Raw genomic sequence first — 56820 nt, forward strand, 5'->3', positions numbered from 1 at the left:
GCCCCCGTGGTGCTGGCCGGGATGTAGAGGCCGTTGGGCGCCCACACGGTCAGGCCGTTCTTCGCGGCGTCGGCGCCGGGGATGGCGAACAGGCCGATCTTGTTCTCGCTGCCGGGGTTGTCGGCGATCAGCTGGCTGACCATGGCCGACAGGATCGGGTACTGCGCGCCCTGCCCCTTGGCCAGCTTGGTGAGCCCGTCGGTCAGCTTGGCCGAGGCGAAGTCCTTGTTGACGTAGCCCGCGTCGTGCACCTGCTGCAGGTGGTCGAAGCCGGCCTTGGCGGCGGGCGTGGTCGCGTACTTGGCCTGATTCTTGGTGTATTGATCGGCCCAGCCGGGACTGGCCGCCTCGACGTTGTGGTAGTCGCCGAGGATGAACAGCTGCGAGGTCCAGGTCTCGCCGTAGGTCTGGATGACCGGGTCGACGCCGGCCGCCTTGAGCTTGGCGTTGTTGGCCATGAACTCGTCCCAGGTGGCCGGGACCTTCAGGCCGTTCTTGTCGTACACGTCCTTGTTGTAGAGCATCGCGCCGGCCATGTAGTTACCGAAGGGCACGCCGTAGATCTTGCCGTCCGAGCCGACCGACTTCTTGAAGTTGTCGTCGAGCTGACCGGCGAAGTCGTCCACCGGGGTGAGGTTCTTCTGCGGCGCCAGCGCCTGCATGAGCGAGCCCGAGTTGTACATGAACATGTCGGTCATGTCGCCGGTGGAGAGCCGGGTCTTGACGATGTTGTCGCCCTCGGTGCCCTGCGGCCGGGTCTCGACGGTGATCGTGATGTCGGGGTTCTTGGCGGTGAAGTCCTTGGCCAGCCCCTCGGCCATCTTGACCGTCTCGGGCTGGTTGTCGGCCAGGAACGACAGGGTGACCTTGCCGCCGCCCTCGTCGTCGCTGCTGCCCAGGTCGCCGGCGCTGCACGCGCCCAGGGCCAGGGTGGCGGCGGACAGCACGGCGAGCGCTATGTGACGTCGTGTCATGGGGAACTTCCTTATCTGTCGGACGAGAGAAGCGAGGTCAGGCGGGCGGCCAGCTGATCGCCACCGGGGATGAAGCCGTGCGCGGTCGCGGCGTCGGCGAACTGGGTCGCGGGCGCGTCCAGATAGCGCCCGAGCCGGTCGGCCAGGTCGGCCTCGCCGCCCGCGACGCCCGCCTCGCGGGCCGCGGCCACCAGCTTCGCCCAGCTCGGCGCGTGGTCCATGAGCTGCCGGATGGTCGGCTCGGCGGGCCTGGCGGCTTCCCCGGCGTACGGGTCCTCGAGCACCCACTCGTGCCGGCCGTGGCCGACGCCGACCGGCTGATCGCGCCCCGGCACGTGCACCGTGGCGGTCGCGCCGACCGGCACCACCACCTCGAGCCGCAGCTCACCGCCGTCCCGCCGCCAGGCGACCGAGGCTTCCCCGTACGGGGTGAGGTGCCGGGCCGAGGCGTGGGTGAGCTGCCGGTCGGGCAACGGCCGCACGTCGATCCGGCGGTAGCCGGGCTCACCGGGCGCGAGGCCGGCCACGCGGCGGTGCAGCCAGTCGGCCACCGCCCCGAGCGCGTAGTGGTTGAACGAGGTCATCTCGCCCGGGTTGATCGAGCCGTCCGGGAGCATGCTGTCCCAGCGCTCCCAGATCGTGGTGGCGCCCATCGTCACCGGGTAGAGCCAGCTCGGCACCCCGGTCTGCAGCAGCAGCCGGTACGCCAGGTCGGGCCGGCCGGCGTCGGCCAGCGCGTCGGTCATCAGCGGCGTGCCGACGAAACCGGTGCTGATCCGGAACCCCGACGAGCGGACGAGGTCGGCGAGCCGCTCCCCCGCGGCGCGGCGCTGCTCCTCGGTGGGCAGCAGCGCCCACCGCAGCGCCAGCGCGTACGCGGTCGGGGCGTCGCTGAGCACCCGGCCGCCGCCGGTCACGTACTCGCGGGCGAACGCGGCCCGCACCCGCTCGGCCAGCTCGCCGTACTCGCGGGCCACGTCGCCGTCGCCGACCGCGAGGGCGGCCCGGGCCACGATGCCGGCCGAGCGGGCCAGGTGGGCGGTGGCGACGACGTCCGGGTCGGCCTGGGCCCGGAACGGGTCCTGGGGCGGGGCGGCCGGGTCGAGCCAGTCGCCGAACTGGAAGCCGCCGGACCAGAGCAGGTCCGGGCCGGCCAGCCCGGCGATCCGGTCGACCCACGCGCGCATGCTGGGCAGCTGCCGCTCGAGCAGCCCGGCGTCGCCGGTGCGCTGGTAGACCACCCAGGGCACGATCGCGGCGGCGTCGCCCCAGGCCGCGGCGGCCGGGCCGGGCTGCCGGATCACATCGGGGACGACGTGCGGGACCGAGCCGTCCTTCTGCTGCTCGGCGGCCAGGTCGGCGAGCCAGTTGCCGAGAAAGCCGGCCGTGTCGAACAGGAACGACGCGGTGGGCGAGAAGACCTGGATGTCGCCGGTCCAGCCGAGCCGCTCGTCGCGTTGCGGGCAGTCGGTCGGCACGTCGACGAAGTTGCCCCGCATGCCCCAGACCACGTTCTCGTGGAAGCGGTTGAGCAACGCGTGCGACGAGTCGAACCAGCCGGTGCGGCGCAGGTCGCTGCCGACCACGACGGCCTCGACGTCGGCTGCGCGCAGGTCGTCGACGCCGGTCACCTCGGCGTACCGGAAGCCGTGGAACGTCAGGCCGGGCTCGAGAACGACCTGCTCCGGGCCGGCCAGGACCCACTCGTCGGTGGCGCGGGCGCTGCGCAGCGGGCGAACGCCGAGCTCGCCGTCCTCGAGCACCTCGGCGTGGCGGATCACCACAGCCTGACCGGACCGCGCGCCCCGGACGGTCAGGCGGACCCAGCCGACCAGGTTCTGCCCGAAGTCGACCAAGGTCCGGCCGGACGGCGACGTGGTGACGGCGACGGCGGGCAGCACCTGCGTGGCCCGGACGGGCGGGCCGTCCGGGGCGACCAGCAGCGCCAGGTCGGCGTCGAGCACGTCGACCGGGGTCTGTGGTCCGGGCTCCCGGCGCAGGTCGGTGCGCTGACCGTTGTAGAGGTCGTCGTCGAGGATGCTGCCCTCGCGGGCGGTCCACGTGCCGTCGGTGGCGAGCAGGAGCACCCGGCCGTCGGCGGTCTCGACCTCGAGCTGGGCGAGCAGCGCCAGCCGGTCGCCGTAGAGGCTGTGCTGGTGGCGGAAGCCGAGGTAGCCCCGGAACCAGCCGTTGCCCAGCTGCACCTCGAGGCGGTTGACGCCCTCGGCGACCAGGCCGGTGACATCGTGCGACCGGTAGCGCAGCCGGTGCTGGTAGGCGGTCCAGCCCGGGGCCAGCTGCTCGTCGCCGACCCGCTCGCCGTTGAGCCGGGCCTCGTAGAGACCGTGCGCGGTGGCGTACAGGCGGGCCCGGGTGACGTTCGCGGGCAGCTCGATCGTGCCGGTGAGGATCGGCGACGGCTGACCCCAGGCGCCGATCTCGGCCGGGCTGACGAAGCGGGCGGTCCAGTCGGCCGGGTCGAGCAGGCCGGCCTCGGCGGTGGCGGGCTCGCTCCAGTCGCTCCAGCCGCCGTCGTCGCCGGCCCGCACCCGTACGGTGACCGCCTCCCGCGACTCCAGCGGCGCGCCGGGCCACGGCACGAGCACCTGGTCACCGGAGACGACCTCGAACACCTCGGTCGTGGCGAGGCCGGCGGGGGCTTGCCCGCGGCCGCGGGTGATCTCGATCGCGTACCGGGTCTGGACGTAGCCCGCGGGGGCGGCCGGCACCTGCCAGGAGAGGCGTGGGTTGGCGGTGCCGAGGCCGAGCACCGGCGCAGGGTGGTGGTCGAAGCGGAGCGAAGTGGGTGGCGCGATGTCCGGCATGTCTCTCCTGTGCGGGCGTCACGGATCGCCAACCACCGCTGAAACGATTCAAGAGCAGGCGCGGCGGGAGGACGATCGCTGTGTTTCGCTTTCGTGGCGAGAAGGTTTCGCCGTGCCCCCGATCCTCTGTTTCGGTGTGGCCCACGACATAGCCCGTGGTGAACCGGAGCTAGCACGAAATTCACCTGGGGCCTACGGTGGGGCATGGCCGAAGACCCCCCGGTCGAGAACACCCGGACGTTGCTGCACTTCATCGACGGTTCGGTGGCCTACGCCGGTCACTACCTGCACGAGGACACCCATCCCGTGCACACGCACAGCTTCGTCGAGATCGCCGTCGTGATGGGCGGGTCGGGGGTCCACCACAGCCTGGCCGGCCGCCAGGAGCTCCAGGTGGGCGACGCGGTGCTGCTGCGGCCCGGCGTGTGGCACGGCTACGAGAACTGCCGGCGGCTCGACCTGTACAACTGCTGCTTCTCCCCCGAGCTGTTGCAACGCGAGCTGGCCTGGACGAGGCAGGACCCGCACCTGGGCCACCTGTTGTGGACCGGCCCGTATTCCGGTCAGCGCCGCGGCATCCTCTACACCCACCTGCACGACGACGCCCTGGTCGGCTGTCTCGAGCACCTGGACGGCCTGCAGAAGCTGCGCACGCTGCCGCCCGGCGACTACCGCGGCGACCTGGTCGGCCGGTTGATGCTGTTCCTGAGCGGCCTGGCCCGCGTGGCCGCCGAGACCGACCAGATCGCCGGCGGTGCGGCCGGCGCCCACCCGGCCGTGCTCGACGCGATGCGCATGCTCGAGGACCGCCCGGCCCACCAGTGGTCGCTCACTGAACTGGCCGCCGAGCTGCACCTGGCCCCCGGCTACCTGGTCCGCCTGTTCAAATCGGCCACAGGCCTGCCGCCGATGGCCTACCTGTCCCGCTTCCGCGTCGAACTGGCCGCGTCCCGCCTGCTGCACACCGACCAGCCCATCAACCGCATCGGCGAGTCGGTGGGCTGGCCCGACCAGAACTACTTCGCCCGCCGCTTCAAGTCCCACTACGGCCTGAGCGCGTCGGTCTACCGCACCCGTTTCACGGTCGCCCTCAAACACTGAACGCGGGTTCCCGCCGGGGTCATCCGAGTCTCCTTCGATCTCCCCGGCCTCAGGACGGCGCGTCCCCGCTCTCGGGGATGAGGCCCGGGTCGACTTTGTCGGCGGCGGATCAGGGCACCTGAGCTGGCAACCCGCCGCGCGTCAGGCGTACCACTTGTCGTACGGGTGTCGGCCGGGACGGAAGCCCAGCGCCTCGACCATGGCGACTGCTTCCGCGAAGCCGAGACCGACGCCGCCGGGATGGTGCGCGTCGCTGCCGAACGTGACCACCTCGCCGCCGGCCTCTCGCCACCACCGCACGACCTCCGGGAAGGGCCGCCGATTCGTGTTGACCTCCAGCGCCAGGCCGGCGGCCGCAACCGCCGTCAGCGCCTGCCGGAAATCCTCCTCGAAGTCCGCGGCGTCGAACGGCCCCGCGGCCGCGGGCCAGTACCGGGTGACGAAGTCGATGTGGGCAAGCGCTTCGAAGTCCGTGGATCCGGCCACCAGCCGAGCGATCTCGGCCAGGTACTCGCGAACCACCTCCGCGGCCGGGCGTCGCGCGAAGTGCTCGCCCGGCTCATTGAGTCCGGCGCCCAGAGGCAGGGTGTGCAACGAGCCGAGTACGCGGTCGAACTGCCCCGCCGCGAGCACCGCGGCAACCTGATCCCGATGCCAGTGCGGCTCGCCGACCTCCACCCCGGTGAGGATCACCAGGTCGGGAAATTGCTCCCGGCACCGCTGCGCACATGCCAGATAGCCATCGACGTCCAGCGGGGGCGGGGCCAGCGTCCCGTCCTCGGTGATCAGGTCGGTGACCTTCGCGGGGGCGTCCGGCGCCGGTTCCACATCGGTCCAGACGGTGAAGTCGAGGTGCTCGGTGAACGCAACAGCCGGCAAGCCGATGGCCAGCGCCCGCGCGCAGGTGGCCTCCATGTCACCGGGTTCGCAGTCCCAGGACCATTCGGTGTGCACATGTCCGTCGGTGGGCAGCATGGCCTCAAGAATGTCAGCCACACCCCGGCCCTCGACAACCGACAACCCGGCTGCATGTCCATCCGGTTGAGGAGGATGTCGTCGTACTCGATCTGCGAACTCGAGACGCTCGACACCCCTTGTATACCGAGTATAGTGCTCAGCATGATATCGAGTGATTCGACGCTATGAGCGTCCGGCACGCGCTGTTGGCGCTACTTAGCGAGGGCCCCAAGTACGGGCTGCAGCTGCGCGAGGAGTTCGAGGCGCGCACCGGGGAGGTGTGGCCGCTCAACGTCGGGCAGGTCTACAGCACGCTGCAGCGGCTGGAGCGCGACGGGCTCGTCGAGTCGGACGACGACGCCGACCCCGGGCCACAGAAGGGCTTCCGGATCACCGCCGGCGGCGCCGACGAGTTGGCCGGCTGGTTGCGGACGCCGCCCGACCTTGCCTCGCCGCCGCGGGACGAGCTGGTCATCAAGGTGCTCGTCGCGGTCCGGCTGCCCGGCGTCGACGTGCACGAGGTCATCCAGGCGCACCGCCGCTACATCGTGGAGCTCATGCAGCAGTGGACCCGGCTCAAGGACGAGGAGGGCGACCTCGACCTCGGCCTGGCGCTGGTGGTCGATGCGGAGCTGTACCGCCTCGACTCCGTCGTGCAGTGGCTGGACACCGCCGACGGCCGGCTCAAGCGGGCCGCCCTCGAGCCGCCGGCCCCGGCGAGGGCCGCCGCACCGCTGATCCGGCGCCGAGCGGGGGTGCGCCGATGAGCGGGGTGCTGCAGCTGCGCGGGGTGTCCAAGACCTACCTGGACGGCGCCGATGAGGTGCACGCGTTGCGCGAGGTCGACCTGGCCGTCGAGGCCGGCAAGATGGTCGCCGTCATGGGCCCCAGCGGCTCGGGTAAGAGCACGCTGCTCACCATCGCCGGCGCCCTCGAGACGCCGACCTCCGGCGACGTGCTCGTTGCGGGCCATCCACTGTCGACGATGTCCCGCGACGACAGGGCCCGGCTGCGCCGGCGGGCCATCGGCTACGTGTTCCAGGACTTCAACCTGCTGCCTGGACTGACCGCTGCCGAGAACGTGGCCCTGCCCCTGGAGCTCGACGGCGTGAGCGCCGGCAAGGCCCGCGCCACCGGGCTGCGCGCCCTTGATGAGCTCGGCCTCGCCGAGCGCGCGGCCCGGTTCCCGGACCAGCTCTCCGGCGGCGAGCGGCAACGGGTGGCGATCGCCCGGGCCGTCGTCGGCGACCGTCGGCTGCTGCTGGCCGACGAGCCGACCGGCGCGCTGGACTCCGAGAACGGCGAGGCCGTCATGCGCATGATCCTGGCCGCATGCAAGCACGGCGTCGCTGCCGTCATCGTCACCCACGACGCACAGCTGGCCTCCTGGGCCGACCGGGTGCTGTTCATCCGCGACGGGCGCGTCGTCGACCGCACCGCACCGCGCCGCGGGCCGGACTCGCTGCTGGCCGAAGAGACGGCCTGATGACCATCGCGATGCCGGACCGGCCACTCGCCCTGGGCACCGGCAACGGCGGGATGGCGGCCCGCCGCGCCGTGGCGCGCTGGGCCTGGCGGCTGTTCCGCCGCGAGTGGCGCCAGCAGGCGATCGTGATCACCCTGCTGCTGCTCGCCGTCGCCGCGTCCACCATCGGGCTCGCCGTGGCCGGTAACGCCCCGAACGACGCCTGGATGTTCGGCGCCGCGGACCACATCGTCACCGTCGACGGCACCGGCGCGCAGCGCGACGCCGACCTCGCCCAGCTGCGCAGCAACTACGGGACGGTCGAGGTCATCGAGCACGCCAACAAGGTCCCGGTGCCCGGCAGCGCCGACGGCGTCGACCTGCGCGCCCAGGACCCCAACGGGCCGTACGGCCGCTCGATGCTGCGCCTGGACCGGGGCCGGTGGCCGCAAGGCCCCGGCGAGATCGCGGTCACCGACCGCGTGCTGAAGCTGGCCGGCCTGCACCTGGGCGGCGCTTGGAACGCCGCCGGCCGGCCGTGGACCGTTGTCGGGGTGGCGGAGAACCCCCTCAACCTCAACGAGCCGTTCGCCCTCGTCGCGCCCGGCCGGCTCGGCGCAGCGGTCAACCGCGTCGACGCCCTGCTGCAGGTGCCGCACGCGGAGTACATCGCCAAGCCCCGCCCGGACGGCGTGTCGACCCAGCGCCGCAACGACGAGACGGACTCGGCCACCACTCTTGTGCTCGTGCTCGCCACTGTCGGGCTGGTCTTCGTCGGTCTGCTGTCCGTGGCCGGGTTCCACGTCATGGCCCAGCGACGGCTACGCGCGCTAGGCATGCTCGGCGCCATCGGCGCCAGTCACCGGCACATCCGGCTGGTGATGCTGGCCAACGGACTGGCCGTCGGCGGCGGTGGGGCGCTGGCCGGCGCGTGCGTCGGCGTCGCCGGCTGGGTAGCGCTGAGCCCCGTCTTCGAGCCGCTGCTCGGCCACCGCATCGACCGGTTCGACCTGCCCTGGGGTCCACTGCTGCTCGCCGTGGCGCTGGCCACCGTGACCGCGGTGCTCGCGGCCTGGTGGCCGGCCCGGGCCGCCGCCCGCATCCCGGTCGTCGCCGCCCTCTCCGCCCGGCCTGCCCCGCCGCGCCCCGCCCACCGGTTCGCAGCCGTCGGCGTGCTGCTGCTCGCCGTCGGGCTGACCGGGCTGTACCTGTCGCAGCAGTCAAAGGCGCTTTACATCCTGAGCGGCGTGCTCATCACGGCGCTCGCGCTGCTGCTGCTCGCCCCGGTCGGCGTGGCCACCATCGGCGCCGCTGCCCGCCACGCACCCCTCGCGGCCCGGATCGCCATGCGCGACCTGGCCCGCTACCAGGCCCGCTCCGGGGCCGCACTGGCCGCGATCGCCCTGGCCATCGGCATCGCCGCCATGGTCGCTCTGAGCGCAGCCGTCACCGTGGCCAAGACCGCGGCCCCCACAGGCGGCGCCATCCCGGCCGACCAGATGATCATCTGGCTCTCCGCGGAGCGGATGAGCGGGCCCGTGCCGAGCGTCACGACCTCCGAGCTGGACGGCATGCGCCGGCACGCGGACACGATCGCCGCCGAGCTGCACGCTACGGTGCTGCCGCTGACCGGCGGTGCCGACCCCAACGGGCCGGTCGACCGCGAGAGCGGTGGCCGCGCGCCGACGGTGCTGGGCATCCGGCGCGACGCTGGTCCGGGCGAGCCGGGCGGCGTGACGTACCGCGACGTCGACATGGTCCCGATCTACGTCGCGACCCCCGGACTGCTCGCCCACTACGGCATCGAGCCGGCTGGCGTCGGCGCCGACACCGACGTCCTCACGCCGCTGGCGAGCCTGGACGGCTACGACATGGTTCCCGGTGGCAGAGGCCGCGGCCCGCAGCCGGTCCTGCAACACGTGACGCTGCCCGACTACCAGTCGCTGCCGAACGTCCTGTTCACTCAGCGCGGCATGGACAAGTTCGGCCTGACCGAGGTGCCGGTGGGCTTCCTCATCGACGCGCCGGCCAAGCTCACCGCGGCCCAGGTCGACGCCGCCCAGCAGCTCGCGTCCACCGCCGGCCTCTACGTCGAGTCCCGCCCGACCGGCGCCGACGAGACCCGCCTGGCGGCCTGGTTCACCGCCGCCGGCATCGCCGTCGCACTCGGCGTGCTCGCCATGACCGTCGGGCTCATCCGCAGCGAGACGGCCCGTGATTTGCGTACCCTCGCGGCCGCCGGGGCACGCCGGCGCACCCGCCGCGCCCTGACCGCCGCGACCGCGGGCTCGCTCGCGCTGACCGGCGGAATCATCGGGACCGCCTGCACCTACCTGGCGTTGCTGGCCTGGTACCACAAGGAGCTGCAGTGGCTGGCCCACCCGCCGCTGGTCAACTTGGCCGCCATCCTGGTCGGCCTGCCGGTCATCGCCTACATCGGAGGATGGGTGCTCACCGGACGGGAGACGAGCACGGTCGCCCGCCGGCCCCTGGACTGACCGACGGTCAGCCAGATGAGGCCGGCCACACCGGCGATCACGCAGTACACGATAAACGGCGTCAGGCCCCGTCTCTCGGAGGTTTGCGTCAGGAAGCGCACCGCCGGCCAGGCCGCAATCCCAGGCGGCGCCGCCGGCCAGCGCCTGACCGTGTATGCCAACGGGTCAGAGCTACTCCGCATGCCTTCGCTCCGGACGGCCTGCGGACCGGGGTACCAGTGCGTTCGAGCCATCCCGCAGCTACAGGTTCACTGCATCGCCGCGAACGGTCGGCAGCGGCCGCACTTAAGCCGTCCCGGAAGGATGGCTCGGGTCCTTTCCTACGGGCGGTCCGGCATCGGCCGTGCTCGGGCCGTCCAGCAACTCAACGCCCGGCCCCATCGCCTCGGAGGGTTCGGCGAGGGTGTCTCTCACGCCGTGGCGGAACTCCCAGCCCGGCCGGTCGGCGGTGGTCGGGGCGGGGACGCCGAACAGGAGGTCGAGCTGGGCGTCGAGGGCGTCCAGCGCTTGCTCGGTGTCGTACTGGCCGCCGAGCAGATAGACGCCCAGGCCCTCCATCAGCGCGAGCAGGCCGGCTGCCTGCTGTGGCTCGCCGCTCGGCAGCTTGGAGGCGATGAAGTGGACGAAGTCGGCCGTGCCGGGGCGCAGGCCGGCCGAGGCGGCGGGGCGCACGGCGGTGTAGGCGAGGAAGGCCAGCGCTACCCGTCCGTCCTCGCGTGCGGGCTCGTCCAGGGGCAGTAGCGCGGCGATCATCGCGCGTAGCAGGTCGCGGGGTGGCGGTTCGGCGCCGAGTGGCTCCACTGCGGCGCTGATGCGGGCCTGGCTGCGCTCGCTCACCGCGCTCAGCGCGAACGCCATCATCTCGTCCTTGGTGCGGAAGTAGTGCTGCACCATCCCGGTCGAGACGCCCGCCGCGGCGGCCACGTGGCGCAGGCTGACCGCCTCGAGTCCCTGCTCGGCGGCCACCCGCATCAGCGCGTCGGCGATCAGGCGCCGGCGGCCCTCATGGTCGACCTTCTTGGGCATCTCGTCACTCCGCGTACGCCTCGAGGTGGTCCCGGGCGGCCCGCACCAGGCCGTCCGAGTCGTCGGCGTACAGGCGTACCTCATCGACGGCTTCGCCCGTTGCCCGGGGCACGTCCAGTACCAGCGGACGGCGCAGGCGCACGTCGATGCTGGTCTGGCTGCCCACGACGATGTGCAGCGCGCCGTCCTCGACCTGCACCGAGCGACTGGACGGCATCGACCGGTAGCGCTTGGTGATCGAGGCGATGTCCGCCCACGGCACGGTGACGTCGAGGCCGGGCCCCATCCGGATGCGCAGGCCCTCGGCGACGACCAGATGCGGGTGCCGGATCAGGCCGCCCAGGAAGCCGAGCATCCACAACAGCCCCCACACGCTGAGCGCCAGCATGATGAGGCGGGCGGGCCCCCACGGGATCACGTGCTTGACGATCAGGTCGAGGATCGGGATCTCCACGACCGACAGCACCAGGAAGATGCCCAGGATCGGCTTGACCACCTCCAGATAGCCGAAGGCTCGGCCGCCATGCACGTCGACGGGGCGGCGGCTCACCCAGAGGGCCAGGTTGCGCCAGGTGGCTGCCTCGGCAGCGGCGGCGCGGCGGAGAAGGCTCATCGTCAACCCTTCACGACGGTGACGGTGCCGGCCGAGGCGTCGACGGTGACGACCTGACCGGTACGAAGGTGGCGGGTTGCGCCCGGCACGCAGATGACCGCCGGGAGGCCGTACTCGCGCGCGACCGTGGGCCCGTGGGCCATCACGGCGCCGGTCTCGGTCACGAGCGCCGCCGCGGTGAGGAACAGCGGCGTCCAGCCCGGGTCGGTGGTCGACGTGACCAGCACCTCGCCCGGCTCGAGGTGGGCGGTGGCCGGGTCATGCACGACCCGGACGGGCCCGGTGGCGCGTCCGGCCGAGGCGCCCACCCCGCGCAGCGCCGCCGGGTCGTGCACGGCCGGCAGGATCGCCTCGATGTCGGTGCCGTCCGAGAGCAGGGCCACCGGCACGGAACGGCGGCACGACTCGCGTTCGTAGACCGCACGACGGCGGGCGATCACCTCGCGGTGGTCGTCGGCCGGTGCGGCCTGTGCCGCCTGCTCGGCCTCGTCGAGGGTCAGGAACATGATGTCGCCGGGCCGCTCGAGAACGCCGGCGTCGGTCAGGTCGGCGCCGACGGTCAGCAGGTGCCGGCGCAACTCGGCCAGGCGATACAGGCCCGCGAACTTGCCCGACTCGCGCAGCCCGGCCAGCCGCCGGGCCCGCCGCAGCAGGAACACGGCCAGCCGCCCACGGACGGGACGCCGCCTCCGGACCCGCTCGTCGAGCTCGCGCAGGGCGGCCTCGGCCCGCTCGGCCGCGCGGGCGAAACGCCGGTCGGGCGCCTGTTCGGGGTCGGTCACCCGCATCAGATTGGCCAGCGCCGCGCGCACCGGGGCCGGGTCCTCGGACCAGCGCGGAACGCCGAGATCGACCTCGGCGGCCGCCCGATGCCCGTACCTGGCCAGGAAATCCTCGAGGTCGATGTCGGCCGGGTCGTCGGCCCCCCGCGCGAGCTGCCAGAGCGCGAGGTCCATCTCGATCGTGACGTTGTGCGGCATGCCGCCGAGGACGGCCTGGACCTCCGCCGGCTGGGCGATGCCCGCGAGCAGCCGCGGGGGAAGCGCACTGGCCAGCATGCCGGCCACGATCGGCCAGATGATCGCGTCGGGGCCGTCCGACTGGTCGTGCTCGCGCACGAGCCTCAGCCGCTCGCCGGTGCTCAGGACACGGCCGTCGTCGCCGGACTCGCGGCGGATGCGCTCGACGGCGTCGTGAAGCCGTTCCCGGGCGCGGTCGGGGTTGGCCAGCGCCCCGAGGACACCGCGGACCGCCCGTCCGATCGGCGGCAGGCTCCCCTCTCGCTTCTTCCGGGTCGTCCTTTGCGGAGCGAAGCGGGGATCGTCGAGCACGTGGCGCATCGCGGCCTGGGCCCGCGGCCCGAAGTCGACCGCCATCAGCGGCACCAGCCGCCGCCGCGCGACCGGGTCACGGACCAGGTCGGTCAGGTCGCCGTAGAGCCGGCCACCGATGTCGATGATCTCCACCCGCAGCCCCAGCGGCGCGAGCATCGCCTTGACCAGTTCCTTGAGGGTGTCCAGGCCCATCGGCGTGACCGGCTGCAGCATGCCCTGCACGTGCCCGAACTCGAAGTAGACGCGCAGAGGACCACCGGTCGGCGGAGGCGCCGGGAACAGGGTGGTGATCGGCCGCGACTGCAGGATCCACAGCTCGCCGTGCTCGTCGATCGCCCACTCGACGTCCTGCGGCGCCCCGAAAAGCTTCTGCAGCCGCTCCCCCACCGCCCACAGCGGGTCGTCGCGCCCGACCCGGCGGCGTTCCACGTCGGCCCGGCCGTCGACGACCACCGGCCCACCGCCCGCGGCCGACTCCTGCAGCATCTCGGTGCGGCATCCGCTCACCGGATCGGCCGTGAACAGCACGCCCGCCCGCACGGCGGCGACCATGCGCTGCACAACCACGCCCATCCGGATGTCCTTCACGCCCATATCGGCCACGCCCATCGGGACGCTGTCGGCCGGCCCGCCGTCGCGTCGATAGGCCGACGCGCGGGCGTTGGACGCCGAGGCACGACACGTGTCGATCGCGGCGAGCAGCGCCTCGGGACCGTGCACATCGAGGACGGTGTCGAACATGCCGGCGAAGCTGGCGCCGGGCGCGTCCTCGACGGTCGCGCTGGAGCGCACCGCCACCGCCACCGCGCCCCCACCCAGACGTTCGTACGCCTGAAGGACCTCGTCCCGTGGCACCTCGAGAACGTCGGCCGGGACGCAGAAACCGGCCGGCACCCGCTCGCGGGCCCTGAGCAACTGCCCCAGGCCGGCGGCCTTGCCCCCGACCCGCTCGACCATGCCGGCCGTGATGTCCCGCAGATCCACGATCGCCACTGGTCCTCCTCGGCCCGTACCGGTTGGTCGGTCACAGTCTTGGCAATACGACTGCACCGCGAAGGTTAGCCGGTTTCCAATACGACTGCAACGCAAAATTTCTGGCGGCTCATTCGGGGAGGGCCCGGAACCGCGGACAGCCCCCGATCGTCTGAAGGGCATGACTCGACTCCGCGGCACCCTGATCGCCGCCGCCGTTCCCCTGTTCCTGCTGGCCGCTTGCGCGCAACCCGGCGCCACCGGCGCGGGCGCGGGCGCACCGGGTTCCGGCGCGCCGGAGAGCGCCTCCGCCTCCCCCGGCGCGGGGGACGGACTCGTGGCTCGCGTCGAGTCGTTCGGCGGCTTCGTCCCGCCGGACCGTACGGTCGGGGCCCTGCCGTCGATCAGCGTCTACGCCGACGGACGGGTGATCACCGAGGGGCCGACCCCGGCCATCTATCCCGGGCCCGCGCTGCCCAACCTGCAGGTCGTCACGCTCAGCCCCGACCGGCTCCGGCAGGTCGTCAAGGAGGCCGGCGACGCCGGCGTCCGGGCCGGCACCGACTTCGGCCGGCCCAACGTCGCCGACGCGCCGACCACCCGGGTCACGGTCACCACCGCCGAGGGCACCCAGTCGGTCGCCGTCGAGGCGCTCAACGAGGCCCAGGCCGACGACCCGATGCTCACCACCGCCCAGGAGGCTGCCCGGGCCAAGCTGGCCGGTTTCGTCGACAAGCTGGGCGACCTCGCCACCGGCGAGGACGCGGGCACCTCGGCGGCCTATCAGCCCGAGGCCGTGGCCGCGCTGGCCCGCCCGTGGACCAAGGAGACCGCCGGCGAGGGGACGCAACCCGAGATCACCTGGCCCGGGCCGGCTCTGCCCGGCGACTACCTCAACCCCGCCTTCAAGATCGGCTGCGTGGTCGTGGACGGCGTCCAGGCCGACAAGGTGCTGGCCGCGGCCAAGAAGGCCAACCAGTTGACCCCCTGGACCGCCGACGGTCAGAAATACCTGATCACCTTCCGGCCGCTGCTGCCCGACGAGACGGGCTGCGCGCAGTTCAAGGGGAAGCGATGACTCCTCTCGGGGAGCCGTTCGATTCCGGCCGCGACGAGATCGCGGGGGACGACGGAATCGATCGCGGGCCGGAACGGACCGAGTCCGTTCCGGCCCGCCAGGGCTGCCGCCCGGCGTTGACCGCTCCGCGCGGACTGCGCCGCGGCTGACGCCTCAGACCTGCGGTTCGAGCTCACGCACCACCCGGTCGACGCGGCGGTCCGGGACGAACCACAACAGCGCGCAGGCGGCGAAGAAGATCACCGCGACCGCCGCCCGGTCGACCAGCAGGGCGGTCACGATGCCGGCCAGATAGAGGACCGGCGAGATCTTTCCCTTGAGGTCGTTGCCCACGGCGTGCCGCAGCGGCGACTCCGGCCCCTGCTGCCGGATGATCAGGCGCTGGAGTACGAGGTAGGCGAGGGCCGCGGCGGTCAGGTTCAAGCCGTAGACGACGACCGGCGTGCGGGCGAACCCGGACTCGTCCATCCAGGCGGTGGTGAACGGGAACAGCGACAGTGTGAAAAGCAGCGCCAGATTGGCCCACAGCACGCCGCCGCCGACCCGCTGCACCAGATGGAACATGTGATGGTGGTTGACCCAGTAGATGCCGACCCAGACGAAGCTCAGCAGGTAGGTCAGCAGTCCCCCACCGGTCTCGTGCAGCAGGCCGGCGAGGTCGTGCGACTCCGGGATCCTCAACTCCAGCACCATGATCGTGATGATGATGGCGAGCACGCCGTCACTGAACGCCTCGAGCCGACTGGTACGCATCGCGTGACCGCCCTTCCCTTCCGATGACCGCCTGCGTCCAGCAAGACCGGACAGCCCCCGGAAATGTGACCGGCTCCCGGGCACGAAGCGGATCCTGTCGTACCCCCGGCCTACCTTGTGCCCATGGACATGAAGATTGAGCTCATCCCGGTGCCGGTGACCGATGTCGACCGGGCCAAGGCCTTCTACGAGCGCGTGGGCTTCAACGCCGATCACGACCATCGCGTGCAGGAGGGCCTGCGGTTCGTGCAGCTGACCCCGCCGGGCTCGGCGTGTTCGATCGTGATCGGCGAGGGCATCACCGAGAAGCCGCCGGGCACGCAGGAGATCCAGTGTGTGGTCGCGGACGCCGAGAGAGCCCGCGCTCAGCTGATCGAGGCCGGCGTCGAGACCGGCGAGGTCGACAAGCAGCCCTGGGGCGATTTCGTCTACTTCCGCGACCCCGACGGCAACAGCTGGGCGCTGCAGGCGATGGAGATGCGCCCCAACGGCTGACCACCGTGGAGTCACTGATCAGATGCCGACAGGCCGGAGCTGGACCGATCCGGTACCCGATTCACGAGGGGCGAGATGCTCGGTAGGCGCGTGGTGACGTGCCGGTCACGCGCTTGAAAGCCGTACTCAAGGCGCTCTCCGAGCCGTAGCCGACTTCACGCGCGATCGCGGCCACCGTGTGGTCGCCCTCGCGCAGGCGGGCCGAGGCCAGTTCGATGCGCCAGTGAGTCAGGTAATCCAGCGGGCCCTGGCCGACCACCTGTTTGAAGCGGGCGGCCAGCGTCGAGCGGGACACTGCGGCCACCGCGGCCAGGTCGGCCACCGTCCAGGCGTACGCGGGCTTGCCGTGCATGGCCCGCAGGGCGGACCCGACCACGGGGTCGGCCAGGCCGGCCAGCCAACCGTCGGTGGGTGGCGCCGCGGCCAGGTGCAGGCGCAGCAGGTGGATCAGCATCACGAGCGCCAGGTGCTCGGTCAGCAGCGTCGACGCCGGCGGGTGGTCGCGGAGTTCCGCGTCGATCTGCTCGAGGGCCCAGCGCACAGCGGCCGCCGCCGTGCTGGCCCCGGGCACGTGGACGACCGCCGGCAGTTCGTCGAGGAGCAGTTCCTGGGCTCGTTCGCCGAAGCCGAAACGGCCGCCGATCAGGAACACGTCGTCGCCTCGGCCGGCTCGCGCGACACCGTCGTCGCCGGCCGCGGCGAAGAGGGGATGCGCGGGCTCGGGCGGCACGTCGGGCGCGCCGGCCAGCGTGAACGCCACCGGTCGGGTGAGCAGGAAACAGTCGCCCGCGTGCAGTTCGATGACGCTGCCCTCGGCCAGCAGGTAGCAGCTGCCTCGGCGGACGGCGTTGAACTTGACCGCGGGAGGCGGCTCGAACGCGACCGCCCAGGTGCCGCCGGCGACCAGACCGGCGGAGAGGCTGCTGGTCACGCCGACGAGCGCGAGGACGTCATCGAGGGGATCGGACTGGACTCTCACGCAACTATCTTGGACCTTGAGCCATTCAGCATCCAAGCATCCGGGCGCACAGTGAAGCCATGACAAGGATCTCCACCCCGTTCACCGTCCGGACCACTGCCGCCGAAGTGCTCGCCGGGGTCGACCTGACCGGCAAGCGCGTCCTGATCACCGGCGGCGGCTCCGGGCTGGGTCGCGCGGCCGCCGACGCCCTGCGCGGGGCCGGCGCCGAGGTGATCGCCCCGGCCCGTGCGGAGCTCGACCTGTCCGACCTCGCCTCGGTGCGCGCCTTCACCGAGGCCTGGAGCGGCACGGTCGACGCCGTCATCGCCAACGCCGGCATCATGGCGGTGCCCGAGCGCCGCCTCACCGCTCAGGGCTGGGAGTCGCAGCTCGCAACCAACTTCCTGGGCCACTTCGCCCTGGTCACCGGTCTCCGCGAGCATCTCGCCATGGACGCCCGGATCGTGCTGGTCAGCTCGGGGGCCCAGCTGCGCGCGGGCGTCGACCTCGACGACCCGCATTTCGAGAGCCGCCCGTACGACCCGTGGGTCGCCTACAGCCAGTCCAAGGCGGCCGAGGCGCTGCTGGCCGTGGCGATCAGCCGGCGCTGGCCGGGCATCTCGGCGAACGCCCTCAGCCCGGGCAGCATCCACACCAACCTGCAGCGCCACCTGAATCCGGCGACCATGCGGGCGATGGGCGCCATGGACGAGGACGGCAACCTGCTGCACCCGGAGACGTTCAAGACCCCGGAGCAGGGGGCGGCCACCGAGGTGCTGCTGGCCGCTTCCCCGCTGCTGGCCGGGGTGACCGGCCGCTACTTCGACGAGGACAACCAGGAGGCCGTGGTCGTGGCCGGCGGTCCGGAGCCGGCCAATGGCGTCGCCGCCTGGTCGGTCGACCCGGCCGCCGCCGACCGCCTGTGGGACCTGGCCGAGCAGACCGTCGACGAGCACCGAACCGCGGACAAATAGGTAGCGAGCGCAGGACCGGAAGCAAATGAATCGAGCACCGAGCACCGAGCAGCCGGCGAGGGGCGCAGGGGGCGGTGAAAGCGAGGCGGTGAAGGTTGCCCGGGCGGTGAGGGGCGACGGGGCGGTGAGGGCTTCGGGGCGAGTGGCCGTCAGGGCACCGCCAGCGGCGGGCTGATCGGGCCCTCGTTGCCGGAACGGTCCAGGCCGCTGAGGCAGTACGTGGCCGGACCGGCGGGGGCCGACGGGTCGACGACCGGGGAACCGGCCCGCCCGGTGGCGACCAGGTCGGCGGCGTCACCGGCGACCCGGTAGAGGGCCCAGCTCGTCGCGCCGGCGGCCGCGGCCTGGAAGGTCAGCGTCGCGCCGGCACGGGTGGCCGCGTTCAGGCGCGGCGCTGCCGGCGGCTTGGACGGCAGCCGGGGCATGCGGGGCAGCAGGGCCGGCTTGGCGTAGTGCTTGTTCCGGTATCGCGTGATCGCGCCCAGCCGGTCGGCCCGGATCTGCTTGGCGCTGAAGTGCACCTGCCCCTGCGAGCCGTACTTGTCGTTCAGGGCCATCTGCCGGTCGAGCTGGCCGGGATCGCTCCACGCGCCGTCCTCGCCCACCCGGTAGTCGGCCATCCCGATGTAGAGCTGCACCTGAGTGCCCTTGATGAGCGCGGTCCACCACGGCAGCAGCTTGGCGTAGTCGGCCTTGTCGAAGCCGACGGTCCAGTAGAGCTGCGGCACGATGTAGTCGAGCCACCCCTCGCGGACCCACTTGCGGGTGTCGGCGTAGATGGCGTCGTACGCCTCGAGGCCCTTGCTGTCGGAACCGCCCGGGTCGGTGGTCTTGTTGCGCCAGATGCCGAACGGGCTGATGCCGAACTTCACCCACGGCTTGAGCTGCTGGATGCGTTCGTGCATCTCGCGGACGAGCGTGTCCACGTTGTCGCGTCGCCATTGGTCGCGGCTCTTCCCGGCCCCGTAGCGGGCGTAGCTCGCCGCGTCCGGGAAGTCCTCGCCCTCCTGCGGGTACGGGTAGAAGAAGTCGTCGAAGTGCACGCCGTCGACGTCGTACTTCCGCACCGCCTCGAGCATCGCGTCCTCGACGAACGCGCGGGCCGCCGGGATGCCCGGGTCGAAGTAGAGCCGGCCGTTGCGGCCCTTCGGATACGAGATGGCCCAGTCGCGGTGCTTCAGCAGCGGGTGGTTCGGTGCGATCTTGGCGAAGTCGGCGCCCGGGCCGACCGGGCCGGGCTGCGTGCCGCGGTAGGGGTTGAACCAGGCGTGGAACTCGAGGTTGCGGGCGTGCGCCTCCCGCACCATGTAGTCGAGCGGGTCCCAGCCGGGCGACTTGCCGTCGCGCTTGCCGGTGAGCCATTCCGACCAGGGCGCGTACGCCGAAGGCCAGAACGCGTCGCCGCTCGGCCGCACATGCACGAAAATCGCGTTGTGGCGCTGGGCCACCGCCAGGTCGAGCCAGCGCTGGTATTCGGCCTTGACCTGAGCCTGCGGCAGGCCCCGCCGGCTGGGGAAGTCGATGTTGGTCACCGTCGTCAGCCACATGCCCCGCAGCTCACGGGCCGCACGCACCGGCACGGCGCCGCATCGGCCCTCGGTCCCGGGGATGGAAGCCCCGGGGGCGGAACCGGGCCGGGACGACGCCGACGGCCAGGGCGCGCCGCCGACCGGGGTGGGCTCGTAGGTGGCCGCCCGGAGCAGCCCGAAGCCGAGCACCGACGTCGTCAGCAGAACCGCGACGACGACGAGGATCAGCCGTACGGAGGGGCGGGGGACGCGGAGCATGGGGACCAGTGTGCCTTGCCCGGGCGACCGGTCACCCGGGCGGCGTCGGCTCAGAGCACGGACCGGTAGACCGTCAGGGTTTCCTCGGCGATCCTCGACCAGCTGAACTTGTCAACCGCGCGCCGCCGGCCGGCCAGCCCCATCTCGCGGGCCCGGGCCGGGTCGGAGAGCAGCTCGGTCAGGCCGGCCGCGAGATCGGCGACGAACTTGTCGGGGTCCACCGGCGTACCCGTGCCGTCCTGGACCTGCTCGATCGGGACCAGCAGGCCGGTCTCGCCGTCGGCCACCACCTCGGGGATGCCCCCGGTCGCCGTGGCCACCACGGCCGTCTCGCAGGCCATCGCCTCGAGATTGACGATGCCCATCGGCTCGTAGACGGACGGGCATACGAAGACGGTGGCGTGCGTGAGCACCTGGATGACCTCGTGCTTGGGCAGCATCTCCTGCACCCAGATGACACCGTGCTCGTCGCGCGCGGCGCGCAGCTCGTCGGCCAGCGCCTCGACCTCGGCCGCGATCTCCTTGGTGTCGGGCGCGCCGGCCAGCAGCACGATCTGCGCCTCGGGCGGCAGGAGACGGCAGGCCCGGAGCAGGTAGGGCAGGCCCTTCTGGCGGGTGATGCGGCCGACGAAGACCACGCTCGGCCGGTTGAGGTCGATGCCGAGGCGCTCGACGACGTCGGTCCGGCTGTCGGGGGCGTAGAGCGCGGTGTCGATGCCGTTGTAGACCACCTGGATCTTGGCCGGGTCGACCGACGGGTACGCCGTCAGCACATCCCGCTTCATGCCGCCGGACACCGCGATGACCGCGTCGGCGTTCTCGATCGCGACGCGCTCGCAGAACGACGACAACGCGTAACCGCCGCCGAGCTGCTCGGCCTTCCACGGGCGCAGCGGCTCGAGGCTGTGGGTGGTGACGACGTGCGGGACCCCGTGCAGGAGCTTGGCGGTGTGGCCGGCGAAGTTCGCGTACCAGGTGTGGCTGTGCACGATGTCGGTGCCCTCGGTGCCGGCGGCGATCTCGAGGTCGACGCCCATCGTGCGCAGGGCCGCGTTCGCGCCCTTGAGCTCGGCCGGCTCGGGATAGGCCGTCACGCCGGGCTCGTCGCGGGGCGCGCCGAAGCAGTGCACCCGCACGTCGGCGAGATCGCGGAGGTCGCGGGTGAGGTATTCGAGGTGCACACCGGCGCCGCCGTACACCTCCGGCGGGTACTCCCGGCTGATGAGGTCCACGCGCAATCTGTCGGCCACGCCCGCAGCCTAGTACTTGATCGGATGTCTCGCGCCCGGGGACCAAGATCAGTTACCCTGTCCGTCGCCGAGCTGACCCCGGCGAGTTCCCTTCTTCGGCTGGCGCTCCGGCTGGCGGAAAGTTAGCGTCCTTCCATGGCTGTCAAGGTGCTTGCGATCGTTCTGGCCGGTGGCGAAGGAAAGCGCCTGATGCCCCTCACGGCCGACCGGGCTAAGCCCGGCGTCCCGTTCGGCGGGATCTACCGGATGATCGACTTCGTGCTGTCGAATCTGGCCAACGGCGGTTATCTGAAGATCGTCGTGCTGACGCAGTACAAGTCTCACTCGCTCGACCGGCACATCTCCAAGACGTGGCGCATGTCGACGCTGCTCGGCAACTACGTCACGCCGGTGCCGGCCCAGCAGCGGCTCGGTCCCCGATGGTTCGCCGGCTCGGCCGACGCCATCTACCAGAGCCTCAACCTGATCAACGACGAGTCGCCCGACTACGTCATCGTGTTCGGCGCCGACCACATCTACCGCATGGACCCGAAGCAGATGGTCAACGACCACATCGCCTCGGGCGCCGCCGTCACGGTGGCCGGCATCCGGCAGCCCAAGTCGCTGTCCGACCAGTTCGGCGTCATCGACGTGGCCGAGGACGGCAAGCGGATCAAGGCCTTCCGCGAGAAGCCCAAGGAGGTCGACGGGCTGCCCGACTCGCCCGACGAGATCTACGCGTCGATGGGCAACTACGTCTTCACCACGCGGGCGCTGTGCGAGGCGGTCACCAAGGACGCCAAGGACCCCGACAGCAAGCACGACATGGGCGGCAACATCATCCCGATGCTCGTCGAGCGGGGCGAGGCCAACGTCTACGACTTCCGCGACAACGCGGTTCCCGGCAGCAGCGATCGCGACCGCGGCTACTGGCGCGACGTGGGAACGCTCGACTCGTTCTACGACGCCCACATGGATCTGATCGCCACCGAGCCGATCTTCAACCTCTACAACCACGACTGGCCGATCTTCACGAACTACGGGTCGTGGCCGCCGGCCAAGTTCGTGCACGGGTACGACGACCGGCAGGGCCGTTCCATCGAGTCGATGATCTCGCCCGGCGTGGTCGTCTCCGGCGCGCTGGTCGAACGGTCGGTGATCTCGCCGAACGTCCGGGTCAACTCGTGGGCCCACGTCGAGGGGTCGGTGCTCATGGAGGGCGTCAAGGTGGGCCGGCGCTCGATCATCCGCAACGCGATCGTCGACAAGAACGTCGTCGTGCCCGAGGGCGCCCAGATCGGTGTCGATCTCGATCGCGACCGCAAGCTCTACACGGTCTCCGACAACGGGGTCGTCGTCATCGGCAAGGGCCAGAAGATCGAGCTCTGAGCCCCTCCCCCGGGGTCAGCGCCGCTCCCGCAGCGTCTGCGACGGGGGCACTCCGTACCGGGCCCGGTAGGCGCCGGCGAACCGTCCGAGGTGGGTGAAACCCCAGCGGTAGGCCACCTCGGACACGTTCACCTGCCACGGGTCCGAACGCGACAACTCGGCGTGCACCCCGTCGAGGCGCAGCCGGCGCAGGTAGGTCAGCGGTGACATGCCCACGTGCTGGCGGAACGACTCCTGCAGCACCCGCACCCCCACCCCGGCGATCGAGGCCAGCTCGGTGGCGCTGAACGGCCGCCACGGCTCGGCGTGCATCGCGTCGAGGGTGCGCTTGACCGTGCGCGGCCGATTGGGCCCGCGCATCCCGGCCGGCTCCTCGCCGTACGGGTGCTCGACCGTCAGGGCGAGGCCGCTGACCACCATGTCCCGCCAGCGGGCGGCCATCCGCGGCTGCGCGGTCAGGCCCCGGCCCCGCATCAGCTCGCCGAAGAACAACCGGACGAGCGACACCCACGTACGCCCCGGCGCGTCGGCCACGCTGAAGCTGTCACCCAGCAGCAGCGGGCTGACGATCTGCTGGTCGAGCGCCGCGTCCAGCTCGCGTTCCAGCGTGGCCCGCTCGACCTTGACGCTGAGCAGCCGGCAGTCGCCCGGCCAGGCCAGATCGATGTCGCCGACCGGGCGGTAGACGGCGGCCCGGGTGCGGTCGGCCACCACGGTCGTGCCGCGGTGGCGCGACTGCAGGACGCCGCTGAGCGGGGCCAGGACGTGGTAGGACGTCTCGAGGTCGGCGATCGCGACGCGGATGTCCGTGCCGTAACTGATCTCGCCCACGGTGATCGGTCCGAGGCTCACCACGTCACCCTGGAAGGCGAACGTGGCCCGGTCGCCGACCGGGTCGACCCGCAACGGGCCGTAGAACATGCGGCGGCAGAAGGCCCGCGCCTCGTCCACATCGGTCGTCGTGAGGGAGAAGTGCACGGCCGCGTCGGTGCCGGGTGATTCGGGACGAGCCTGGTGGACGCCGACCATGGCGTCCACCCTAGACCCGACGGTTCCTAGGCGGCGGCGACGGCCACCGGCCAGAGGAACTCGGCGACCCCGCCGCCGGGCACCTCGATCTCGCCCAGCGGCGTGACCGGGTTGTCCCAGACGGTGTAGCGCCCCTCGGGCAGGCTGTCGAGCACCACGCTGTAGCAGACACCGCCCCACACGTAGCGGGCACGGACCGCCGCGTGCGTCCGGCGGGCCGGGTCGTCGACCGGGCTGACCTCGATCTCCCGGCCGTGCATCCGGCCCGGGGTGTTGATGATCAGCGCGCCGACGCCGGCGCCGATGTTGAGCATGACCGTGCCCTGCCCCGAGGGGGTCATGCTGTGCCAGCCGTGGTCCTGCGTCATGTCGGGTTGCCGAATCCGTCGAAGGGGGTGCCGAGGTAGGGGAACTTCTTGAGCAGGCCGGCGCTCGCGTCCTTGATGCTGAGGCCCTGCTCGACCAGCGCGGCCGCGGCGTCCGGCTCGAAGTCCTTCTCGACCAGCGGGAGGGTCGCGCCGGCGATGGCCCGCAGCGAGATCGACACGACGTCGTCGGCGATGCGCCGCCCGTTCGGGAAGCCGGCCAGGTCGCCGCCGACCACGCCGAACTTGTTCGGCTCCTTCGCCGGCGGGATGGCGGTGTTCAGGCGCAGCATGTCGGCCTGCACCTCGCCGGTGTTGTTCTGGAAGTTCTCGATGATCCCGTCCGGGATGCCGGTCAGCAGGATCGCGACCAGGTCGGCGCGGGGGTCGCCCTGCTTGTCGCGCGCGGCGAGCTTGTCGAACAGACCCGGGTAGAGCACCGGCAGCAGCGTCTGCAGCTCCGGCTTCTCGACGAACTGGGCGAAGCGCTTGTCCTCGGCCGGGGGCAGGCTGTTCCACCTGTCCTTCTCGGCCATCGGCACGATGACCTCGTTGAACAGCGGGTTGCCGAGGCGGGAGACCTGCACCTGCGGCCCGACCACGACGTCGTCGTTCGCCTTGTCGCCGTTGCGCACCTGCACCTGGCGGCGGCTCGCGGAGGTCCACACGCCGATGACCGCGCCCGGGTCGCGCCCGCGGACCTTCTTCTTGCCCTCCCGGCGTACGGCCTGAAGCGGCACCTGGATGGCGATGCTGTGCACGTTGAGCTTGTCGGTCGCGTTGACCGCCTTGCCGGCGTAGTTGAACAGGGTCTGCCCGACAAGGTGCTTGTCCTGGAACGGGCGCAACGTGCCCAGGTCGAAGATCGCGCCCAGGTCGACGAAGAACGCGTCGGCGCGCTGGCCGGCGAACACCTTCTCCCCGGTCTTGAGCTGCGCCACTGCGTCGGCGGCGAGGCCCTCGTAGTCGGCGATGGAGAGCTTGCCGACGTTGCACGGCGGGCAGGGCAGGCGCTTGGCCAGGACGGTGCTCTTCCCGTACGCGTCGACCTTGGTCACCGAGAAGAACTGCCGGCGGTTCCAGTTCTCGCTGTCGAGCGACTCGATCGGGCCGGTGTTGTAGAGGAACGTCTTGTCGTTGCGCAGCTCGGTGCGGAACCGGAACTGGTACGTCACATCGGGGCGGGCGTCGCCGTTCGAGTCGATGTGGATCTCGTAGAGCACGTCGTCGCCGAACTCGAAGAAGTTCGGGCCACTGGCCGGAAGCTGCAGCGGCACGTAGTTGGCGATGATCGTCACGGTGTCCGGGTCGTCCGGGCTGACGAACGCGTACAGATCGGAGCTGTCGGCCACCGGATCCTTGCTGATCTCGGGAGCCTCACGGTGTGATGACACGGAAATCCTCCCCTCAGCCCTGAGCCGACTTGAGCAGCTTGGCGGCGAGCTTCTTGTCGGTGAGCGTGGTCCTGGAACCGCCGGCGAACACGTCGAACGTGCCCTTCTCGGCGTCCCGCAGCGACAGCACCAGCGGCCCGGCGCCCGACGTCTCACCGGACTCGCCGGCCAGGCTCAGCCCGGCCACGCCGGCCACCGAGACCCCGACACCGGCGGTGGCGGCGATCGCCAGGACGCGGCGGCGGTTCACGCCTCGGTGACCGTAACGAACTCGACTCATGCTCGGCCTTTCGTGTTTCCTGCGAGGGAACGGGACCTGCTTGCGATGTCGACGCTCATCAGTACGAGACGCGAACCCTTGCGGTTCAACGGTTTTCGCGACGTTTGCGAAGAAGGACCCCGGCGCCGGCCCAGGCGACGGCGGCGAACCCTGCGAGGAGCGCGCCGGCGACGATCCAGTGACCCAGAGTCACCTTGCTGGTGTCGCTGACCGGCTGGAGGGCCTGCGGGGAACGGCTCGGTGCGGGCTCCGCCGTCGCCTTCACGACCGCCGGGGCGGTGGTCGCCGTCCTGACGGCGGGCTTCACTGCCGGGGACTTCGGGACTGCCGCCCGCGTCGTCGCCGCGGGCGCCTTCTTCGTCTCCGCCTTGGTCTCGGCCTTGGCCTTGGCCGGGGGGAACACCAGATCGGAACACGAGTAATACGTGTCCGGGGTCCGCGAGGTCTCCCAGACGATGTAGAGGATGTGCCGCCCGGTCCGGCCCGCCGGCAACGTGGCCTTCAGCTCGTACGCTCCGTCCTCCAGCGACGGGTCGGTGACCGAGGCGAGCGGCTTGCCGCCGAGGTCGGCCCAGGTGAGGCGCGCGCCCGGGTCGTACCCGGCCCTGGTCAGGAAGATCCGGAACTCCCCGGCGTGCGGGATGGTCGCCCGGTAGCGGATCTTCAGCGTCTGCCCGGCGGTCACCCTGGTGGCCGGGAAGTCGTCGCGCGGCAGGTCGAGGCCCTTGAAGGCGGCCAGTCCCCCGCTGCAGAGCTTGCCGTCGGGCACCACCTGGCTGTCCTTGCCGCCGACGTTCGCGATCCGCAGGTTGTCGAAAGTGCCGAAGCCACGACCGTTCGCGGAACGGGCGGCCCGGCAGGCCGCGTTGCCGGTGTCCACACCGCCGGAGGCGCAGGCCGCCGTCCGGCTGATCGGCGTGGTCGGCGACCCGTGCGCCCTGGCCGGAGCGGGAGCGAGCGCGGTCACGGCGGCGACCGCCAGTGCCACGGCGGCCAGACGATGAATCCTCACGATCGCGTAGTACGGATGAAACCCGTGAGTCGTTCAGCACGTCCGTCACCGGCGGTGACGGCCCGTGTGATTGCATGGCGGGGCTCGAGAAGTCAACGAATGGAGTTCCCATGGACAAGCCCGACGTCGGTCCGATCGAGGGCGCGCCCCCGGCCGACCTCGTGATCGAGGACATCACCGTCGGCGAGGGGCCCGAGGCGAAGCCCGGTCAGTACGTCAGCGTCCACTACGTGGGCGTGGCGCACTCGACGGGCCGCGAGTTCGACGCCTCCTACAACCGTGGCGAGCCCTTCGCCTTCCCGCTCGGCGGCGGCCAGGTCATCGCCGGCTGGGACCAGGGTGTGGTCGGCATGAAGGTGGGCGGCCGTCGCCGGCTGACCATCCCGGCTCACCTCGGCTACGGCGCGCAGGGCGCCGGCGGCGTCATCAAGCCGAACGAGACCCTGATCTTCGTGGTCGACCTCCTCGGCGTGCAGTGACCCGCTGCCCCTAGGAAGCCGCACGGGCGACGCGGCGCTGCTCCCGGGCAGCGCCGCGGCGTCAGGGGGCGAGGTGGGCGTACATGATGTGCAGGCCGACCCGGCCGTGGGACGGATGGGCGAAGGCGCCGGGGACGGTGCCGACGATCTCGAAGCCCTCGCGCAGGTAGAGCTCCACGGCCGACTTGTTGGACTCGGCCACGGCGTTGAACTGCATGCCGGCGTAGCCGCGCCGGCGGGCCCACTCCAGGGCGAAACGCACCAGCGCCGTGCCCACCCCGCGGCCCCGGCTGATCGGCGCCACCATGAAGCTGGCCGTGGCCACGTGCGACCCGGGGCCGGGGCGGTTGGTGCCGACCTTCGCGGTGCCGAGGATCTCGTCGCCGTCCAGCGCGACCACGGTCTCGCCGGGCGGGGCCTCGAGCCACGTCGCCCGGGCCTCCCGCTCGGTCATGGCCGGGTCGTAGGTGAAGGTGTCGGCCGCGCGGACCACCGGCCGCACGATCTCCCACACCTGAGGCCAGTCGGACTCGGTGAACTGCCGGATCTGCACGATGCGCACGTTACTCAGTCTTCTCCTCCCCGGGTGGGCGAATCGACGGCGGGGGCGCTCTCAGCGCCCTGACAGCCGGGACGGTCCAGGATCCGGGCATGACAGCAGCCACCCTCGTCATCGCGGTGTCGCGGCCCTGGTTCTGGCCCGTCTCGTGGGTGCCGGCCTATCTGGGCACGGTGCTGGCCGACCGGCAGTGGTTCCCGGCCGACCCGCCGCGGGCCCTGCTCGCCCTGCTGGTGCTCGGCCCGCTGGTCTGGGGAGCGGTGCTGGCCCAGAACGACCTGCACGATTTGACCAGCGACCGCGCCAACCCGCGCAAGGCCACCGCGCCGCTGGTCACCGGCGCGGTCGATCACCGGACGGTGCGACGCTGGTATCGCCGGATGGCTCTGGCCTGCGTCGTCGTCGCGCTGCCGGTCGGGCCGCTCTTCGTGCTCGGAGTGGCCGGGGTCCTGCTGCTGGGCTGGGCCTACAGCGCTCCCCCGCTGCGCCTCAAGACCCGCCCGGGCTGGGACGTGGCCGTGAACGCGCTGGTCGTCGGCGTCGTCTCCCCGGCCGCGGGCTGGTCGATCACCCGCGCGCCGTGGGACTTCCCCTGGCAGTTCGGCCTGATCGGGTTGCTCTTCGCCGCGGCCCTCTACGTCCCGACCACGGTCACCGACCTGCCGGCCGACGAGGGGGCCGGCGACCGGACCTTCGCCGTACGCTTCGGAGCCCGCGCCGCCTACGTCGCGGGGCTCACCCTGTGGGCCGCCGCCCTGGTCGTCAGCGTGGCCTGCGCCGCCGCCGACGTGGTCGTGCCCCGCTCCACGCTGACCGGCCAGCTCGTGACGATCCCGGTGCTCCTGGCCGCGTACGCGATCCTGACCCGCCGCCCGACGATCCCCCGGCTGGCCGTCCTGTCGCTGTTCTTCGCGATCCCCACGGCCGGCTACGCCCTCGCCGTCGTCGGCTGACGGCGGACAGGCGGGTGGCCGGCCCCCGGCAACGGGCCGGCCACCTTTCTTCGGGCGGAGTGGGGGGCTATTTCACCGAGCCGAGCGAGAGCCCCTGCACCAGCTTGTCCTGGGCGGCGAAACCGGCCACCAGGACGGGCAGCGAGACCACGAAGGCGGCCGCGCAGAGCTGGGCCAGGAACAGGCCCTGGCTGGTGACGAAACTGGTCAGGAAGACGGGGGCCGTCTCCGCGACCGTGGCCGTGAGCACCCGGGCGAACAGCAGCTCGTTCCAGCTGAAGATGAAGCAGATCAGCGCGGTGGCGGCGATGCCCGGAGTCACCACGGGGGCGATGACCGAGCGCAGCGTCTTGGTCAGGTTGGCCCCGTCCATCTGGGCCGCCTCGAGCATCTCGACCGGCACCTCGGAGAGGAACGAGCGCATCATCCAGACCGCGATCGGCAGGTTCATCGACGTGTAGAACAGGACGAGCAGCCAGATGTTGTCGAGCAGGCCGGTGTTCTGGGCGAACAGGTAGAGCGGCAGCAGGCCGGCCACCACCGGCAGCATCTTGGTGGACAGGAAGAAGAACAGCACGTCGGTCCACTTCTTGACCGGCTTGATGCTCAGGGCGTACGCGGCGGGCAGCGACAGCAGGAGCACCAGCAGCGTGGACACCACGCTGGCGGTCAGCGAGTTGAGCAGCGGCGGCCAGGGTGAGGCGCCGCCGGAGAAGAACTCGCGGTAGCCCTCCAGGGTCAGCGGCGCGAAGACGGCCGGCGGGTTCTGGGCGGCGTCGGTCTCGGAGTGGAACGAGGTCAGCACCATCCAGACGACCGGGAGCACGAACAGGATGCCGACCACCCAGGCGAGCAGCGAGAGCCAGACGTTGGCGCCCTCGCGGCGTTTCTTCACCGGGCGGCCGGCGTCGTCGCGGGTCGCCGGGACGGGCGCGGTGTCGGTCACTGTGCTCATCGGCCGGACTCCTCCTTGAACAGCGACGAGACGGTCCGCAGGGCGAACGTCGCGATGATGATGGTGCCGATGACCACGACCACGGCGGCGGCCGAGGCCCGTCCGTAGTCGTGCGCCTGGTAGAAGATCTGGTAGATCGTGTAGGGCAGGTTCGCGGTGCCCAGCCCGCCCGAGGTGATGGTGAAGACCGCGTCGAAGTTCTGCACGATGTAGATCGAGCCCAGCAGCGCGCCCAGTTCGAGGTACTGCCGCAGGTGGGGCAGAGTCATCGAGCGGAAGATCTGCCAGGTGCCGGCGCCGTCGATGCGGGCCGCCTCGATCACGTCGAGCGGACGGCCCTGCAGGCCGGCCAGCAGGATCAGCATCATGAACGGCGTCCACTGCCAGACCAGCGAGAAGATGACCGCCCACAGGGGCATGTTGCTGATCCAGTCGGGCTGCGGCGGGTTGTCCGAGCCGAACAGGCCCCAGATCCAGGTGAGCGCGCCGTTGAACAGGCCGTACTCGGGGTTGTAGAGGGCGTGCTTCCAGATCAGCGCCGCGGCCACCGGCACCACGAGGAACGGCGCGATCATCATCGTGCGCACGGCCCCGCGGCCCCGGAACTTGCGGTCGAGCAGCAGCGCGATGCCGAGGCCGAGGAGCAGGCTGATCAGCACGACGCCGACGGTGAGCAGGATGGTGGTCCAGACCGCGTCGCGCATGTTGACGTCGGTGAAGACCCGCACGAAGTTGTCGAACCCGGCGAAGCCGCGCTCGTCGGGGTAGTACGCGTTCCAGTCCATGAAGGAGATGACCAGCGTGGCCACGAACGGCAGCTGGGTCACGATGATCATGAAGATGAGGGCGGGCAGCAGCGGGGCACGGCGGGCCCAGGCGGACGCCCGGCGCGCGGCGCCCCGGGCGGGCGGTGGACTGCCGGTGCGGATCCCGGTGTCCTCGGCGACCGATGTCATGGTCAACCCTCCTGGCGGGACTGGTAGCGCTCGGCGACGTCCTCGGCCAGCCGCTGACCCCGGTCGAGGGCCTCGTCGACGCTCATCTGGCCGGCGATCGCGGAGCTGACGTACTGCGACGCCTGGGTGCCCAGGTCGGTGAACTCGGGGATGTCGACGAACTGGATGCCGATCGCGGGTCGCGGCTGCACGCCGGGGTTGCGCGGGTCGGCCGACTCGATCGCGGCCCGGGTGGGCTCGGCGAACGAGGACGCGACGCCGAGGTAGTCCTGGTTCTCGTACGTCGAGGCGCGCTTGCCGGCCGGGACGCTGGACCAGCCGACCTGCTGACCGACCAGTTCCTCGTACTGCTTGCTGGACGCCCACGAGATGAACTTCCAGGCGTTGTCCTTCTTGGTGCTGGCCTGCTGGATGCTCCACGACCACGCGTACAGCCAGCCGGAGCTGTCGGTCTTGACCACGGGCGCCGGGGCGTACCCGATCTTGCCCTTGACCGGCGAGTCGTCGGCCTCGAGCGAGCCCGCGGCGCTGGTCGCGTCATACCACATCGCCACGTTGCCCTGGATGAGGTTGTTGAGGCACTCGGTGAAGCCGGCCTGCGGGGCGCCGTTCTCGCCGTGCGTGCGCACCAGGTCGACGTAGAACTTGGTGGCCTCGGTGAACTCGGGCCCGTTGACCTTGGGCGTCCAGTCCTGCTCGAACCAGGTGCCGCCGAAGGTGTTCACGACCGTGGTGAGCGGCGCGAAGATCTGCCCCCAGCCGGGCTGCCCGCGCAGGCAGATGCCGCGCATGCCGGGCTGTTTGTTGTCGACCCGGGCGGCGATGTCGGCGACCTGCTGCCAGGTCGGTTTCGCAGGCATCTGTACGCCGGCCGACTCGAGCACGTCCTTGCGGTACATCAGGAACGACGACTCGCCGTAGAAGGGCTCGCCGTAGAGCTTGCCGTCGTCCGCGGTCAGCGACTGCGTCATCGGCGCGAGGATGTCGGCCTGGTCGAACTGCTGGTCGGCGGCGACGTAGTCGTCCAGCGGCGCGATCCACTCCGACTTGGCGTAGATGGGGATCTCGAAGTTGCTCAGCGAGGCGACGTCGTACTGCCCGGCCTGGCTGGAGAACTCCTGGCTGATCTTGTCTCGGACGTCGTTCTCCGGCAGCACGGTGAAGTTGACGTCGATGCCGGTCTGGCGGGTGAAGTTGTCCGCGGTGAGCCGTTGCAGGTCGATCATCTGCGGGTTGTTCACCATCAGGATGTTGATGCTGTTCGGTCCGCCACCACCCGGCCCGCCGCCCCATCCGGCGCACCCGCTGAGGGCGAGCACGAAGGTGGCAGCGGCGGCGAGCACGGCGCGTGTATGCCTGCGTGACATGGGGCCTCCCCGGCGAGGCTTGCTGATCCCGGCGGCACCATCGACATCTGTGACACCGGTAACACCGGGCCTCAGTACATGCCTGAGATCGACACGATGTCAACCATTCGTCACGTTCCGTCGGACGAACGGGCACACCCGCCCGGTCCTATGAGGAAACGACCCGCGCCTGGTTGCCGAAGACCTCGACCACGTCGCCCGGGTGCAGCTGACGACCGCGACGGGTGTCCACCTCGCCGTTGACCGAGACGTCCCCGGAGGCGATCAGCACCTTGCCCTCCCCACCGGTGTCGGTGAGGTCGGCCAGCTTGAGGAACTGCCCGAGTCTGATCATGTCGCCGTCGATGGGGATGTCACGCATCCCGCCATCATCCGGCATCGCCCGAAAAGAATTCCGCGGGGCGTTGAACCTTTGACGGCTGTGATCCGAACTACCCCCCGTGAGGCACTCTCAGCTGGCCCGCCGCGCGGGCGTCCCGGTCGCCGCAGCCGTCCTCGGCATGCTCGTCGCCACCCCGGCCCTGGCCGACGCGACCGTGTCGCCGGCGACCGCCCCCCAGGGCAGCGGGCAGAACCTGACCCTGAAGTACACCAACGACGGGGACAAGCCGGTCCACACGATCACGCTCAAGTTCCGCGACGACACGCCGCTGGCCGAGGCCTACCCGCTGTCGGTCGACGACTGGGCGCCCAAGATCGCCATGCGCAAGCTGGCCACGCCGCTGAAGACCCTGCACGGCGACACCGAGACCACCGAGACCGCCGCGTCGATCACCTGGCTGGCCATGCCGGGCAAGGATCTGGCTCCCGGCGCGAGCGCCGAGCTGGCCGTCGCCGTCGGGCCCCTGCCGACGCTGAGCTCGATCCAGCTCGACATCGCCTCGACCTACGCCGACGGCAAGCCCGGCGAGGCGACCGCGCCGGCCACCCTGACACTGACCCCGGACCCCTCCGGCAGCCAGGCGGCGGCGCAGGCTCACGCCCACGGCGGCGGGGGCACGGCGGCCGGGAACGCCGCTCCCGGTGAGGACCAGTTCTTCCAGGAGGCGATCGCGGAGGCCGGCCGTGGCTCCTCGATCTGGTCGTACGCGGGCTGGGTCGTCGCCGCCCTGGCGCTGGCCGGCGGCGCGGTCATGATGCTGCGCAACCGGCACCGCGCCGAGGAGGACGAGCCGGACGACGACGAGACCCAGGCGGCCGGCGAGACCCCGGTGGCCGAGGTCGTCGAGGACAAGGTCGTCGAGGACAAGGAGCCGGTGACCGCCGGCAGCGGCGCGAGCAAGTGGGCCTACAAGGGCTGACAGCTAGACTCCCGCGATGGTGGACGCGGGATCCCGTCGTGATGGCGCGCGTGGGGCGCGGCGCACGACCTGCGGGTGGGGACATTGGGCATGGCCCGCGACCCGTGGACGGGGGTGGGAGAGTTCGTCTCTCCCGCCCCCGAGTACCTCCGCGTCAGACCGGCACCGTCCGGGGCGTGCGCAGGGCCTCGACGATCTCCCGCTCGACCCGTTCGGCCTGGTCGTGGGGCACCTGGCAGGTGCCGGCGGCGAGATGCCCGCCCCCGCCGTAACGCAGCATGACCTCGCCGACGTCGACCGGCGAGGTGCGGTCGAGGATCGACTTCCCGCAGGCGAACACGGTGTTGAGCTTCTGCCGGCCCCAGATGACGTGCATCGAGACCCGCGCCTCGGGGAACAGCGCGTACACCATGAAGCGGTTGCCCGCGTGGATCACCTCCTCGTCCCGCAGATCGACCACGACGACGTCGCCGTCGGTGTGGCTGACCCGTTTGAGCTGCTCGACGAACAGGCCGTGCTGCTCGCGGAACAACTCGGCGCGCTCGGCCACGTCGGGCAGCGCGAGGATCTCGTCGGCGTCGCTGATCGTCAGGCAGGCGTCGATCAGCTGCATCATCAGCTGGTAGTTGGAGATGCGGAAGTCGCGGAACCGCCCCAGACCCGTACGGCTGTCCATCAGGAAGTTGAGCAGCGTCCAGCCCCGCGGGTCGAGGATGTCGTGGAGCGCATAGTCGGCCGAGTCGGCCTGGTCGACGGCGCGCATGAGGTCGTCGGAGACTTGCGGGAAGCGCTGCCGGCCGCCGAAGTGCTCGTAGATGACCCGGGCCGCCGACGGGGCCTCGGCGTCGATGACGTGGTTGCTCAAGTTGCCCTCGTTGCGCAGCGTCTCCGAGTGGTGATGGTCGAAGACCATGTAGGCGCCGGGCGCGTACGGGAGGTTGGTGAGGATGTCGTTCTCGGTCACCTCGACCTCGCCGTCCTGAACATCCTTGGGGTGGACGAACTTGATGTCGTCGATCATGTCGAGGTGACGCAGCAACACCGCGCAGACCAGACCGTCGAAGTCGCTGCGGGTCACGAGCCGATACTTCACGGATCCCCCTAGGTGCGCATAGGTACACCCCAGTTTGCCACTTTTGTCGGTGTATCCCTGGTCGCATCAGGGGATGGATATGAACCTTTCCTGAGCCTCACTGCGTAAGGTTTTCCCGGACGGTCCCAACGGTCGGAGGACACGCGAAACCATGGACAACGCCCCTCAGCTCATTCAGGAGCGCAGCGCCCCACCCGCCACGCTGGTGATCTTCGGCGCCTCGGGCGACCTCACCCGGCGCAAGCTCCTCCCGGCCGTGGAGAGTCTCGCCCGGCATCATCGCCTGCCCAGCCAGTTCGCCCTGGTCGGCGTCGCCCGCACGCCGATGGCCGACGAGCAGTTCGCGGCCAGCGCGCTCGGCGACCGCTCGCTGCTCGACAAGCAGCAGCTCCAGGGTGGCATCAGGTACGTCTCGGGCGGCTACGACGACCCCGAGACCTACAAGCGGCTGGCCGAGACCCTCGACGAGCTCGACGCGGTCCGCGGCACCGCGGGCAACCGCCTGTTCTACCTGTCCACGCCGGCCGAGGCGTTCGAGCCGGTGATCAACGGGCTGGCCGGCGCCGGGCTCAACCACGCGCGCGAGGGCTCGTTCTCGCGGCTGGTCATCGAGAAGCCGTACGGTCGCGACCTGCCCTCGGCCCGCGAGCTCGACGCCGTCGTGCACGGCTCGTTCGACGAGCCCCAGGTCTTCCGGATCGACCACTACCTGGGCAAGGACACCGTCCAGAACGTGCTGGCGCTGCGCTTCGCCAACTCGATCTTCCAGCCGATCTGGGACCGGTCCTGGGTCGACCACGTGCAGATCACGGTGGCCGAGACGCTCGGCGTGGGCACCCGCGGCGGCTTCTACGAGCAGGCCGGCGCGATGCGCGACATCGTGCAGAACCACGTGCTCCAGGTCCTCGCGCTCGCCCTGATGGAGCCGCCGGCGTCGTTCGAGGCCGAGGGCCTGCGCAACGAGAAGGTCAAGCTGCTCCAGGCGATCCGGCTGCCCACCAACCGCGACATCGCCGACCTGGCCGTGCGCGGCCAGTACACCCGCGGCGGCACCCGCGACGACCTGATGGCCGGCTACCGCGAGGAGGTCGGCGTCGACCCGCTGTCGCGCACCGAGACGTACGCGGCCATGCGGCTCAACGTCGACAACTGGCGCTGGGCCGGCGTGCCGTTCTACGTGCGTACCGGCAAGCGGCTGCCGGCCCGGGTGACCGAGGTGGCCCTGCAGTTCCAGCGGCCGCCCCACCTGCCCATCCCGCAGGACCAGCTCACCGGGCTCGAGGCCGACGCGCTGATCCTGCGCATCCAGCCCAACGAGGGCATCTCGCTGCGCTTCGGGGCCAAGGTGCCGGGCCACTCGTTCCGGGTCCGCACGGCCAGCATGGATTTCTCGTACGAGCAGACGTTCGCCGAGGAGTCCCCCGAGGCGTACGAGCGGCTCCTGCTGGACGCCCTGCTGGGCGACCCCACGCTGTTCATCCGCAGCGACGAGGTCGAGCACTCGTGGCGGATCGTCGACCCGATCATCGAGCACTGGGCCCAGGACATGTCGCCGATCCCGACCTACGAGGCCGCCTCGTGGGGCCCGGCCGACGCCGACCGCCTGATCGGCCGCTCGGGCCGCGCCTGGAAGAACAGCATCTGATCGCCGGCCGGTGAGCCCGGACGCGGCCGGACCGATGAGTTCCGGCCGCGCGGCGGATCCTCACCGTATGGGCCAACGAGACCAGGAGTTCGCCGGGCTGGCCGAGCCGCTGCGAGCAGAGATCCTCGGGCACTGCTACCGCATGCTCGGCTCGGCCGCCGACGCCGAGGACGCGGTGCAGGAGACCTACCTGCGGGCGTGGCGGGCGTACGACCGGTTCGAGGGTCGCTCCTCGTTCCGGGTGTGGCTGCATCAGATCGCGGCCAACGCCTGCCTGCGCGCCGTCGAGCAGCGCGGGCGGCGGGCCATGCCGTCCGGCCTGGGCGCGCCCGACGGCGCCTGGGACGACCAGCCGCTGGTGGTGGCTCCGGAGGTGCGCTGGATCCAGCCGCTGCCGGTCGACCCGGCCGACGTGGTCGGGCTGCGCGAGCACGTACGGCTGGCGTTCGTGGCCGCCCTGCAGCATCTGCCGGCCCGGCAGCGGGCGGTGCTGATCCTGCGCGACGTGGCCGGCCTGCGCGCGGAGGAGGTCGCCGACGCGCTGGGCACGACGACGATCGCGGTCAACAGTTCGCTGCGGCGGGCGCGGGCGCAGCTGGCCCGCAGAGCGCCCGCTCCCGACGACCTCGGTGAGCCCGACGATCCGCGCCGGCTCGCGCTGCTCGACCGGTACGTCGCCGCGTTCCGGCACGCCGACATCGGGTTGCTCACCGCCGTCCTCCGCGAGGACGTGACCCTGGAGATGCCGCCGCACGCCACCTGGTTCGCCGGGCGCGGCGCGGTCGCCGGGTTCCTCGGCGCCCACGTGCTGGGCCGGTTCCGGGCGGCGCCGCTGCCGGCGGGACGGCCGAGCGCCAACGGGCAGCCGACATTCGTGTTCTCCAGCGACGTCGATCGTGACGACCAGGCTCACGCCCTGCACGTCCTGGACGTGACGACGACCGGCGTCGCCGGCATCCACGTCTTCCTGCAGCCGGAGCTCTTCGCCCCGTTCGGGCTGACCGCCAGCCGGTGACTTCGCGCCGTCCGGGCTGACCGGCAGCCGGTGACTTCCCGCCGTCCGGGCTGACCGGCAGCCGGTGACTTCCCGCCGGCCCGCGGATCTGATCTGTATGACCAGCAACCGGACCACCCTGATCGTCGGCGGGACCCGCGGCCTCGGCCACGGCATCGCCCGGGCTCTGCGTGACGAGGGCGACCGCGTCGTCACCGTCGCCCGTACGGCCGGACCGGCCACGGACGTGGCGGCCGACGCCACCGACCCCGCCGTGGCCGACCGGCTCCTCGACCGGTATCGCCCCGACGTGCTCGTCATCGCCGCGGGAGCCGTGCCGCCCACCGGAACCCTGCAGTCGTTCACCTGGGAGACGTTCTCCACGGCGTGGGAGCAGGACGTGCGCATCGCGTTCACCTGGCTCGGCGCCGTCCTGCGCCGCCCGCTCGCCCCCGGCGCGACGGTCGTGGTGCTGGGCAGCGCCGCCTCGCTCTTCGGCTCCCCGCTCAGCGGCGGCTACGCGGGGGCCAAGGCGGCGGTCCGCTTCATCACCGAGTACGCCCGCGGGGAGGCCGACGGCACCGGCGTGACGTTCACAGCGATCCTGCCGGCCATCGCGCCCGGGACCGCCGTGGGCCAGGCGGCCGTGCACGCCTACGCGGGTCGCCGGGGGATCACCGAGGCGCAGTTCGCCGCCGAGCTGCCGGCGGCGCTGAGCCCGGAGATCGCCGGAACCGCGATCGCCAAGCTGCTGACCGGGCCGGCCGACCGGATCGCCGCCGCCTATCTGCTCAACGGCGACGGCCTCGAGGAGCTGTCGAGCTGAGCCGGGCACCCGGCTCCGCACACCTCAGGCGGGGCCGGCGCCCTCGGCCGGGCTGCTCAGGCGGGGCCGGCGCCCTCGGCCGGGCGCGGTGACGAGCCGGCCGAGCGGAGCGCGGCCAGACCCAGCTGAGCGTGCTCGTTCATGTCTTTCTCGGAGTGGATCACGTCGAGCACCCGGCGATCGGTGTCGATCACGAAGGTCATCCGCTTGGTGCTGAGCGGGCCGAGCGGCAGCTTGCGCTTGACGCCGAAGGCCGCCGCGACCGCGCTGTCGGGGTCGCTGAGCAACGGATAGTCGAGGCCGTGCCGGTCGGCGAACTGCTTCTGCTTGGCCGGCCGGTCGCGGCTGATGCCGACCCGCTGCGCCCCGGCCTGCCGGAACTCGGCTCCCAGATCACGGAAGGCGCAGGCCTCGACCGTGCAGCCCGAGCTCATGGCCGCGGGATAGAAGAACAGGACCACCGGGCCGCCGGCCAGCAGCTTGCTCAACCGGCGGGGCACCCCGTCCTGGTCGGGCAGCTCGAAATCGTCGACGACGTCCCCCGGCTCGATGCTCACGTCCCGAAACCTACCGCCCGGTAGTGGATTCGGCCATCGGGCCCTCGCTCCCCTAGGGTGGAGACCACCCTTTCCCTCCGACCGATCGACGCAGCACGACCCCTCGCCCCCGCAGTTTCCACCGAAAGCGACACCGCCATGCAGGTCTCGGTCGCGCACCACCCGCCGAACACGGCCGTGCTGGTGCTGCGAGGTTCCCTCGACATCGACACCGCGCCCGTTCTCAAGGCGAATCTCACCCGCCTCGTCGACCGGCCCTCCCCCCGCGTCGTGGTGGACGTCTCCGGGCTGGACTTCTGCGACTCGATGGGGGTCGGCGTGCTCGTCACCGCGCACGGCCGGGCCACCGAACGCGACGGCTGGGTGCGTCTGGCCGCGCCGTCCGGTTTCCTGCGCCGGCTCTTCGACACGCTGGGCCTGACCGACTACCTGGCCCTGTTCCCCGACGTCGAGACCGCCCTGAAGGACTGAAGAACTCCCTCGGAGCGGTCCCGATCTGTCGTACGGATCAGCTGGTGAGGCTGAAGACGATGCGTCCGAGCGTGTCCTCGGTGCCGACGAAGCCCTCGGCCGGCAGGAACGTGCTGTCACCGAAGTCGACGTCGAGGTCGTCCGCGGTGCCGCCGACGCCGTCCGGTCCGACGCCGAAGAGCGTGCCGAAGCCGGTGCCGCCCGCGTCCATCAGGTTGGGCAGCGCGTCCTGGTTGTCGGTGTGGAAGTCACCGAAGAAGTGCCCGGCCTCGTGCGAGATCACGTTGGCCAGACCCTGCGCGACGAACCGGAGCCGGTCGCTGTCCGCGGTGAGGTAGGTGTTGAGCGAGGCCGGCGTGGAGCCGGCGGGCGAGCTCAGCACGTCCAGGAGGACGAGGGCGGTCTCCTCGGTCTCGAAGTTGCCCGGGTCGATGCTCTGGGCGATGCCGATCGTGTCGACGCCGGACTCCTCGATGGTGCCGCCGACCACGACCCGGCTGACGTTCGCCTTGCCCCACTGGTCGGCGTTGTTCTTGCTGTCGGCGATCTTCACCTTGAACTTGCTGTTGAGACCGCTTTCCTCGAGGTCGCGCTTGATGTTCTCGGTGACCCCGGCGACGACCAGGTCGATCAGCGCGTCCTCGTCCGCCCGGGTCAGGCCCCAGCTGGTCAGGAACGCGGCCAGCGGCGTCAGATCCCGGTTGCCCGCACCGCCGAAGACACCGGTGTTGACCCGGGCTCCGTCGAAGTCGAGGTAGAGGGTCTGCGGCGGCTTGGCGCCCTGCAGCACCGGACGGTACGCCTCGAGCGTGACCTGGTAGGCCCCGGAGCCGCTGGCGACCCCGATGTAGTGCCAGCCCGCCTTGGTCGCGACGTGGTCGGTGACCGCGTTGCCGCCACCGGGCAGCGGCGAGTCCATCGGGTAGATGAACGACGCGTCCTGCCGCGAGCCGTGCACCTCGCGCGGCACGGTGTCGTAGACCGTCAGGTAGGCCGCCGAACCGGTCACGGAGCCGCCGATGACGTCGCCCGCACGCAGCTTGACCGCGTAGAAGTCCTCGTCGACGCCGCCCGAGGTCAGGGTCAGCGTGTACGGGCCCTCGGTGGGCGGCGAGGTGTCGCCGATGCCGCCGCCGCTGCCCGAGTCGAACGGGTCGGCGGGCAGGCCACCGTACGCGGCGACCGCGAGGTAGTAGTCCCCGGCGGTGGTCACGCGGTAGACGATCCGGCTGTCGACGCCCGAGAAGTCGTCGTTGACCGCGACGAGCGTGCCGTCCGGCTTGAACAGCTGGAGCACGGTGTCCAGCGGCCCGGTCGGGGTGGCCGTCGAGAGGGTCAGCACCTTGCCGGCCGGCGCGGTGAGCTTGTAGAAGTCGAAGTCGTTGCTGCCGTCGCCGGTCTGCCGCCCGTGCGGGCCGTCGCCGATCTGCGAGGTGATGACCGCGCCGCTCTGGGTGCCGACACCGATGCCGGTCGGGCCGGCCAGCGGGATCGCGCCGTTGTCCTCCGGCGCCGGGGCGACGGTCGGGGTGCTGACGACCTCGTTGTCGAGGCTGCCCAGGACGCGGATGTTGGAGAACTGGCCGGCGCCGGTGCCGTACCCGGTGACGCGCTGCGCGTTGACCGGCACGTCGTTGCCGCCGGAGGTGCCGGGCAGCTCGTCCTCGTCGACGACGACCGCGGGCTTCGGCGCCGCGGCGGCCTTCAGCGCCCGGGTCTGCTTGTCGCGGGTCGCGGCCTTGGACTTGCCCTGGGTCTTCATGTAGTTGATCCAGCCCGAGTAGTCCACCTTGGCCGGATCGGCCACCTCGGCCAGGAACGGGTTGGGACCCTTCGGTTTCGCCCCGTACGGGGCCTTGGGCGCGATCCCCACACCGGCCTCGAGTGAGGCCTTGTCGGCCGGGCTCAGGCCGTCGCCGGACGGCGCGGGCGGAGCGAGCGAGTATGGTCCGGCTTGCGCGGCCCCTGGCGTGATCAACGCGAGGCCGAGCACCGCCACGGAGACGGTTGCGATGCTTCTTCGCATCAAGTTTCCCCCTTCAGCCCATCGGCGGCCCCCCGGCCGCAGACGGCACCGCCGACGTTACTGAAGAAGATCGTCGATATCTAGGAATGTCGATCAGACGTAACAGACTTCAACAGAACCGCCCCGGGGCGAGGCCCCGGGGCGGTTCGGCGGATCGGTGCGGCGGATCGCTGTCGGTCAGACGTTCTGCACGGCCTCCAGCGCGGCCACGGCGGCGCCGCGGGCGCCGGCCATGTCGAGGTCGGCGACCAGCGCGAAGGTGGCGGCGGCCTGCTGCTCGGCGCGCAGTTCGGTGCTCTCGCGGACGGTGTTGAGGAACCACTGCCGGAACCTCGGGGACGCCTCGACGACACCCCCGCCCAGCAGGTAGGCATCCGGGTCGGTGAAGTTCGCGGCGACCGTGAACAGCTTGCCGATCGCCCGGGCCTGCTGCGCGAACACCGCCAGGGCCAGCGGGTCCTCCTTCTCCCCGTACGACCGCAGTTGCTTGGCCGCCTGCGGCAGCGGCTCGGCGGCGAGGGGGTGGTCGGGGAACCGGGTGAGCCAGTAGGGCAGCAGGTTCTTCTTGATGCCGGTGAGCGAGGCGATGCTCTCGACGTCGCCGGTGAACCCGCAGTTGCACTCGGGCACGGGCTGACCGACCTCGAGCACGCCGTGCAGCGGGATCTGGACGTGGCCCAGCTCGCCGGCCATGCCGGCCGCGCCGCTGACCACCTTGCCGTCGGAGACCACGCCGCCGCCCAGCCCGGTGCCGACGATCGCCGCGACCGACGACTTGGTCATGGCCTGGGCGCCGAACAGCTGGTGGTGCGCGTAGAGCGCGGCCGCGTTGGCGTCGTTCAGATAGAAGACGGGCAGGCCGATGCGGGCCTCGAGCGCGCTGCGGATGTCGAACCCGTGCCACGAGACCATGCTGAAGTTGGTCGCGCCCTTGGACGAGATGACGCCGTGGGCGCTGGCCGGGCCGGGGGTGTCGAGGCCGACCGCGCGGACCAGGGTCAGCGGGGTGCTGGTCAGCTCGAGGATGTTGTGGAAGGCCTGGGCCAGCTGCTCGATCGCCGACTCGGGACCCTCGGTCACCAGGCTCGGGTTCTCGACGAGGTTGTCGACCAGATATCGCCCCGTGGCGTCCAGCACCGTGGCGTTGTTGCAGGTGCCGCCGTTGTCGAGGCCGACGACGACCCAGGAGGCGGGAGTCCGTACCGATTCAACCTGATCCACAGGGCTGAGCGTACGTCCGAGATCGCCCCGGCGGTACGGGTGCGGGCGGATTGCGGCTCCGTTAGTCATGGTTGCAGCCGCGACGGCCCCGGGCGCACGGGTCGAAGGGCCTGGCATGACGACCCGACGCACGCTTCTCGCCGCCGGTGCCGCCACCGCTGTCGCCACCGCCGTGGGCACGGCCGTCGCCGCTCCGGCCGCGACCGCCGCCCCGTCCGCCCTCGACCCGGCCACGCTGCTCGCCGCCGACCCGATCGCGCACCTGGTGCGCCGGGCCACGTTCGGCCCGACCCCGGCCGCGCTGGCCGAGGCGCGCAAGCTCGGCGTCGCCGCCTGGCTCGACCGCCAGCTCTCCCCCGCCTCCATCGAGGACGCCGCCTGCGACCGGCTCGTTGCCCGGCTGCCGCTGGCCGGCGCGAGCATCGCCACCGTCCGGTCGTCGATCGCCAAGAACTCGTACGACGCGTTCAAGCAGCTCGGCCGGGCCGCGGTGGCCCGGGCCGCGTGGAGCAACCGGCAGCTGTTCGAGATCACGGTCGCCTTCTGGGCCAACCACCTGCACGTGGCCGCGCCGTCCAGCGGCGTGTGGGACAGCCGCTCGGACTACGACGCCCAGGTCATCCGCAAGCACGCGTTCGGCCGCTTCGCCGACATGCTCAAGGCGTCGATGAAGCACCCGGCCATGCTCACCTACCTGGACAACCGCTCGTCGACCAAGGCGCACCCCAATGAGAACTACGCGCGCGAGCTGATGGAGCTGCACACTGTCGGCCTCGTCTACACCGAGCAGGACGTCTACGCGGCGGCCCGGCTGCTCACCGGCCTCACCGTCAACGCTTCCGGGGCGTACGTCTACGACGGGTCCCGCCACGTGACGGGCGCGGTCGACATCGTCGGCTTCCGCCACGCCAACGCCACGCCCGCGGTGGGCGAGGCCGCCGCGACGGCGTTCGCCGACCACCTGGCCCGGCACCCGGCCACCGCGCAGCGCCTGGCCACCAAGCTGTGCCGGCGGTTCGTCGCCGACGAGGCGCCCGCCGCCCTGGTGGCCAAGCTGGCCAAGGTCTACCTGGACAACGACACCGCGATCAAGCCGGTCCTCAAGGCCCTGTTCACGTCGCCGGAGTTCGCCGCCGCGATCGGGCAGAAGGCGCGCACGCCGTTCGAGGACCTGATCGCGACGATCCGGACGCTCGGGCTGGGACCGGAGACCTCGGGCGTCAAGGCCCTCGACGCGCTCTACAACGGGCTGGTCAACGCGGGCAACGCGCCGTTCCGGTGGAGCCCGCCGAACGGGTTCCCCGACGTGGCCGCGGCCTGGGCGTCGCCGTCCGGCTTCCTGATGCGCTGCAACAACCACCTCAACCTGGCCGCCGGCTGGTACCCCAGCCAGCTCACCCGCCCCGCGGACCTGCTCAAGTCGCTGGTCCCGGCACTTCCGGGCACCTACGGCGCCCTGGTCGACGCGCTGGCCGTCCGGCTGATCGGGGCCAAGCTGCCGGCCCGGCACACCGCCGCCGTGCTCAGCGTCGCGGGCAAGCTGCCGACCAGTCCTCTGACCGCATCCGACAAGTCGCTCGCCGGCCACGCCCCGTACCTGATCGCGCTGGTCCTCGACGCGCCCTCCTTCCAACTGAGGTGATGACCGTGTCCTTCGACTGCGGGGAGAAGCAGCTCACCCGGCGCGGCCTGCTCGGCGCGGCCGCCCTGACCGGCCTGGCCGGGGCCGGGGTGTCCACCGAGCTCGCGTACGCCGCACCCGGCTACACCGGTGACACGCTCGTCGTGCTGTCGTTGCACGGCGGCTTCGACGGGCTGTCGGCGCTCGCCCCGATCGGCGACCCCGGCTACTACCAGGCGCGCCCGAACATCGGCGTGCCCAAGGCCCAGGTCATCGCCGGCGACGGCACTTTCGGCCTGCACCCGGCGCTCGCCCCGCTGCTGCCGCTGTGGCAGGGCGGCAAGCTCGCCGGCGTGCACGCGGTGGGCCAGCCCAACCCGACCCGCTCGCACTTCGCCGCCATGGAGGCGATGGAGAACGCGGCGCCCGGCACCTCGCTGCGGACCGGCTGGCTCGGCCGCATGCTGGGGGCCACCGGCGCCTCCGGGGCCCTGGCCGGCGTCTCGGTCGGCGCGGCCATGCCCGACCGCCTCTTCGCCGGCCCCACGCCGTCGGTCTCGATGGCCGGGATCGACAAGTTCACCCTGGCCGGCGACTCCGTCAAGCGACCCCGGGCGGCGGCGCTGCGGGCCCTGTACGCCGACGCGCCGCTGCTGCAGGCCGCGCCCGCGCTGGCCGCCGACCGGGCGCTGACCGCGAGCGCCGCCGTCCGCGGTGCCTCGTACACACCGGCCAAGGGCGCGGTCTATCCGGACACCGAGCTGGGCGGCGCGCTGCGCGACGTGGCCCGGCTGATCAAGGCCAAGGTGGGCCTGGCCACGGCTGCGGTCGACTGCGGCGACTGGGACATGCACGAGGGGCTCGGCCCGGCGGTCAAGGGTCAGCGGATGTACGACAACCTGACCGAGCTGGCGCTGGCCCTGGCGGCGTTCGCGGCCGATCTCGGTCCCGAGGGGCTGAAGTCGGTGACGCTGCTGACGATCAGCGAGTTCGGCCGGCGGGTGCAGGAGAACGGCTCGCGCGGGGCCGACCACGGGCACGGCAACGCGATGCTGCTGCTCGGCGGCGGGGTCAAGGGCGGCAAGGTGTACGCGAAGTGGCCCGGCCTGGCCCCGGGCGCGCTGGTGGCCGGCGACCTCGCGGCGACCACGGATTATCGGTCGGTCATCGGGGAAGTCCTGCAGAAGCGCTGCGGCGTCGGCTCGCTCACGGAGGTGTTCCCCTCCGTGGCGCCGTCGACGTTCGGCCTCGCGACCGCGCGCTGACATCTCGTGTTGAACGAGCGTTAACCTGATCGCGGGTACTGGACTGCATAGCCTTCCCACCCTCGCGTTTATGGTGGCCGTGATGGAACCAGCAACCGGGCACGTCGTCCTCGAAAGCGCCGTCGACGAGGGCTTCGCCTCGCTGCGCCTGCCCGCGCGGTCCCGGGCCCAGCGGTACGAGCTGGGCCGCTCGCTGCGGGAGCGGGCGCACCGCTCCGACGTCGCGCACTGGTCGGCGCCGGACGCGCGGGTCGACCCGGTCACCCAGATCAGGAAGGCCAACGCCGGGCGCCAGCCCTGGCTGGTGCCGCTGCGGGTCGGCCGGATGGTCGCCTCGCCGTACGCGTACCTGCGGGGCTCGGCCAACGTGATGGCCGACGACTTCGCGCACCTGCCGTCGACCGGCATCACCCCGGTCATCTGCGGGGACGCCCACCTGGGCAACTTCGGTTTCTACGCCTCGCCCGAGCGCGAGCTGGTGTTCGACCTCAACGACTTCGACGAGGCCCACCCCGGCGCCTGGGAGTGGGACCTGCGCCGGCTGGTGACCAGCGTGCACGTGGCCGGCCGGCAGAACGGCTTCAAGGAGAGCGCCTGCGCCGAGGCCGTGCAGCACTGCGTCGAGGAGTACCAGCTGCAGATCCAGCACCTGGCCGAGCAACCGCTGCTGGGCCGCTCGTTCGACCAGATGGACGTCGACCGGCTGCGCTCGGCGGCGTCGCGGCCCAGCTTCCGCGCCGAGATCGACCGGGCCGCCCGGCGCGCCCGGCGGCGCACGAGCGACCGGGCGCTGCCCCGCTTCACCGAGCGGCGCGACGGCACGGCCCGGCTGGTCGAGGAGCCGCCGCTGATCACCCGGCCCAGCGACGCCGAACGCGACCTGCTGGCCGAGGCCCTGGACGGCTACCTGAACACGCTGCCGCCGCACTGGGCCCGCATCCTGGCCGGCTACCGGATCGTCGACATCGCGCACAAGGTGGTCGGGGTCGGCTCGGTCGGGCTCCGGGCGTACGTGGCCCTGTGCGAGGGCTCGAGCACCTCCGACGTGGTGTTCCTGCAGCTCAAGCAGGCACGCCGCTCGGTTGTCGCGCACCACCAGCACGGCGACGCGGCCTGGCACCGCCACCAGGGTCAGCGGGTCGTCGAGTACCAGCAGGCGCTGCAGACGGTCTCGGACCCGCTGCTCGGCTGGGCCACCGTCGGCGACCTGCAGTTCTATGTGCGGCAGTTCCGCGACATGAAGGGCGCGATCGTCGTCGAGGGCATCGACGCGGCGGCGCTGGGCGACTACGCCGGCATCTGCGGCTATCTGCTGGCCAAGTCGCACGCCCGCACCAGCGGCGCCTCGATGATCGCCGGCTACATCGGCAGCAGCGGCAAGCTGGCCGACGCCCTGTGCCGTTTCGCCCGCGCCTACGCCGACCAGGTCGAGAGCGACCACGACGAGCTGGTCACCGCCGTCCGCCGGGGCATCCTGCCGGCCGAGACCGCCTGACCCCCTCGGGCCGCCCGGCCGCGTCACGGCATCATGATCGGATGACTATCTGCCTGTCCGTGAGGAGCCACCGGTGAGCGGCCGCGTCTCGATCGACCACCCGGAACTGCGGGAATTCTGGACCGAGCGGCACCTGTGCACGCTGACCACCCTGCGGGCGGACGGCTCGCCGCACGTGGTGGCGGTCGGGGCGACCCTCGACCCGGCCACCGGGCTGGCCCGGGTGATCTCGTCGTCCACCTCGGCCCACGTGCGGCACGTCCGGGCCGGTCAGGCGCGGGTGGCGATCTGTCAGGTCGAGGGTCCGCGATGGGCCACGGTCGAGGGTCTCGCGGTGGTGCGGGACGACCCGGAGTCGGTGGCCGAGGCGGTCGAGCGCTATGCCGCGCGCTATCGCACACCCCGCCCCAACCCGGCCCGGGTGGCCATCGAGATCACCGTGACCAAAATCCTCGGGTCGAGCCGCTTCACCAGCTAGATCGGCTGGGCGCGGTAGGCGGGCTTCGGGACGGCGCCGCGGTCGAGACGGGTGGCCAAGCGGTGCAGCGCGGCCGCGGCGGCCCGGCGGGCGCGGCCGGGCGGGCGTTCCGGGACGGTCGGGCTGTTCGGCAGCGCCGAATGCATGAGGTGGGAGTTGGTGGCGGGCGCGGGACAGCCCGGCCCGCGGAGTACCTGCACACCTACGCCGAGCTGGCCGCCTGGTCGGCGTACCTGGGGCTGATCGACGCCGCCACCGGGGAACGGCTCGGGCAGAACGACGCCCCCGCGACGCTGCGCACGGCCATCGGCCTGCGGGAGGCGATCTTCGAGGTGTTCCGGGCGGTCGGGCACGGCCAGCCGCCGCCCGGTCCCGCGCTCGACGAGGTGCGGCTGCGCTACGCCGAGGCAGTCGCCGCGGGACGTCTCGGGCCGGCTGCCGACGGGACCTTCACCTGGCACTTCGACGGCGACAGCCCGGACCGCGCCTGGTGGCCGATCGCCGTCGACGCCGTCCGGCTGCTCACCACCGGACCCCTCGACCGGGTGAAGGTGTGCGCGGCCGAGGCCGGGTGCATCGGCCTGTTCGTCGACACCAGCAAGAACCGGAGCCGCCGCTGGTGCACGATGGACGGCTGCGGGGTCGACGCGAAGGTGAAACGCCAGGCCAAACGGCGTACCGCCGCCCGTACCGGCCCCTGACGCCCGCTATATCCAGCGGCTGCCGAGCCACATCCGGGCGGACCAATCCGCGTACGGGATCGACTGGCCCACGAAGATGGGGAAGAAGTAGGCGAAGCACAGGGCCACCACGGTGACGTAGAAACCGGCGACGATCGTGCCCACCAACTGACGGTCCGTGCGGCCCCCGCCCTGCCTGATGCCCTCGGGCGGGGTCATGATCGCGCCGAGGACGTAGACGACGGCGAGGATCAGGAACGGCACGGCCGGCAGCACGTAGAACGAGAACATCGTCCGGCCGTCCTTGATCGCGTAGTAGAACCAGGGCAGCAGGCCGGCCACGACCGGGACGAGGATCGCCCAGGCGCGCCAGTCCCGGCGGGCCACCCCGAACCAGATCAGCGCGGCCAGGGCCGGCAGGAACGACCACCACAGGACCGGCGTGCCCAGCAGGATGATCTGGCGGGCACAGCTCGGGGCGCCGCAGTCCGTGGCGCCGGGCCAGTAGAAGTTGACCGGCCGCCCGATCAGCAGCCACTGCCAGGGCCAGGACTGGTACGGGTGCTTCGACGTCAGGCCACTGTGGAACGAGTACGCCTCGGAGTGGTAGTGCAGCAGGTTGAGCAGGGCGCCCAGCACCGGCGGCTCGCTCAGGCCGTTGGCCTCCCGGTAGTGCCGGAAGTAGCCGGTGTTCGTGACGAACCAGCCCGTCCAGGTGGCCAGGTAGAACATGACGGTCAGGACGACGCTGAGCAGACCCCAGCCCAGGTCGGCCAGGATCCCCCGGTCCAGCCCGGCCGTCCGGCGCGCCCGCACCCGCCAGACGATCACCAGCAGGCCGAAGAACGGCAGGAAGAACAGCGCGCTCCACTTCACCCCGCAGGCCAGACCGAACAGCATGCCGGCGACCAGCAGCCACCACGGGACGCTCCGCCGCTTCTCGCCGGTCTCCAGCGTCCGCAGCAGGTGGCGGCGGTAGTGGTCGCGGTCGAGCAGCACCGCGGCGAAGGAGGCGAGGATGAACAGGCCGAGGAAGATGTCGAGCAGCGAGACCCGGGACAGCACCAGCTGGAAGCCGTCGAGGGTGAGCAGCAGACCGGCCAGGCCGGCCAGCACGATCGAATGGAACAGCCGGTAGGCGACCCGGATCAGGATCAGCACCATGAGCGTGCCGGCGATCGCGGTCGGAACGCGCCAGCCCAGCTCGTTGTTGCCGAACACCGCCTCGCCCAGCGCGATCAGCCACTTGCCCAGGGGCGGGTGCACGACGTACGCGGGTCCGTTGGTCTTCTCGTCCCACTCGACGCCGTGCTGCAACAGGTCCCAGGCGTCGGTCGGGTAGTACACCTCGTCGAAGATGTAACCCTTGGCGTCGCCGAGCCCGTTGAACCGCAGGAGGGCCGCGATCGCCGTGATGACCGCCGTGACGAGCCACGAGTACGGGTCGAGCCAGTTCTCCAGCGTCGCGAGCCGCCGCCGGACGACGCCGGGGACGGGCCGCTCGGCCGGTGCGCCGATCGCCGGGTCCGGTTCGGGAGTCAGCTCAGTCTCAGCCGCGGCCGCGCTAGTCACCCCGGGATCGTAGGTCCTCGCGCCCGGATGTGACGACCGCGCCGGCGCGAGCTCCGCCCCGTCAGATGCGGCCGTCGGACGTGAACGGGCCGACGCGGGCCGGAAGGACCAGGCCGGACGCGGCCAGCGCCATCAGGAGGTCGTGGAGCTGGCGGCGAGTGAGAGTCTCGTACAGGCTTATCTCGGGGTGCGGGACGCCGAGCGCCCGGGCCGCGTCGACCGCGCGGGCCCCGATGGCGGCCTCGATCGCCCACAGGCGGTGGGCCCGCATCGCCAGATGGGCCGAGGCGGTCAGCTCGCTGTGCAGGCGCAGCAGGCGGCGCAGGTCGGCCGCGAGCTGCTCGATGGGCGGGCCTAAGGGCTGCGGCGGCTGCGGCCGGGACGCCTCCCACCGATCGGCGATGGCGCCGCACCACTTGGGCGCCCACACCACGACCGCGCCGAGCAAGGTCGGCGTGGCCACGATCAGAGCGAGCTTTCCCACATCCCAGACGTCCACTGATGCTCCTCGACTACGGCGGACAAGGCCGTACCTCGACCATCCGTCCGAGCGGGACCAGCGTCAACCCGATTGCCACCGGCACCGCACCCGTGGTGCGTCACGTGCGAAAACTCGACCCCATCGGGTTATCCCGCGGGAAACCGGACACGGCCGCGCGGCACCAGCCGGGAGATCGGCAGCGCCGGGGCGGGCAGGGGCGCGCCGTCGTAGCCGCGCACCTCGCCGAAGCGCGGGGTGCGGTCGGACCAGTCGGCTCGCATCTGGACGATCTCGTCGTGGTCGCGGGCCACGAAATTCCACCACATGACCAGGCGCTCCTCGAACGGCTCGCCGCGCAGCAGGAGCAGCCGGAACGCCGACCCGGTGGCCACGGCGACGGAGGTGCGGCCCGAGCCGAGGTAGAGCAGCGGGCCGGGTTTGAGCGTGACGCCGTCGATCACCGGAGCACCGTCGAGCGCGAGGAGGGCGTACTCGAAATCGGGTCTCAGCGGCAGGGTGGCCTGGGCGGAAGCCGCCAGAGCGAGCTCTGCCCCGACCAGCGGGGTGTGGCACCGGGCGGGCGACGTCGCGCCGGCGAACTCACCCATGAGGACCGTGGCGGTGAAGCCGGCCCCGTCGACGACGGGCAGATCGGCGTGATGGGCGAAGGCCGGTGGCATGTCGCGCGCCGCGTGCGGCAGCGCGACCCAGAGCTGGACGCCCTGGAGCACCGGGGTGTGCTCGGGCGGGGTCTCCTCGGAGTGGGAGATGCCGCCGCCGGCGGTCATCAGGTTGAGCTGACCGGGGCGGATCTCCTGGCGGTGACCGAGGCTGTCGCGGTGCAGCACCTCGCCGGCGAGCAACCAGGTCACGGTCTGCAGGCCGGTGTGCGGGTGCGGGCCGACGCGCATGCCGCCGGAGCCGGCGAGATCGTGCGGGCCGTAGGCGTCGAGGAAGCACCAGGCCCCCACCATGCGGCGCTGGCGGTTGGGCAGGGTGCGGGTGACGGCGAAGCCGCGGGGGCCGCCCAGCGCGACGGGGGCGCCCTCGAGCAGCTCCAGGGCGGCCGGCGCGGACAGACCGACCTCGGGATCCGCTTCGAAGCTGCTCACCCCCGGGACGCTACCCCTGTCCTGTGACAGAAAGAGCGGTGACGAAAAGCAGCGGAACGGCGACGGGGCGAACCCCGCCGCCGTTCCGGTCCCGGCACTACCGCGCAGGCACGACCTCACACCGGCATGGGGGGCAGACCGGTGGGAGCGTTCGCGTTACTTGTGCGCGGCGGCGGCCATCAGAGACGGGGGCGGCGGCCGCCGGCCGGGGAGTTGAGGGTCTCGAGCGTCCAGACGTCGAGGCGGCGCAGGGCCGCCCGCCAGGTGGCGCGTACGGCGCCGAGTTCGAGGCGCGGCATGATCCGCTCCTTTCGATCGGTGTCGTGGCTCCACCCGGGACTCCGTCGTCCCGGGCGCTCCTCCACCGTGACATCCCATACCACCTTGATCCGTTTGCGGGGAGCGTGTGATGCGCCACTGCCGGGCGCGGAGTTACCCGTCCGTATCGCCGGACCGGGTTTAAGACTTGCTTAAGTTCGGCGCGCCCGGCTCGGTGACCTGACGTTTCGCCGGGCGAACGGTGTGTAGATCAGCCGACCGCGTTTGAACTGTTCGCCGCTGGTCCGCGTACTCTCCGCCGACGAAGAGACACGGCGGAGCAACGAGCCGGCACCCGAGCCCGGGTCCGGCGCCGGGGCGACGCCGCGGGAAGCGCCCGGCCGGGTGCTGGCGCGGCCCGCAAATCCGTGGTTAACCTTCCACATCCACCGCGTGGGAGGGGATGATCCGGGCACGCGTGACGAACGGGGGGCGAGGCATGCGGCTATGGGGTGAGGGGCACTCTCCCTGGCGCCGTTCCCACGCTCCCGGCCGGTCTGTTCGTCAGCACCGCCGTGGACGCCGCTCCGGAGCCGCGGCATGAGCTTCGAGGACGACGAGTACTGGGACGACGAATACTCCGAGTACTCGATCATGCCGCAGTCCGCCGTCGTTCAGGAACACCAGTACGAGCGGCGCGACAGCCCGGCGCCGATCATCCCGACCCGGCGCGGCGGCCCGGACGATCCCGCCGACGAGCTGGCCGCCCGGCGGCGCCGTCGCACGGAGAGCACCGGTGGCGAGCCGCGTCCCCGGGCCGCCTTCGACGGGCAGCGCCCGAGCTGGCTCGACGACCCCGACTTCGCCCCGGTCGACACGTCACAGCCCAACCTGGCCGGCGACGACTTCGGCGACGTCGACTTCAACCGGCCCGAGCTGGGCGCCGACTTCGACGCGCCGGACACGTTCGCCGACACTGCTCAGCGCCGGCACAACGACCGTTACGACCCGAACGACGACATCGACGAGCCGTTCGACCACCGCGACCTGGTCGCCTACGGCCACGGCCCCGACCCGGGCGTCAAGACCGTCAGCCGCAGCGACGACGAGGAGCGCCCGGCCGGCCGGTGGCGCCGCCGGCCCGTCCGCGACGACCAGCCCCGGCGGTCCACTCCGGAACGCCGCCCCCACCGCGAGGAGGAGCACCCGGCTGCGCCCCCGGCGGCGGCCAGCGGGCGGGCCCGCGTACCCGAGGCACGCCCCGAGGACCCGCACAACCTGTACCGGCGCCCGGCCGCCCGCCGCGACGACGCCTACGACTACGACGATCGGCCGCGCCGTTCCTACCCCGAGCCGCATCCGGACGACGCGGTGCGCTCGGGCGGGCGCGCGGCGATGCTCTGGGACGAGCCGGCGGCGCCGCAGCGCGGCTACGAGCCCGAGGACCCTCGCGACCGCCGGCGCTCCGGGCGGCGACGCCCCGACGCGTACGAGTACGACGAGCGCCGCCCCGAGGCCCCGCGCGAGCCGCGCCGCCGCGACGACCAGGGCGACCCGCGCCGCGCCGAACGATACGAGGAGCGCCTCCGGCGGCCCGACGAGGCCGACGAGCGCCGTGGCCGGACGGCCGCGCGCGACGAAGCCCCGCGCACGATCGAAGGCGAGATCCTCGACGAACGGGCGCCGCGCACCATCGAGGGCGAGATCGTCGACGACCGCCGCCGCCCCGTCCGCGACGACCGCCGGCCGGCCGCGGCCCGGACCTGGGACGACCGGCAGGGCTGGGTCGAGGACGAGCGCTGGAACGACGCCCGTCCGGTCGGTGGTCAGGGCTGGGCCGAGGAAGCTCCCCGGACGACCGGCCGCGCCCGCGTCGAACCCGCCGCCGACGTTCCGGCCTGGGCCGGGGAACGCCCGCCGGCCGACGCCCCGGACTGGTCCACGGCCGGACCGGCCCCCGACGCTCCCATCCGGTCCACTGCCGGACCGGTCGCTGACGCTCCGGCGCGGGCCGAGGACCGTACGGCCGCCGACGCTCCGGCCTGGGCCGAGGACAGCCGTGCGGCCGACGCTCCGGCCTGGGCCGAGGACAGCCGTGCGGCCGACGCTCCGGCCTGGGCCGAGGACAGCCGGGCTGCCGACGCTCCGGCCTGGGCCCAGGAGGGTACGGCTGAGCGGGAGTCGGTCGCGGCTCCGGCCGCCGGGCCGCTGGTCGAGGTGGAGTCCGCGGAGGATCGCGCCGCCGCCGAGGCGGCCGGTCCGCGGGTGATCAGCAAGGCCACGCCGCCGGCCGTGCCGCGGGTGGTCGGCAAGGAAGAACCGCCGCCCCCGCCGCGCGTCGTCAAGAAGACTGATCCGCCGGCCACGCCCCGCGTCGTCGACAGCCACGCGCCTGTCCCCGCGGCGCGAGTGGTCAGCCCTCCCCCGGCGCCGGTGACGCCGGTGGCTCCGGGCGTGGCCGCCGCGGCCGCACCGGGCGCGTCGGCACCGGAGGCACCCGGCCAGGCCACCCGTGCCTCGGTTCCGCCACAGGGGCCCGGACGGGCACCGGTCGACCCGGCTCAGGACGGTCGCACCCCGATCCCGCCGCAGCCGGTCGGCTCGCCCCGGATCGGCCGTGTTCCGGCCCCGCCGGCCGCCGGCGGTCAGCCCTCCGGGCACCCGGGCGCACCGGTCGCTCGCGGGCCCAGGCCGGGCGACGTCCACTCCCCCGCCCCGGTTCCGCCCCAGCCGGGCCAGGGTTCGTGGCCCGCGACGGCCCCCGGCACGCGGCCTTCGCCGGCCGGTCAGGAGCCGGCCGCGCCGCAGGCTCCGGGTGACCCGTCGCTCGCGGCCACCGATCCGCGGCTGCAGGTGCCCGGTCAACGCTCGCGCCGCAGCCCGCGCACGGCGCACGTGTTCCTCTCCGAGGGCGACGACCCGTGGGCGATGGTCGCGGACGAGGCGCCGCCCGCCGCGCTGCCGAGCGGCGGTCTCGGTCGTCCGGTGTCTCCGGGCGCGCCCGGCCTGACGCCCGGTCCGACCGGTGGACCGACGGCCCCGCCGTGGGACCCGACACCGGGCGAGGCATCGCACCCGCTACCGCGGAGCGGTCCGCAGGGCGGGATGCCGCCCGGTGCCCGGCCGGGCGCCGGCGCGCACGCCCCGGCGCCCGCCTCGTACAACCCGCCCCCGCCGGCGGTCGGTCCCACGCCTGTGTCGGAGGCACCGCGTGGGGTCCAAGGTCCGCTCGCGCCGGCCGCGCCGCAGCATGGCGATCATCCCGGCCCGCCCACCGCGGCACGACCGGGCACACCGCAGCCGGCCGCGCCGCCGGTCACCCCCGTGTTGCCGATCAAGCAGCACTCCACACCCGTACAGCCGGCGGCGCCCCGACCGGTGCCGCCCCCGCCGAATCTGCGCCCCGCCCCGGCGGCTCCTCAGGACCAGGCTCCTGGCGGTCCCCTTCCGCCGTACGGCTACCCGGCCGCTCGGCCGGACGCCGACCGCGCTCAGCCCGATCGTCACGTCGCCGAGCAGCCCGGGCCGCCGCCGAGCAGCCAAGCCCAGCCGTCCCTGGACGAGCACGCCTCGACGCACCACAAGCCGGGCGACTTCTTCCGCCGTGCGGTGGACAAGCTGTTCGGCGGGTCGTCCGGCCACGACGCGGACAAACACAGTCATCCGTCCGACCAGCAGTCGCTCGCGGCCCGGCCGGACGAAAGTTGGCCGCCCGCCGACTATCGCGTCCCGGGCCGGCCGGCACAGGGGCAGACAGCCGAACCCTCGGCCGCTCAGCAAGAGTTCGAACAGCACGCGCGGGCCCAGGCGGCCGACCGGACCGCCCCCGCCTCGCCGACGCCGGACCAGCACGCACCCGGCCGGCGCGGGCCGGGTCACGACGCCCCTGGCCGGCCGGAATCCCTTGACCACGGGTACGGCCGGCCAGCACCGGGTCACTATGTCCCTGCCCAGCCTGCGCCGGGTGACCACACGCACGCGCCGGGTCAGGCCGTGGCGAACGAACAGTTCAGCGGCCAGCCCGGACCGGATCGGTACGCCCCCGGACATCCCACACCGACCGACCACCCGGGCCACCACACTTTCGACGAACAGTCGCGGGACCAGCGGACGCCGGGCCAGCACGCGCCCGACGGCCACGGGCGCGGTCGGCAGACGTCGGATCGGCACGCCTCTGGGATGCAGGCGTCCGGGCCGAGCACGCCAGACCTCCGCATCCCGGGTCAGCACGCGCCCGGACACCTCCCTGGTCAGCACGCGAGCGAGACCACGGTCGAAGCATCTGCTGCGAGTCAGGGCCCGCTTGACCAGGCCGTACCCGGTGCTCACGCGCGTCTTCCGCATCCGCTCGGCGAAGATGGGCCCGGTCGGCAGGCGCCGGGTTCGCACGCGCCCAGCCGGCAAGCGGCAGATCAGCACCCGTCGAACCCGGACGCGTTCAGCCGGAACACGCACGACCGGCAAGCGGCGAACCGGCACTCGCCGGTTCCAGACGCATCAACCGCCTCTCCGGGCGGCTCGCAGGCGACGAGCCAGCCCACGCCGCGCCAAGCCGCTTTCGGCGAACGCACGGACGACCCGCAGGCGACGAGCCCGCACCGGCTCAGCGAGCATGGGCCGACGGGCGACCTGCTCACGCCACGGGCGCCGCAGCAGCCGGGGCCCGGTCGGAGCGCGTCTCGGCCCGAGGCGCCGGATCAGCATGCGGCGGGGCCGCCGGCACCTGGGCGTCACGCGCCCGACCAGCCCGCGGCCGGGCGTCACACGTCCGCGCGGCCCGAAGCCGGCCATCGGCCCGAAGACCGGACCGGGGCAGCACCGGCGGCCGAATCGCCGTGGGCACCGGCTCCGCGTGACACGGCCGGGGCGGGGCGTCCGGATTCACCGGCTTCCGCGCCGGCGAGTGCGCCGCGCGGAGATGAGGCACCGGCGACACCGGGGCATCCCGCACCGGACCAGGCCACCTCCTGGCAGGTGAGCACTCCCCCGCCACACCACCACCTGCCGACCCAGCCGCCGGCGTCGCCGGGGCAGGCCGACACACCGCCCACAGCTCCCCTGACGGGCGGCAGCAGGCACGCGGGCCAGCCGCGCCCCGCGTCGTCGCCGGACGCGGGCGACGGTCTCGCGCCGCAGCCGACGGGCGATTTGCCGCAGCCGCGACCGGACCTGCCACCGACCCGGTCCGTGGCCTCGCCGCCGCAGCCGGCGGAAGCTCCTCAGTCGCCGGCCGCCAACGCCGGGCGCGGCACGTCCTCGAAGATCACGTTCCCGTTGGCGCCTCGATCGGCGACGCCGGGCACCGGGGCCGATCCCTCCCTCGCCGAAGCAGGCCGGCGCGGCCCGGAAGTGCCCGCTCAGCGACCGCCGGCGGAAAGCCCGCTCACGCACCCGACGCCCGCACCGCGACAGCCGGCGGCTGACGACTCGGCCGCCTCCTGGCCGGCACCGCGACAGTCAGCGGCTGACGACCCGGCCGCCTCGGGGCCGATGCCGGACGGCCGGACGGCAACCCCGGCCCCGCCGTGGCCGGCCGCCAACGGCCAGATCAGCGCACCGGCGCCACAGCGGCCCGCGACGGACAGTCACGTCGCGAGCCCCACACCGCCCCGGCCCGCGACAGACGAGCACGTCACGGCTGTCACACCGTCGCCCCAGCCTGCGGCAGACACCCACCTCACGACCACCACGCCGTCTTGGCCTGCGGCCGACGGTCACGTCCCGACACCGCCGCCGGCCCCACGATCGACGGCGCCTCTGGCCTGGCCCGCGGCGGACGGCCCGATTCCCGCGCAGGCGCCTCAGGAGTCCGCACCGGACAACCGCGAGTCGCCGCGGTCGACGGCTGACGCCGGCCACGAGCGGGTGGCCGACAAACTCGCGCCCGTTGACGTGGTCAGCAGGCCGACGGCAAACTCCTCGGCCCCGGATTCGCGGCACGAGG

The 56820-nt window shown here is 72.2% G+C and carries 50 protein-coding genes (2 of these 50 cut by a window edge); 22 read left to right on the top strand and 28 right to left on the bottom strand.

Features of this window, described 5'->3' with window-relative positions; translation table 11 throughout:
- Together HJC40_RS25435 and HJC40_RS25440 are read right to left on the bottom strand one after the other, a co-directional pair.
- Positions 1 to 974, bottom strand: the 5' portion of a protein-coding gene (locus HJC40_RS25435; protein ID WP_250004190.1) for an ABC transporter substrate-binding protein. Its footprint begins 337 nt before the window's first position; the window shows 974 of its 1311 coding nt (coding positions 1-974); it begins with the start codon at positions 972 to 974; its stop codon lies beyond the left edge, outside the window.
- Positions 975 to 985: 11 nt separating this feature from the next.
- A complete protein-coding gene (locus tag HJC40_RS25440) occupies positions 986 to 3799 on the bottom strand; it encodes a family 78 glycoside hydrolase catalytic domain (RefSeq protein ID WP_250004192.1) in 2814 nt (937 codons plus the stop codon).
- A gap of 204 nt (positions 3800 to 4003) precedes the next feature.
- Here HJC40_RS25440 and HJC40_RS25445 point away from each other — a divergent pair, with 204 nt between their 5' ends.
- Positions 4004 to 4900 (top strand): AraC family transcriptional regulator, encoded by an 897-nt coding sequence (locus HJC40_RS25445; protein ID WP_250004194.1) that lies wholly within the window; start codon positions 4004 to 4006, stop codon positions 4898 to 4900.
- A gap of 141 nt (positions 4901 to 5041) precedes the next feature.
- On the opposite strand, the gene HJC40_RS25450 is transcribed toward HJC40_RS25445, so the two are convergent.
- Positions 5042 to 5896, bottom strand: coding sequence for a PHP domain-containing protein (locus tag HJC40_RS25450; RefSeq protein WP_250004196.1), 855 nt, complete (start codon positions 5894 to 5896; stop codon positions 5042 to 5044).
- 146 nt (positions 5897 to 6042) lie between these two features.
- On the opposite strand from HJC40_RS25450, the gene HJC40_RS25455 reads away from it, so the two are divergent.
- The 3 genes from HJC40_RS25455 to HJC40_RS25465 are packed head-to-tail and all read left to right on the top strand — an operon-like array spanning position 6043 to position 9820.
- A complete protein-coding gene (locus HJC40_RS25455) occupies positions 6043 to 6624 on the top strand; it encodes a PadR family transcriptional regulator (protein WP_250004198.1) in 582 nt (193 codons plus the stop codon).
- Positions 6621 to 7343 carry an ABC transporter ATP-binding protein gene (locus HJC40_RS25460; protein WP_250004200.1) on the top strand — a complete coding sequence of 241 codons (723 nt, stop codon included), beginning with the start codon at positions 6621 to 6623 and terminating at the stop codon, positions 7341 to 7343. The genes HJC40_RS25455 and HJC40_RS25460 overlap by 4 nt, the downstream gene beginning before the upstream one ends.
- A complete protein-coding gene (locus HJC40_RS25465) occupies positions 7343 to 9820 on the top strand; it encodes an FtsX-like permease family protein (RefSeq protein WP_250004202.1) in 2478 nt (825 codons plus the stop codon). Before HJC40_RS25460 ends, HJC40_RS25465 begins: the two co-directional genes overlap by 1 nt.
- Before the next feature lie 285 nt (positions 9821 to 10105).
- Here the strand turns inward: HJC40_RS25465 and HJC40_RS25470 are convergent, their stop codons facing one another.
- Genes HJC40_RS25470 through HJC40_RS25480 form a run of 3 tightly spaced genes read right to left on the bottom strand, consistent with a single transcriptional unit; the run spans position 10106 to position 13786 of the window.
- A complete protein-coding gene (locus HJC40_RS25470) occupies positions 10106 to 10846 on the bottom strand; it encodes a TetR/AcrR family transcriptional regulator (RefSeq protein WP_250004204.1) in 741 nt (246 codons plus the stop codon).
- 4 nt (positions 10847 to 10850) lie between these two features.
- Positions 10851 to 11459 (bottom strand): hypothetical protein, encoded by a 609-nt coding sequence (locus tag HJC40_RS25475; protein WP_250004206.1) that lies wholly within the window; start codon positions 11457 to 11459, stop codon positions 10851 to 10853.
- A 2-nt stretch (positions 11460 to 11461) separates the two neighbouring features.
- The gene (locus tag HJC40_RS25480; protein WP_250004227.1) at positions 11462 to 13786 is read right to left on the bottom strand and encodes a PEP/pyruvate-binding domain-containing protein; all 2325 of its coding nucleotides are present in this window, start codon (positions 13784 to 13786) and stop codon (positions 11462 to 11464) included.
- A 160-nt stretch (positions 13787 to 13946) separates the two neighbouring features.
- Between HJC40_RS25480 and HJC40_RS25485 the strand changes: the two genes are divergently transcribed.
- Both HJC40_RS25485 and HJC40_RS25490 read left to right on the top strand, forming a co-directional pair.
- A complete protein-coding gene (locus tag HJC40_RS25485; RefSeq protein WP_250004229.1) occupies positions 13947 to 14843 on the top strand; it encodes a hypothetical protein in 897 nt (298 codons plus the stop codon).
- Positions 14840 to 14992, top strand: coding sequence for a hypothetical protein (locus HJC40_RS25490; RefSeq protein WP_250004231.1), 153 nt, complete (start codon positions 14840 to 14842; stop codon positions 14990 to 14992). The genes HJC40_RS25485 and HJC40_RS25490 overlap by 4 nt, the downstream gene beginning before the upstream one ends.
- Positions 14993 to 14996: 4 nt before the next feature.
- Here the strand turns inward: HJC40_RS25490 and HJC40_RS25495 are convergent, their stop codons facing one another.
- Entirely contained in the window at positions 14997 to 15596 is a 600-nt protein-coding gene (locus HJC40_RS25495) for a TMEM175 family protein (protein ID WP_250004233.1), read from the bottom strand.
- 123 nt (positions 15597 to 15719) lie between these two features.
- Between HJC40_RS25495 and HJC40_RS25500 the strand changes: the two genes are divergently transcribed.
- Positions 15720 to 16091, top strand: coding sequence for a VOC family protein (locus tag HJC40_RS25500; RefSeq protein WP_250004235.1), 372 nt, complete (start codon positions 15720 to 15722; stop codon positions 16089 to 16091).
- A gap of 61 nt (positions 16092 to 16152) precedes the next feature.
- Here the strand turns inward: HJC40_RS25500 and HJC40_RS25505 are convergent, their stop codons facing one another.
- On the bottom strand, positions 16153 to 17070 hold the full coding sequence (locus HJC40_RS25505) for an AraC family transcriptional regulator (protein WP_250004237.1): 918 nt from the start codon (positions 17068 to 17070) through the stop codon (positions 16153 to 16155).
- Positions 17071 to 17129: 59 nt separating this feature from the next.
- Here HJC40_RS25505 and HJC40_RS25510 point away from each other — a divergent pair, with 59 nt between their 5' ends.
- Positions 17130 to 18026 (top strand): SDR family NAD(P)-dependent oxidoreductase, encoded by an 897-nt coding sequence (locus HJC40_RS25510; protein WP_250004239.1) that lies wholly within the window; start codon positions 17130 to 17132, stop codon positions 18024 to 18026.
- A gap of 149 nt (positions 18027 to 18175) precedes the next feature.
- On the opposite strand, the gene HJC40_RS25515 is transcribed toward HJC40_RS25510, so the two are convergent.
- Together HJC40_RS25515 and glgA are read right to left on the bottom strand one after the other, a co-directional pair.
- The gene (locus HJC40_RS25515) at positions 18176 to 19813 is read right to left on the bottom strand and encodes a glycoside hydrolase family 10 protein (RefSeq protein WP_250004241.1); all 1638 of its coding nucleotides are present in this window, start codon (positions 19811 to 19813) and stop codon (positions 18176 to 18178) included.
- 50 nt (positions 19814 to 19863) lie between these two features.
- Positions 19864 to 21063 (bottom strand): glycogen synthase, encoded by a 1200-nt coding sequence (glgA, locus tag HJC40_RS25520; RefSeq protein WP_250004243.1) that lies wholly within the window; start codon positions 21061 to 21063, stop codon positions 19864 to 19866.
- A gap of 135 nt (positions 21064 to 21198) precedes the next feature.
- Between glgA and glgC the strand changes: the two genes are divergently transcribed.
- A complete protein-coding gene (gene glgC / locus HJC40_RS25525) occupies positions 21199 to 22431 on the top strand; it encodes a glucose-1-phosphate adenylyltransferase (protein WP_250004245.1) in 1233 nt (410 codons plus the stop codon).
- A gap of 15 nt (positions 22432 to 22446) precedes the next feature.
- Here glgC and HJC40_RS25530 read toward each other — a convergent pair whose 3' ends face one another.
- The 5 genes from HJC40_RS25530 to HJC40_RS25550 all read right to left on the bottom strand — a co-directional run bounded on the left by HJC40_RS25530 (position 22447) and on the right by HJC40_RS25550 (position 26511).
- A complete protein-coding gene (locus HJC40_RS25530; protein WP_250004247.1) occupies positions 22447 to 23460 on the bottom strand; it encodes an AraC family transcriptional regulator in 1014 nt (337 codons plus the stop codon).
- Positions 23461 to 23486: 26 nt separating this feature from the next.
- Positions 23487 to 23828, bottom strand: coding sequence for a phospholipase (locus HJC40_RS25535; RefSeq protein ID WP_250004249.1), 342 nt, complete (start codon positions 23826 to 23828; stop codon positions 23487 to 23489).
- Positions 23825 to 25219 carry a DUF4331 domain-containing protein gene (locus HJC40_RS25540; protein WP_250004251.1) on the bottom strand — a complete coding sequence of 465 codons (1395 nt, stop codon included), beginning with the start codon at positions 25217 to 25219 and terminating at the stop codon, positions 23825 to 23827. The genes HJC40_RS25535 and HJC40_RS25540 overlap by 4 nt, the downstream gene beginning before the upstream one ends.
- A 13-nt stretch (positions 25220 to 25232) precedes the next feature.
- Positions 25233 to 25469 (bottom strand): hypothetical protein, encoded by a 237-nt coding sequence (locus tag HJC40_RS25545; protein ID WP_250004254.1) that lies wholly within the window; start codon positions 25467 to 25469, stop codon positions 25233 to 25235.
- A gap of 115 nt (positions 25470 to 25584) precedes the next feature.
- Positions 25585 to 26511 carry a lytic polysaccharide monooxygenase gene (locus HJC40_RS25550; protein WP_250004256.1) on the bottom strand — a complete coding sequence of 309 codons (927 nt, stop codon included), beginning with the start codon at positions 26509 to 26511 and terminating at the stop codon, positions 25585 to 25587.
- Positions 26512 to 26621: 110 nt separating this feature from the next.
- Between HJC40_RS25550 and HJC40_RS25555 the strand changes: the two genes are divergently transcribed.
- Positions 26622 to 26990 carry an FKBP-type peptidyl-prolyl cis-trans isomerase gene (locus HJC40_RS25555; protein ID WP_250004259.1) on the top strand — a complete coding sequence of 123 codons (369 nt, stop codon included), beginning with the start codon at positions 26622 to 26624 and terminating at the stop codon, positions 26988 to 26990.
- A gap of 61 nt (positions 26991 to 27051) precedes the next feature.
- On the opposite strand, the gene HJC40_RS25560 is transcribed toward HJC40_RS25555, so the two are convergent.
- On the bottom strand, positions 27052 to 27543 hold the full coding sequence (locus HJC40_RS25560) for a GNAT family N-acetyltransferase (RefSeq protein WP_250004509.1): 492 nt from the start codon (positions 27541 to 27543) through the stop codon (positions 27052 to 27054).
- Positions 27544 to 27641: 98 nt separating this feature from the next.
- On the opposite strand from HJC40_RS25560, the gene HJC40_RS25565 reads away from it, so the two are divergent.
- Positions 27642 to 28502: a UbiA family prenyltransferase gene (locus HJC40_RS25565; RefSeq protein WP_250004261.1), complete on the top strand. Its 861-nt coding sequence runs from the start codon at positions 27642 to 27644 to the stop codon at positions 28500 to 28502.
- A gap of 67 nt (positions 28503 to 28569) precedes the next feature.
- Here HJC40_RS25565 and HJC40_RS25570 read toward each other — a convergent pair whose 3' ends face one another.
- The 4 genes from HJC40_RS25570 to HJC40_RS25585 form a co-directional block, all read right to left on the bottom strand.
- Positions 28570 to 29457: a carbohydrate ABC transporter permease gene (locus HJC40_RS25570; RefSeq protein WP_250004264.1), complete on the bottom strand. Its 888-nt coding sequence runs from the start codon at positions 29455 to 29457 to the stop codon at positions 28570 to 28572.
- A complete protein-coding gene (locus HJC40_RS25575; RefSeq protein WP_250004266.1) occupies positions 29454 to 30413 on the bottom strand; it encodes a carbohydrate ABC transporter permease in 960 nt (319 codons plus the stop codon). Before HJC40_RS25575 ends, HJC40_RS25570 begins: the two co-directional genes overlap by 4 nt.
- 2 nt (positions 30414 to 30415) lie before the next feature.
- Positions 30416 to 31780 carry a sugar ABC transporter substrate-binding protein gene (locus HJC40_RS25580; protein ID WP_250004269.1) on the bottom strand — a complete coding sequence of 455 codons (1365 nt, stop codon included), beginning with the start codon at positions 31778 to 31780 and terminating at the stop codon, positions 30416 to 30418.
- 148 nt (positions 31781 to 31928) lie between these two features.
- On the bottom strand, positions 31929 to 32141 hold the full coding sequence (locus HJC40_RS25585; protein ID WP_250004271.1) for an RNA-binding S4 domain-containing protein: 213 nt from the start codon (positions 32139 to 32141) through the stop codon (positions 31929 to 31931).
- 79 nt (positions 32142 to 32220) lie between these two features.
- Here HJC40_RS25585 and HJC40_RS25590 point away from each other — a divergent pair, with 79 nt between their 5' ends.
- On the top strand, positions 32221 to 33081 hold the full coding sequence (locus tag HJC40_RS25590; protein WP_250004274.1) for a DUF1775 domain-containing protein: 861 nt from the start codon (positions 32221 to 32223) through the stop codon (positions 33079 to 33081).
- A 154-nt stretch (positions 33082 to 33235) separates the two neighbouring features.
- On the opposite strand, the gene HJC40_RS25595 is transcribed toward HJC40_RS25590, so the two are convergent.
- The gene (locus HJC40_RS25595; RefSeq protein ID WP_250004277.1) at positions 33236 to 34174 is read right to left on the bottom strand and encodes an exopolyphosphatase; all 939 of its coding nucleotides are present in this window, start codon (positions 34172 to 34174) and stop codon (positions 33236 to 33238) included.
- A gap of 151 nt (positions 34175 to 34325) precedes the next feature.
- Here HJC40_RS25595 and zwf point away from each other — a divergent pair, with 151 nt between their 5' ends.
- The 3 genes from zwf to HJC40_RS25610 all read left to right on the top strand — a co-directional run bounded on the left by zwf (position 34326) and on the right by HJC40_RS25610 (position 37639).
- The gene (zwf, locus tag HJC40_RS25600; RefSeq protein ID WP_250004279.1) at positions 34326 to 35819 is read left to right on the top strand and encodes a glucose-6-phosphate dehydrogenase; all 1494 of its coding nucleotides are present in this window, start codon (positions 34326 to 34328) and stop codon (positions 35817 to 35819) included.
- A gap of 67 nt (positions 35820 to 35886) precedes the next feature.
- A complete protein-coding gene (locus HJC40_RS25605) occupies positions 35887 to 36834 on the top strand; it encodes an RNA polymerase subunit sigma-70 (protein ID WP_250004281.1) in 948 nt (315 codons plus the stop codon).
- Between the two features lie 97 nt (positions 36835 to 36931).
- The gene (locus tag HJC40_RS25610) at positions 36932 to 37639 is read left to right on the top strand and encodes an SDR family oxidoreductase (RefSeq protein WP_250004284.1); all 708 of its coding nucleotides are present in this window, start codon (positions 36932 to 36934) and stop codon (positions 37637 to 37639) included.
- A 56-nt stretch (positions 37640 to 37695) separates the two neighbouring features.
- Here the strand turns inward: HJC40_RS25610 and HJC40_RS25615 are convergent, their stop codons facing one another.
- On the bottom strand, positions 37696 to 38196 hold the full coding sequence (locus HJC40_RS25615) for a peroxiredoxin (protein WP_308200947.1): 501 nt from the start codon (positions 38194 to 38196) through the stop codon (positions 37696 to 37698).
- Positions 38197 to 38334: 138 nt separating this feature from the next.
- Here HJC40_RS25615 and HJC40_RS25620 point away from each other — a divergent pair, with 138 nt between their 5' ends.
- Positions 38335 to 38667: an STAS domain-containing protein gene (locus HJC40_RS25620; RefSeq protein ID WP_184949587.1), complete on the top strand. Its 333-nt coding sequence runs from the start codon at positions 38335 to 38337 to the stop codon at positions 38665 to 38667.
- A 37-nt stretch (positions 38668 to 38704) separates the two neighbouring features.
- Here the strand turns inward: HJC40_RS25620 and HJC40_RS25625 are convergent, their stop codons facing one another.
- Both HJC40_RS25625 and HJC40_RS25630 read right to left on the bottom strand, forming a co-directional pair.
- Positions 38705 to 40693, bottom strand: coding sequence for a PPC domain-containing protein (locus HJC40_RS25625; RefSeq protein ID WP_250004286.1), 1989 nt, complete (start codon positions 40691 to 40693; stop codon positions 38705 to 38707).
- Positions 40694 to 40870: 177 nt separating this feature from the next.
- Entirely contained in the window at positions 40871 to 41914 is a 1044-nt protein-coding gene (locus tag HJC40_RS25630; protein WP_250004289.1) for an ROK family protein, read from the bottom strand.
- A 115-nt stretch (positions 41915 to 42029) separates the two neighbouring features.
- Between HJC40_RS25630 and HJC40_RS25640 the strand changes: the two genes are divergently transcribed.
- The 4 genes from HJC40_RS25640 (at position 42030) to HJC40_RS25655 (ending at position 46773) form a co-directional block, all read left to right on the top strand.
- Positions 42030 to 43556 carry a DUF1800 domain-containing protein gene (locus HJC40_RS25640; protein WP_284043706.1) on the top strand — a complete coding sequence of 509 codons (1527 nt, stop codon included), beginning with the start codon at positions 42030 to 42032 and terminating at the stop codon, positions 43554 to 43556.
- Positions 43556 to 44800, top strand: a complete 1245-nt coding sequence (locus HJC40_RS25645) for a DUF1501 domain-containing protein (protein WP_374272715.1) — start codon at positions 43556 to 43558, stop codon at positions 44798 to 44800. The genes HJC40_RS25640 and HJC40_RS25645 overlap by 1 nt, the downstream gene beginning before the upstream one ends.
- A gap of 82 nt (positions 44801 to 44882) precedes the next feature.
- Entirely contained in the window at positions 44883 to 46295 is a 1413-nt protein-coding gene (locus HJC40_RS25650; protein WP_250004295.1) for a DUF2252 domain-containing protein, read from the top strand.
- 73 nt (positions 46296 to 46368) lie between these two features.
- Positions 46369 to 46773: a TIGR03618 family F420-dependent PPOX class oxidoreductase gene (locus HJC40_RS25655; protein ID WP_250004299.1), complete on the top strand. Its 405-nt coding sequence runs from the start codon at positions 46369 to 46371 to the stop codon at positions 46771 to 46773.
- Here the strand turns inward: HJC40_RS25655 and HJC40_RS25660 are convergent.
- Positions 46770 to 46919, bottom strand: a complete 150-nt coding sequence (locus HJC40_RS25660; RefSeq protein WP_250004302.1) for a hypothetical protein — start codon at positions 46917 to 46919, stop codon at positions 46770 to 46772. The genes HJC40_RS25655 and HJC40_RS25660 overlap by 4 nt on opposite strands.
- Here HJC40_RS25660 and HJC40_RS25665 point away from each other — a divergent pair.
- Complete coding sequence (locus HJC40_RS25665; RefSeq protein WP_250004304.1) at positions 46914 to 47474, top strand: ABATE domain-containing protein; 561 nt, start codon at positions 46914 to 46916, stop codon at positions 47472 to 47474. The genes HJC40_RS25660 and HJC40_RS25665 overlap by 6 nt on opposite strands.
- Positions 47475 to 47480: 6 nt before the next feature.
- On the opposite strand, the gene HJC40_RS25670 is transcribed toward HJC40_RS25665, so the two are convergent.
- The 3 genes from HJC40_RS25670 to HJC40_RS25680 form a co-directional block, all read right to left on the bottom strand.
- Positions 47481 to 49025 (bottom strand): phospholipid carrier-dependent glycosyltransferase, encoded by a 1545-nt coding sequence (locus HJC40_RS25670; protein WP_250004306.1) that lies wholly within the window; start codon positions 49023 to 49025, stop codon positions 47481 to 47483.
- A 61-nt stretch (positions 49026 to 49086) separates the two neighbouring features.
- A complete protein-coding gene (locus tag HJC40_RS25675) occupies positions 49087 to 49524 on the bottom strand; it encodes a hypothetical protein (protein ID WP_250004308.1) in 438 nt (145 codons plus the stop codon).
- Positions 49525 to 49652: 128 nt separating this feature from the next.
- On the bottom strand, positions 49653 to 50618 hold the full coding sequence (locus tag HJC40_RS25680) for a pirin family protein (protein ID WP_250004310.1): 966 nt from the start codon (positions 50616 to 50618) through the stop codon (positions 49653 to 49655).
- A gap of 858 nt (positions 50619 to 51476) precedes the next feature.
- Between HJC40_RS25680 and HJC40_RS25685 the strand changes: the two genes are divergently transcribed.
- Positions 51477 to 56820, top strand: the 5' portion of a protein-coding gene (locus HJC40_RS25685; RefSeq protein WP_250004312.1) for a hypothetical protein. Its footprint extends 2342 nt past the window's final position; 5344 of the gene's 7686 nt are visible here — the first part of the coding sequence; its start codon is at positions 51477 to 51479; its stop codon lies off the right edge, out of view.

The sequence above is a fragment of the Actinoplanes sp. M2I2 genome, from assembly GCF_023544445.1.
Taxonomy (GTDB): domain Bacteria; phylum Actinomycetota; class Actinomycetes; order Mycobacteriales; family Micromonosporaceae; genus Actinoplanes.

Excerpts from the sequence above, each read along its gene's own strand:
- HJC40_RS25465 (WP_250004202.1), top strand. The coding sequence starts at position 7,343 with ATGACCATCGCGATGCCGGACCGGCCACTCGCCCTGGGCACCGGCAAC.
- HJC40_RS25475 (WP_250004206.1), bottom strand. The coding sequence starts at position 11,459 with ATGAGCCTTCTCCGCCGCGCCGCCGCTGCCGAGGCAGCCACCTGGCGC.
- HJC40_RS25650 (WP_250004295.1), top strand. The coding sequence starts at position 44,883 with ATGGAACCAGCAACCGGGCACGTCGTCCTCGAAAGCGCCGTCGACGAG.
- HJC40_RS25530 (WP_250004247.1), bottom strand. The coding sequence starts at position 23,460 with ATGGTCGGCGTCCACCAGGCTCGTCCCGAATCACCCGGCACCGACGCG.
- HJC40_RS25535 (WP_250004249.1), bottom strand. The coding sequence starts at position 23,828 with ATGACGCAGGACCACGGCTGGCACAGCATGACCCCCTCGGGGCAGGGC.
- HJC40_RS25665 (WP_250004304.1), top strand. The coding sequence starts at position 46,914 with ATGCATGAGGTGGGAGTTGGTGGCGGGCGCGGGACAGCCCGGCCCGCG.
- HJC40_RS25500 (WP_250004235.1), top strand. The coding sequence starts at position 15,720 with ATGGACATGAAGATTGAGCTCATCCCGGTGCCGGTGACCGATGTCGAC.
- zwf (WP_250004279.1), top strand. The coding sequence starts at position 34,326 with ATGGACAACGCCCCTCAGCTCATTCAGGAGCGCAGCGCCCCACCCGCC.
- HJC40_RS25510 (WP_250004239.1), top strand. The coding sequence starts at position 17,130 with ATGACAAGGATCTCCACCCCGTTCACCGTCCGGACCACTGCCGCCGAA.
- HJC40_RS25570 (WP_250004264.1), bottom strand. The coding sequence starts at position 29,457 with ATGAGCACAGTGACCGACACCGCGCCCGTCCCGGCGACCCGCGACGAC.
- HJC40_RS25585 (WP_250004271.1), bottom strand. The coding sequence starts at position 32,141 with ATGCGTGACATCCCCATCGACGGCGACATGATCAGACTCGGGCAGTTC.
- HJC40_RS25490 (WP_250004231.1), top strand. The coding sequence starts at position 14,840 with ATGACTCCTCTCGGGGAGCCGTTCGATTCCGGCCGCGACGAGATCGCG.
- HJC40_RS25470 (WP_250004204.1), bottom strand. The coding sequence starts at position 10,846 with ATGCCCAAGAAGGTCGACCATGAGGGCCGCCGGCGCCTGATCGCCGAC.
- HJC40_RS25455 (WP_250004198.1), top strand. The coding sequence starts at position 6,043 with ATGAGCGTCCGGCACGCGCTGTTGGCGCTACTTAGCGAGGGCCCCAAG.
- HJC40_RS25580 (WP_250004269.1), bottom strand. The coding sequence starts at position 31,780 with ATGTCACGCAGGCATACACGCGCCGTGCTCGCCGCCGCTGCCACCTTC.
- HJC40_RS25660 (WP_250004302.1), bottom strand. The coding sequence starts at position 46,919 with ATGCATTCGGCGCTGCCGAACAGCCCGACCGTCCCGGAACGCCCGCCC.
- HJC40_RS25625 (WP_250004286.1), bottom strand. The coding sequence starts at position 40,693 with ATGCGAAGAAGCATCGCAACCGTCTCCGTGGCGGTGCTCGGCCTCGCG.
- HJC40_RS25605 (WP_250004281.1), top strand. The coding sequence starts at position 35,887 with ATGGGCCAACGAGACCAGGAGTTCGCCGGGCTGGCCGAGCCGCTGCGA.
- HJC40_RS25460 (WP_250004200.1), top strand. The coding sequence starts at position 6,621 with ATGAGCGGGGTGCTGCAGCTGCGCGGGGTGTCCAAGACCTACCTGGAC.
- HJC40_RS25610 (WP_250004284.1), top strand. The coding sequence starts at position 36,932 with ATGACCAGCAACCGGACCACCCTGATCGTCGGCGGGACCCGCGGCCTC.
- HJC40_RS25440 (WP_250004192.1), bottom strand. The coding sequence starts at position 3,799 with ATGCCGGACATCGCGCCACCCACTTCGCTCCGCTTCGACCACCACCCT.
- HJC40_RS25620 (WP_184949587.1), top strand. The coding sequence starts at position 38,335 with ATGCAGGTCTCGGTCGCGCACCACCCGCCGAACACGGCCGTGCTGGTG.
- glgC (WP_250004245.1), top strand. The coding sequence starts at position 21,199 with ATGGCTGTCAAGGTGCTTGCGATCGTTCTGGCCGGTGGCGAAGGAAAG.
- HJC40_RS25645 (WP_374272715.1), top strand. The coding sequence starts at position 43,556 with ATGACCGTGTCCTTCGACTGCGGGGAGAAGCAGCTCACCCGGCGCGGC.
- HJC40_RS25485 (WP_250004229.1), top strand. The coding sequence starts at position 13,947 with ATGACTCGACTCCGCGGCACCCTGATCGCCGCCGCCGTTCCCCTGTTC.
- HJC40_RS25640 (WP_284043706.1), top strand. The coding sequence starts at position 42,030 with ATGACGACCCGACGCACGCTTCTCGCCGCCGGTGCCGCCACCGCTGTC.
- HJC40_RS25495 (WP_250004233.1), bottom strand. The coding sequence starts at position 15,596 with ATGCGTACCAGTCGGCTCGAGGCGTTCAGTGACGGCGTGCTCGCCATC.
- HJC40_RS25565 (WP_250004261.1), top strand. The coding sequence starts at position 27,642 with ATGACAGCAGCCACCCTCGTCATCGCGGTGTCGCGGCCCTGGTTCTGG.
- HJC40_RS25575 (WP_250004266.1), bottom strand. The coding sequence starts at position 30,413 with ATGACATCGGTCGCCGAGGACACCGGGATCCGCACCGGCAGTCCACCG.
- HJC40_RS25445 (WP_250004194.1), top strand. The coding sequence starts at position 4,004 with ATGGCCGAAGACCCCCCGGTCGAGAACACCCGGACGTTGCTGCACTTC.
- HJC40_RS25555 (WP_250004259.1), top strand. The coding sequence starts at position 26,622 with ATGGACAAGCCCGACGTCGGTCCGATCGAGGGCGCGCCCCCGGCCGAC.
- HJC40_RS25515 (WP_250004241.1), bottom strand. The coding sequence starts at position 19,813 with ATGCTCCGCGTCCCCCGCCCCTCCGTACGGCTGATCCTCGTCGTCGTC.